This window comes from Nonomuraea mangrovi, from assembly GCF_042681425.1.
GTDB lineage: Bacteria > Actinomycetota > Actinomycetes > Streptosporangiales > Streptosporangiaceae > Nonomuraea > Nonomuraea mangrovi.
The window spans coordinates 112,998-160,661 of the sequence record NZ_JBHUFV010000105.1; the positions used below are offsets into that span (position 1 = coordinate 112,998).

General features: G+C 70.4%; 44 protein-coding genes (1 of these 44 cut by a window edge). 24 read left to right on the plus strand and 20 right to left on the minus strand.

Annotated features, from left to right (window positions below):
* The 6 genes from ACFSKW_RS52975 to ACFSKW_RS55060 form a co-directional block, all read right to left on the minus strand.
* Positions 1-328, minus strand: partial view of a sigma factor-like helix-turn-helix DNA-binding protein gene (locus ACFSKW_RS52975; RefSeq protein WP_379583203.1) — the beginning only. The gene continues 1,487 nt to the left of window position 1, outside the view; 328 of the gene's 1,815 nt are visible here — the first part of the coding sequence; the start codon lies at positions 326-328; its stop codon lies beyond the left edge, outside the window.
* Positions 329-379: 51 nt separating this feature from the next.
* A complete protein-coding gene (locus ACFSKW_RS52980; protein ID WP_379583205.1) occupies positions 380-2,185 on the minus strand; it encodes a UvrD-helicase domain-containing protein in 1,806 nt (601 codons plus the stop codon).
* Positions 2,186-2,189: 4 nt separating this feature from the next.
* Positions 2,190-5,159, minus strand: a complete 2,970-nt coding sequence (locus tag ACFSKW_RS52985) for a hypothetical protein (RefSeq protein WP_379583207.1) — start codon at positions 5,157-5,159, stop codon at positions 2,190-2,192.
* Positions 5,160-5,270: 111 nt separating this feature from the next.
* Entirely contained in the window at positions 5,271-6,026 is a 756-nt protein-coding gene (locus ACFSKW_RS52990; protein WP_379583209.1) for a class I SAM-dependent methyltransferase, read from the minus strand.
* Positions 6,027-6,132: 106 nt separating this feature from the next.
* Positions 6,133-7,179, minus strand: a complete 1,047-nt coding sequence (locus ACFSKW_RS52995; protein ID WP_379583211.1) for an ABC transporter substrate-binding protein — start codon at positions 7,177-7,179, stop codon at positions 6,133-6,135.
* Between the two features lie 17 nt (positions 7,180-7,196).
* Positions 7,197-7,445 carry a putative acetyltransferase gene (locus ACFSKW_RS55060; RefSeq protein ID WP_431895840.1) on the minus strand — a complete coding sequence of 83 codons (249 nt, stop codon included), beginning with the start codon at positions 7,443-7,445 and terminating at the stop codon, positions 7,197-7,199.
* A gap of 57 nt (positions 7,446-7,502) precedes the next feature.
* Between ACFSKW_RS55060 and fdxA the strand changes: the two genes are divergently transcribed.
* From fdxA to ACFSKW_RS53010, 3 genes are read left to right on the plus strand one after another with little or no spacing between them, the layout of a single operon-like run.
* Positions 7,503-7,829: a ferredoxin gene (gene fdxA, locus ACFSKW_RS53000; protein WP_354905819.1), complete on the plus strand. Its 327-nt coding sequence runs from the start codon at positions 7,503-7,505 to the stop codon at positions 7,827-7,829.
* A 3-nt stretch (positions 7,830-7,832) separates the two neighbouring features.
* Positions 7,833-8,903, plus strand: a complete 1,071-nt coding sequence (gene dapC / locus ACFSKW_RS53005) for a succinyldiaminopimelate transaminase (RefSeq protein ID WP_379583214.1) — start codon at positions 7,833-7,835, stop codon at positions 8,901-8,903.
* 44 nt (positions 8,904-8,947) lie between these two features.
* On the plus strand, positions 8,948-9,544 hold the full coding sequence (locus ACFSKW_RS53010) for a DUF4178 domain-containing protein (RefSeq protein WP_379583216.1): 597 nt from the start codon (positions 8,948-8,950) through the stop codon (positions 9,542-9,544).
* 1 nt (position 9,545) lies between these two features.
* Here ACFSKW_RS53010 and ACFSKW_RS53015 read toward each other — a convergent pair whose 3' ends face one another.
* Complete coding sequence (locus ACFSKW_RS53015; protein ID WP_379583218.1) at positions 9,546-10,346, minus strand: hypothetical protein; 801 nt, start codon at positions 10,344-10,346, stop codon at positions 9,546-9,548.
* A gap of 37 nt (positions 10,347-10,383) precedes the next feature.
* On the opposite strand from ACFSKW_RS53015, the gene ACFSKW_RS53020 reads away from it, so the two are divergent.
* The 4 genes from ACFSKW_RS53020 to ACFSKW_RS53035 all read left to right on the plus strand — a co-directional run bounded on the left by ACFSKW_RS53020 (position 10,384) and on the right by ACFSKW_RS53035 (position 13,970).
* Positions 10,384-11,217: a 2,3,4,5-tetrahydropyridine-2,6-dicarboxylate N-succinyltransferase gene (locus ACFSKW_RS53020; RefSeq protein WP_379583220.1), complete on the plus strand. Its 834-nt coding sequence runs from the start codon at positions 10,384-10,386 to the stop codon at positions 11,215-11,217.
* Positions 11,218-11,355: 138 nt separating this feature from the next.
* Positions 11,356-12,417, plus strand: coding sequence for a succinyl-diaminopimelate desuccinylase (gene dapE, locus ACFSKW_RS53025; RefSeq protein ID WP_379583222.1), 1,062 nt, complete (start codon positions 11,356-11,358; stop codon positions 12,415-12,417).
* 159 nt (positions 12,418-12,576) lie between these two features.
* Complete coding sequence (locus ACFSKW_RS53030) at positions 12,577-13,371, plus strand: LOG family protein (RefSeq protein WP_379583224.1); 795 nt, start codon at positions 12,577-12,579, stop codon at positions 13,369-13,371.
* An 11-nt stretch (positions 13,372-13,382) separates the two neighbouring features.
* A complete protein-coding gene (locus ACFSKW_RS53035; protein WP_379583226.1) occupies positions 13,383-13,970 on the plus strand; it encodes an LOG family protein in 588 nt (195 codons plus the stop codon).
* 157 nt (positions 13,971-14,127) lie between these two features.
* Here the strand turns inward: ACFSKW_RS53035 and ACFSKW_RS53040 are convergent, their stop codons facing one another.
* The 3 genes from ACFSKW_RS53040 to ACFSKW_RS53050 all read right to left on the minus strand — a co-directional run bounded on the left by ACFSKW_RS53040 (position 14,128) and on the right by ACFSKW_RS53050 (position 16,084).
* Positions 14,128-14,556 carry a MarR family winged helix-turn-helix transcriptional regulator gene (locus ACFSKW_RS53040; protein ID WP_379583228.1) on the minus strand — a complete coding sequence of 143 codons (429 nt, stop codon included), beginning with the start codon at positions 14,554-14,556 and terminating at the stop codon, positions 14,128-14,130.
* Positions 14,556-14,972 (minus strand): SRPBCC family protein, encoded by a 417-nt coding sequence (locus ACFSKW_RS53045; RefSeq protein WP_379583230.1) that lies wholly within the window; start codon positions 14,970-14,972, stop codon positions 14,556-14,558. Before ACFSKW_RS53045 ends, ACFSKW_RS53040 begins: the two co-directional genes overlap by 1 nt.
* 830 nt (positions 14,973-15,802) lie before the next feature.
* Positions 15,803-16,084, minus strand: a complete 282-nt coding sequence (locus ACFSKW_RS53050) for a hypothetical protein (RefSeq protein WP_379583232.1) — start codon at positions 16,082-16,084, stop codon at positions 15,803-15,805.
* A 28-nt stretch (positions 16,085-16,112) separates the two neighbouring features.
* Between ACFSKW_RS53050 and ACFSKW_RS53055 the strand changes: the two genes are divergently transcribed.
* Both ACFSKW_RS53055 and ACFSKW_RS53060 read left to right on the plus strand, forming a co-directional pair.
* The gene (locus ACFSKW_RS53055; RefSeq protein ID WP_379583234.1) at positions 16,113-17,354 is read left to right on the plus strand and encodes a hypothetical protein; all 1,242 of its coding nucleotides are present in this window, start codon (positions 16,113-16,115) and stop codon (positions 17,352-17,354) included.
* Positions 17,351-17,908: a DNA-3-methyladenine glycosylase I gene (locus ACFSKW_RS53060; RefSeq protein WP_379583236.1), complete on the plus strand. Its 558-nt coding sequence runs from the start codon at positions 17,351-17,353 to the stop codon at positions 17,906-17,908. Before ACFSKW_RS53055 ends, ACFSKW_RS53060 begins: the two co-directional genes overlap by 4 nt.
* 389 nt (positions 17,909-18,297) lie before the next feature.
* Here the strand turns inward: ACFSKW_RS53060 and ACFSKW_RS53065 are convergent, their stop codons facing one another.
* Positions 18,298-19,140, minus strand: a complete 843-nt coding sequence (locus tag ACFSKW_RS53065; RefSeq protein WP_379583238.1) for an EamA family transporter — start codon at positions 19,138-19,140, stop codon at positions 18,298-18,300.
* 9 nt (positions 19,141-19,149) lie between these two features.
* Positions 19,150-20,013, minus strand: a complete 864-nt coding sequence (locus tag ACFSKW_RS53070; RefSeq protein ID WP_379583240.1) for an alpha/beta fold hydrolase — start codon at positions 20,011-20,013, stop codon at positions 19,150-19,152.
* Between the two features lie 91 nt (positions 20,014-20,104).
* Between ACFSKW_RS53070 and ACFSKW_RS53075 the strand changes: the two genes are divergently transcribed.
* On the plus strand, positions 20,105-20,578 hold the full coding sequence (locus tag ACFSKW_RS53075; protein ID WP_379583242.1) for a MarR family winged helix-turn-helix transcriptional regulator: 474 nt from the start codon (positions 20,105-20,107) through the stop codon (positions 20,576-20,578).
* A 403-nt stretch (positions 20,579-20,981) separates the two neighbouring features.
* A complete protein-coding gene (locus ACFSKW_RS53080) occupies positions 20,982-21,506 on the plus strand; it encodes an EF-hand domain-containing protein (RefSeq protein WP_379583244.1) in 525 nt (174 codons plus the stop codon).
* Positions 21,507-21,995: 489 nt separating this feature from the next.
* Here ACFSKW_RS53080 and ACFSKW_RS53085 read toward each other — a convergent pair whose 3' ends face one another.
* The 5 genes from ACFSKW_RS53085 to ACFSKW_RS53105 form a co-directional block, all read right to left on the minus strand.
* On the minus strand, positions 21,996-24,347 hold the full coding sequence (locus ACFSKW_RS53085; RefSeq protein WP_379583246.1) for a DUF2264 domain-containing protein: 2,352 nt from the start codon (positions 24,345-24,347) through the stop codon (positions 21,996-21,998).
* A 2-nt stretch (positions 24,348-24,349) separates the two neighbouring features.
* Positions 24,350-26,620: a polysaccharide lyase 8 family protein gene (locus tag ACFSKW_RS53090; protein WP_379583248.1), complete on the minus strand. Its 2,271-nt coding sequence runs from the start codon at positions 26,618-26,620 to the stop codon at positions 24,350-24,352.
* 342 nt (positions 26,621-26,962) lie between these two features.
* Positions 26,963-28,294, minus strand: coding sequence for a M60 family metallopeptidase (locus tag ACFSKW_RS53095; RefSeq protein ID WP_379583249.1), 1,332 nt, complete (start codon positions 28,292-28,294; stop codon positions 26,963-26,965).
* An 85-nt stretch (positions 28,295-28,379) separates the two neighbouring features.
* Complete coding sequence (locus ACFSKW_RS53100) at positions 28,380-29,426, minus strand: LacI family DNA-binding transcriptional regulator (RefSeq protein ID WP_379583438.1); 1,047 nt, start codon at positions 29,424-29,426, stop codon at positions 28,380-28,382.
* A 34-nt stretch (positions 29,427-29,460) separates the two neighbouring features.
* Complete coding sequence (locus ACFSKW_RS53105) at positions 29,461-30,471, minus strand: hydroxyacid dehydrogenase (protein WP_379583439.1); 1,011 nt, start codon at positions 30,469-30,471, stop codon at positions 29,461-29,463.
* A 193-nt stretch (positions 30,472-30,664) separates the two neighbouring features.
* Here ACFSKW_RS53105 and ACFSKW_RS53110 point away from each other — a divergent pair, with 193 nt between their 5' ends.
* Genes ACFSKW_RS53110 through ACFSKW_RS53135 form a run of 6 tightly spaced genes read left to right on the plus strand, consistent with a single transcriptional unit; the run spans position 30,665 to position 39,154 of the window.
* Complete coding sequence (locus ACFSKW_RS53110) at positions 30,665-31,660, plus strand: ABC transporter permease (protein ID WP_379583250.1); 996 nt, start codon at positions 30,665-30,667, stop codon at positions 31,658-31,660.
* Positions 31,647-32,534, plus strand: a complete 888-nt coding sequence (locus tag ACFSKW_RS53115; protein ID WP_379583251.1) for a carbohydrate ABC transporter permease — start codon at positions 31,647-31,649, stop codon at positions 32,532-32,534. The genes ACFSKW_RS53110 and ACFSKW_RS53115 overlap by 14 nt, the downstream gene beginning before the upstream one ends.
* 27 nt (positions 32,535-32,561) lie before the next feature.
* On the plus strand, positions 32,562-34,229 hold the full coding sequence (locus ACFSKW_RS53120; protein WP_379583252.1) for an extracellular solute-binding protein: 1,668 nt from the start codon (positions 32,562-32,564) through the stop codon (positions 34,227-34,229).
* A gap of 32 nt (positions 34,230-34,261) precedes the next feature.
* Positions 34,262-35,644 carry a M1 family metallopeptidase gene (locus ACFSKW_RS53125; RefSeq protein ID WP_379583254.1) on the plus strand — a complete coding sequence of 461 codons (1,383 nt, stop codon included), beginning with the start codon at positions 34,262-34,264 and terminating at the stop codon, positions 35,642-35,644.
* Entirely contained in the window at positions 35,641-37,872 is a 2,232-nt protein-coding gene (locus ACFSKW_RS53130; protein ID WP_379583256.1) for a right-handed parallel beta-helix repeat-containing protein, read from the plus strand. The genes ACFSKW_RS53125 and ACFSKW_RS53130 overlap by 4 nt, the downstream gene beginning before the upstream one ends.
* Before the next feature lie 55 nt (positions 37,873-37,927).
* A complete protein-coding gene (locus tag ACFSKW_RS53135; RefSeq protein WP_379583258.1) occupies positions 37,928-39,154 on the plus strand; it encodes an alpha-L-fucosidase in 1,227 nt (408 codons plus the stop codon).
* Positions 39,155-39,178: 24 nt separating this feature from the next.
* On the opposite strand, the gene ACFSKW_RS53140 is transcribed toward ACFSKW_RS53135, so the two are convergent.
* Both ACFSKW_RS53140 and ACFSKW_RS53145 read right to left on the minus strand, forming a co-directional pair.
* Positions 39,179-39,955, minus strand: coding sequence for an enoyl-CoA hydratase-related protein (locus tag ACFSKW_RS53140; RefSeq protein ID WP_379583260.1), 777 nt, complete (start codon positions 39,953-39,955; stop codon positions 39,179-39,181).
* Positions 39,952-40,728, minus strand: coding sequence for a PaaX family transcriptional regulator (locus tag ACFSKW_RS53145; protein ID WP_379583262.1), 777 nt, complete (start codon positions 40,726-40,728; stop codon positions 39,952-39,954). Before ACFSKW_RS53145 ends, ACFSKW_RS53140 begins: the two co-directional genes overlap by 4 nt.
* Before the next feature lie 178 nt (positions 40,729-40,906).
* Here ACFSKW_RS53145 and ACFSKW_RS53150 point away from each other — a divergent pair, with 178 nt between their 5' ends.
* Together ACFSKW_RS53150 and ACFSKW_RS53155 are read left to right on the plus strand one after the other, a co-directional pair.
* Positions 40,907-41,074: a DUF3117 domain-containing protein gene (locus ACFSKW_RS53150; protein WP_020545024.1), complete on the plus strand. Its 168-nt coding sequence runs from the start codon at positions 40,907-40,909 to the stop codon at positions 41,072-41,074.
* A gap of 74 nt (positions 41,075-41,148) precedes the next feature.
* Positions 41,149-42,549 carry a leucyl aminopeptidase gene (locus ACFSKW_RS53155; RefSeq protein WP_379583264.1) on the plus strand — a complete coding sequence of 467 codons (1,401 nt, stop codon included), beginning with the start codon at positions 41,149-41,151 and terminating at the stop codon, positions 42,547-42,549.
* Between the two features lie 88 nt (positions 42,550-42,637).
* Here ACFSKW_RS53155 and ACFSKW_RS53160 read toward each other — a convergent pair whose 3' ends face one another.
* Complete coding sequence (locus tag ACFSKW_RS53160) at positions 42,638-43,276, minus strand: O-methyltransferase (RefSeq protein ID WP_379583266.1); 639 nt, start codon at positions 43,274-43,276, stop codon at positions 42,638-42,640.
* 161 nt (positions 43,277-43,437) lie between these two features.
* Between ACFSKW_RS53160 and sigE the strand changes: the two genes are divergently transcribed.
* From sigE to ACFSKW_RS53185, 5 genes are all read left to right on the plus strand, one after another.
* Positions 43,438-44,079 carry an RNA polymerase sigma factor SigE gene (sigE, locus tag ACFSKW_RS53165; protein ID WP_379583268.1) on the plus strand — a complete coding sequence of 214 codons (642 nt, stop codon included), beginning with the start codon at positions 43,438-43,440 and terminating at the stop codon, positions 44,077-44,079.
* Position 44,080: 1 nt separating this feature from the next.
* Positions 44,081-44,602, plus strand: a complete 522-nt coding sequence (locus tag ACFSKW_RS53170) for an anti-sigma factor family protein (RefSeq protein ID WP_379583270.1) — start codon at positions 44,081-44,083, stop codon at positions 44,600-44,602.
* Entirely contained in the window at positions 44,599-45,564 is a 966-nt protein-coding gene (locus ACFSKW_RS53175; RefSeq protein ID WP_379583272.1) for a sigma-E factor regulatory protein RseB domain-containing protein, read from the plus strand. Before ACFSKW_RS53170 ends, ACFSKW_RS53175 begins: the two co-directional genes overlap by 4 nt.
* Positions 45,565-45,636: 72 nt before the next feature.
* Positions 45,637-47,091 (plus strand): S1C family serine protease, encoded by a 1,455-nt coding sequence (locus ACFSKW_RS53180; RefSeq protein WP_379583273.1) that lies wholly within the window; start codon positions 45,637-45,639, stop codon positions 47,089-47,091.
* Positions 47,092-47,195: 104 nt separating this feature from the next.
* On the plus strand, positions 47,196-47,552 hold the full coding sequence (locus ACFSKW_RS53185) for a sec-independent translocase (protein WP_379583275.1): 357 nt from the start codon (positions 47,196-47,198) through the stop codon (positions 47,550-47,552).
* The last annotated feature ends 112 nt before the right edge of the window (positions 47,553-47,664 follow it).

A 47,664-nucleotide genomic window follows, 5' to 3' on the forward strand; every position in this document is an offset into this window, starting at 1 on the left:
CGGGTTCGAGCAGCCGTTCGAAGACGCCGGCGAACAGCTTGTGGACCACGTCACGGCCGAGCCCCTCGGGCGTGAGCTCGCTCTCGGCGGGGTCGGAGAACCTCAGCAGCGGCAGGATATCGCCTACCTGCAGATGCCCCCAGAAGGACACGGCCACATCGGCGAGACGGCCCGCGACGGCCTGCGCGCCGATGACGGCGCACGCCCGGTCCAGCGGGATCGACTGCCACCATGCTTCGGGCAGCTGAGGATCATCCGCGAGCGGTGCGATCTGGACGGGAGAGGTCCAGCGCAGGGGTGGCGCGAGGTCACTCAGGCTGAGATTCATTGGGGTCCAACCGGCAAAGGGAAAGATATCCGCAGTTCAGAGACTATGTGATTAGGACGACAAAAAAGGGCTCCCTCTTCCCGCATGGGAAACGTAGAGCATGGACCTCGCCCGCGTACAGGCGACGTAGAGCAATCCGCGCTCACGCTGGAGCACGCGCGCCCTGCTGGCGGGGTCGTTCGGTAGCGGCTCCGGCACCACGCCCTCGGCGATCCCGATCAGCGCGACCCGCTCGAACTCCAGGCCCTTCAACCCGTGCAGCGTCGTCACCCTGACGTCGTGACCCGCGGCCGTCAGCGCCTCCTTGGCGGCCTTGACGAGGCGGGTGGTGCGCGCGGCCACCGCGATCTCCGCGGCGGGCACGCCGTCGTCCAGCCATGATCCGATCGTGGTGACGAGCCCGGCCAGCTCGTTCTCCGGCGTGTCGTAGGCCCTGATCGTCGGCCGTTCGCCGTGGTGGGTGCTCCTGAAGCCGTGCAGCTCCTGAACGTTCTTGACCAGCCCCAGCGCGGGACCGCCGCCGCGCAGCCGTACCCCGAAGGAGAGCACCTCGTGCGGCAGCCGGTACGAGATCGCCAGCTCGTGCTGCACCGCGTGGATGCCGACCGACTCCAGCGCGATGCGATGGTCGGTGATGCGCTGGTGCGGGTCGCCGACCACGAACAGGTCGTCGGGCGCGCGCGGCACCGCCGCGCGCAGCAGCCGCCACTGGGCGGGGCTGACGTCCTGCGCCTCGTCCACCACGACGTGCCTGTACGGCTTGCGCCCTGGCTCGCCGAAGCTCAGCACGTCGTCGAGCAGATCGCCCGCCGCCCTGGTGAGCAACCGCAGCGCCTCCTCCGTCAACTCGGCCAGCGACCGCGCTCCAGGCCCGACGAGCACGGGCTGCCGCCCCTCGACGTCGGCCACGATCCTGATCGCCAGCCTGTCGACGTTGTCCACGTCGATGCGCTTGCGGATCGACTCGTCCTCGATCAGCGTGTCGAGGCGCCCCGACAGATCGGCGGCGAGCCCCTGCGTGAACGTCACCAGCAGCACGGGGCCGTTGCCGTGCTCGGCCAGGTGCGCCGCCCTGTGCAGGGCGATGAGCGTCTTGCCGGTGCCCGCGCCGCCGGTGACGAGCACGGGATGGTCGTAGTGGCCGGCGCGGGCCAGCCGGTGCTGCGGCGGGTGCAGGAACACGCACCAGTCGGGCGCGGTCACGATCCTGTCGAGCTCCTCGACCCTGGAGGCGAACACCGCCAGGTCAGGGCTACGCACCAGCGCGCCGAGCAGGTCGGAGGTGTCGATCGGTGCGGGGGAGTCCCAGGAGGTGCGGCGGGAGTCGAGCGCCTTCCACGCCTCCGGCAGCGAACCGCCCCTCGCCATGACCGCCAGCGGCAGGTGCTGCGTGGGCGGCAGCAGCGGCTCGAGCGCGTCCACGTCGGCCTCGTTGGTGATCAGCCTGATCAGCGGCAGCAGCGCGAGATCGATGCCCAGGCTCAGCAGTTCGGCGTCGTCGACCTGGGCGAGCAGCCGGGACTCGCCGGCCGAGCGGCGCAGCGCGTGCTCGACCCTGCCCAGCGCCTCGGCGTCCCACTGCTCGATCACGCCGATCAGCGGATTGACGCTGAACGCGTGCCGCCCCGCGTACGCCTCCGCCTCGTCGTCGGGCAGCAGGGTGAGCAGCCACGAGACCTCGCCCTGCCGTACCACGACTCCCATGAGCCCGTCGGCCATCCGTACCGTCCCCACCCCCTCGGGGGCGGGGACGCCCAGCAGGAACCCGTGCAGCGCGGCCATGACCTGCTCGCGCTCCGGCAGAGCCAGAGCGCTGAGCTCCCTCGAGAAGCCGGGGGCGATCGCGAGCCGCGCCACGGGCTCAGTCCAGCAGGTCGAGCAGGTCGCGGTCCCCGCGTTCGCGGAGCCTGGTCTTCAAGTCGTCCAGACTGACGTTGCCCGACATGCCAATCCTTATGGCGATGATTCTGGCGGCGTGCTCGATGGCGCTGCTCAGGCCCGTGTAGTCCGCCAGGCGCAGCGCCTTGGAGATCTTGCTCGCGCCCGGCGTGGCGACCGGCAGATGCTTGGCCCGCAGCACGCCCTCCTTGGAGAGCGTGATGAACAGGTGCCCGCCCTCCCTCGCGCCGACGTCCGCGAGCAGCCTGCCCATCTGGCTGATGGACGGCCTGCCGTGCCAGCTCATCGACAGCTCGCCGGCCGCGCTCCTGACCGTCCAGCTCGCGCCGGGGGTCAGCCCGAGATAGGCGGCGAACCCGCTGGGCAGCGCGCACTCGCCGGTCGCCAGTTGCTCGGCGGTCACGTCGATCCGCAGCCACCAGCGCCCGTCGGGCTGGCGGAAGCAGCGTTTGGTCAGCGCGACGTCCTTGAAGCCCTGGTACGGCTTGCCGTTGCCGTCGGACGGCGCGGGCGCGGGCGCGGCGAACTCCTCGAACCGGGCGGGCGCCTGAACGGGAGCGCCCTGCGGCTCGTGCCCCGGCGGCTGGAACCGCGGCTCCTGCGCGAACGCCTGCGGCGCCGGAGGCGCGGAAGGGGCGGCCGACGCGGCCGACCCTGGTGGCGCGGCGGACGCGGGTGGCACGGACGGCTCCGCGGCCGGCCCGCGAAGGCTCGGCTCGGGCACGTCCCCCGCGCCCGGCATGTCGGGGACGCGCGCGGGCGCCGCCAACGTCGCCTGCACGAACTGCCAGGCGGGCACGTCCAGGGCGCGGATCTCCCTGCCATGCCAGTCGGCGGCCCCGATCAGCAAGTCCCTCGGCGGGTCCACACCCAGCCTGGCGCGCAGGTCGTCCAGATGCGCCCGGTACGGCGCGGTCTCCTCGACGGCCAGCCACCGCAGCAGGCGCTGCCGCAGCTCGGCCTCGACGGAGACGATCTCCTCCTTGGCGACCGCGAACAGCTTGGCCAGCTGCTCGACGGCCGAGGGAGTGTCGGTGAACACCCGGTTCTGCGCGACGGCCCACGTCTTGTCGTCCAGCCCCGCGAAGGAGGACTCGATCAGCGCATGCAGATCGACCTCCCCGCCCGGCACACCGCGCGCTTCGGGCGTCTCACCGCCCGGTACGGAATCCGCCGCCGCGAGGGCCTGTTCACCGGCCTGGCGTACCGGGTCGGCGGCATCCAGCCCCGAGCGAGCCGCATCCGCGTCCCCGATGACGTCGTCCTCGGCGCGAACGTCTTCGTGCCTCGCCGCCTCACGGTCCTCGTCGGCGCCCTCATCCAGGACATCCTGCGCCCCGGCACGGACCGCCTCGTCCCCGGCGGCCCTGTCCTCGGCGACCTCGTCCCTGGCGACCTCGTTCCCGGCAGCCTGGGCCTCTCCCTCGTCGACCGCCCCGGCCTCGGGCTCCTGCACGTCGGCCGGCCACGGCTGGTCGCCGCGCGGCGCCTCCTCGGGCAGGGACTCCCCGGCCTCGAACGCCCCGGAAGACGCCGCCTGGAGCCCACCCTCCACTTCAGGCGACAGCCCGGCGGCCACTTCAGGCGACAGCCCGGCGGCCACTTCAGGCGACAGCCCGGCGGCCACTTCAGGCGACAGCCCGGCGGCCTCGGACCCGAGAGCGACCTCCTCTTCGCCGGAGGCCCCCGCCGACTCGGACCGAAGCGCAGCCTCGCCCTCAGCCGCGGCAGACCCGGACAGGAGCACGTCGTCGTCTTCGGGCGACGCCTCCGCGGATTCGGCCGTGAAGGCGGCTTCAGCGGCGGGCGACGATCCGGCCGATCGGAGCACGTCCTCGCCCTCCGGCGATGCCCCGGCGGATTCGGCTCCGAAAGCTGCTTCGGCCGCGAGCGACGATCCAGGAAGCTCCGACCTGAGCGCGGCCTGGTCTTCAGGCGAGGCCTCGGAAGACTCGGCTCCGACCGCGCGCTCAGAGCCCGGCACTTCCTCGGAGGTCTCCGGCCAGACAGCGGCCTCCTGGCCGCCTTCGACGGGCTGAGCGGACGTCGAGGCTTGGAAGGCGTCCCATCGACCGGCGGGGGGCTCGGACCTGCTCTCGGCAGCGGGATCCGGGGAGGCGGCGTCCTGGCCGGTCGTCGCGGTTCCGGTCCCGAACGCGTCGAACGGGGTCCCGTAGGACTGCTTGGTCGAGCGGGGCTTGCGCGAAGGAAGCGGAGGAGCCTCGGGAACGGCGCGAGCCTCAGGAGAGAGCGCTCCGGGAACGGAAGGTGCCTCGGCTCGCGACCCGGCGACGGCCGGCTCGTCCGACGCGCCCGGAAGCGACGTGCCCGGAACCGATGCGCCCGGAACCGACGCGCCCGGAATCGATGCGCCCGAATCCGAAGCGGACGGGGCAGACGGCGAGGGATCCGAGACGGCCGGAGCCGGCACCGAATCCGATACGGCCGGATCCGATATGGCCGGCCGGGGGGCGATCCGCGAGCCGGCCGGCTTCTCCGCGGGCTCGGATCGCGACGCGACCGCCTCGCCCGGTGCCAGCCGTACGAAAACGGCGGCGAACAGCGAGTTGAGCACCGGCCGGGCCTTCACGAAGGGCTGGTCCATCAGCTCGCGGCTGCTCAGCGCCAGCAGCCCCGGCCACGACCCGGCCCTGTCGATGGCGATCGCCACGTGCGGCTCGTCGGCCTCGTCGGGGTCCAGGACGTGCAGCGCGGGCAGCACGTCCCCGATGGCCGCGGCGGGCCAGTGCTCGAGCGCGATCTCCGTCAGCAGCTCGCCAAGGGACTCGGGTCCGATGCCGGCCAGCACCCGGGGCATGGGCAGGCTCCGCCACCACGCCTCAGGCAGGTGTGGTTGCCCGTGGAGCAGCGTGATCGCGGCCGCGTCGCTCCACCGCAAGGGTGGAACGAGGTCGCTCAGGCAGAAGTTCATCCTGTTCCGTTCACCAGCCCCTCACGCCGCTGACGCGACGCAGCCATACTCTTGCCGCCACGGAACAGACCATAGCCGCGCAAAACAGCCCTGTGCATCATGGAGTACGTATCAGCGCCTGACGGCGGCGAAGCGCAGCCGCACGTAGTCGGCCATCCAGCCGCTCTCCCTGCGGAGCGCCGGAGCGGCCAGTTCGTTGACCCGCCTGAGCAGCGGCTCGACCATATCGGTCGGCAGACCTTCGAGGAGCGAGCCGGCGAACATGCGGACCCAGTCGGCGGCTCCCGCCGGGCACTCGTCGAGCGGGGTGGGCCGGTCGAAGTACTCGAGCAGCCTGACCACGAAGCCCTCCTTCTCCAGGAGCCTGGAGTGCTCGGCGGGCGTGGGGAAATACCAGGGCAGCTCGGGCTCGCGCAGGCCGTACTCACGCCATGCGGTGGAGACGGCGGCGGTCAGTTCCGCGCAGTTGCCCGCACCGCCCATCTCGGCCACGAACCGGCCGCCGGGCCGCAGCGCCTCGCGCACGTTGGCGACGACGGTGCGGGGGTCGCGGCTCATCCAGTGGAGTGCCGCGTTGGAGAAGACGGCGTCATAGGCCTGCGCGACGCTGAAGTCGTGGCCGTCGCCCACGATGAAGTCGATGCCCGGGTGCTGGGCCAGAGCCTTTTCGATCATCGCGGACGAGCCGTCGATGCCGAGCACGCTCGCCCCCCTGGCGGCGATCTCGGCGGTGAGCACGCCCGTGCCGCAGCCCAGATCGAGCACACGCTCGCCAGGCTGCGGATCGAGCAGGTCGACCAGCGGCGCTCCTTGCGGCGAGACATAGCCGAAGCTGCTGTCATAGGCGCGAGCGGTCAACCGTGTCATGCTCGGTGTGTCGTATCGCAAGACCGATCAGCTCCCCCGTAGTGGGACAACAACTGTAGGGGCAGAATGTCTCTACGACATATCAGTCACACCGGGCACACTTGTCTCACCTGGCCCACACCTTGTTGACGTAGGCCTTCGCCGCGTCGGTCTGCGGGATCGTGAGCAGCACGGGCGGTCCAGGAGGCGCGGGCAGCTGGGCGGCGGTCTGGGAGTCGAGCGTGCCCTTCATGAGCATCGCCTCGCCTCGCGCCGGACGGGCGTGCCCCTTGAGGAACAGGTTCTGGCCCTCGTCGGAGAACAGGAACTCCTGCCACAGCCTGGCGGCGGCGGGGTGCGGGGCGTCCTTGTTGATCGCCTGCACGTAGTAGGCGCCGAGCGGCGCGTCCTTGGGGATCGTGACCTTCCACCCCTCGCCCTGCTGGGCGGCGCGGTCGGCGTTGAGGTAGTCCCAGTCGATGAAGACGTTGGCGGTGTTCTGCTGGATGAACTGCCCTGCCTTCCTGAGCTTGGCGAACAGCTCGACACCGCGCTTCACCTGGGGCACGCCGTTCACCATCGAGGCGGCCATGACGCCGTTGAAGGCGGCGGCGCTCTGCCGGGGGTCGCCGGGGAGCGCCACGGTGTAGCCGGGCTTGAGCAGGTCGGCGTAGGAGGCCGGGGCCTGGACCTTGCGCGAGTCGTAGCCGAGCGACATGTAGCCGCCGTAGCCGGCGTACCAGGCGCCGCCCCTGTCCTTCACGTGGTCGGGCAGGTCCTGCCAGCCCGCCACCTTGTACGGCGCGAAGCGCGCGGCGTTGGCGACCGCCACCTCGAGGCTCAGATCGAAGACGTCCGGCTTGAGGAGTCCCGCGGCCTCGATGGCGCGCTGGCTGCTGGCGGTTGGTTCGAGTTGGTTGACCTTGATGTCGTATTTTTCGGCGAAGGTGTCGATGATCTCGCCGTAGTTGACCCAGTCACGGGGCAGGGCGATGACGTTCAGCCCGCCCTCCTTCTTGGCGGCCTCAGCGAGTCGCTCCACCGTCGTGAACCCGGCCTTCATGGAGGCGGCCTTCACGTTGACCGGCGGGAGCGGCTTCTCTTCCGTGGTCGCAGCACCACATCCGGCGCTGATGAGAACGGCGGCTATGGCGGCACAGGTACGAACAGTCACGCAAGAGATACTCGCCGTTACATCCGTCCAGGTCGAGGAGGCACGACCTTGGCGGCCACCAAATGCTCCTCCCGGATCTCCACGAGAGTGCCGTCGCGCTTGCGGACGCGGAGGATGCCGCCGTCCCACGATTCGAGAACGCCTACCGCGTCGCTGAACCCGCCCGGAACCCTTCTTCGAGTGGTGACCCTGGCCCCAATGTCCGAGCTTGTCACGGCGATGACGAGGCGAGCGGCCACAAGTTTGCCACCCTCCGTTCCCGACACTTGGCTGACCCGGCAATACTAGGGCGTAGCAAACCGCGGTCTAAGAAGGAGCTCGACGTGACGTACGTCATCGCGCAGCCTTGCGTGGACGTCCTGGACAAGGCGTGCATCGAGGAGTGCCCCGTCGATTGCATCTACGAGGGCGAGCGCATGCTTTACATCCACCCTGACGAGTGCGTGGACTGCGGCGCGTGTGAGCCTGTCTGTCCCGTAGAGGCGATCTTCTACGAAGATGACCTTCCCGAGCAGTGGAAGGACTTCTACAAGGCCAACGTCGACTTCTTCGAGGACCTGGGCTCGCCCGGGGGCGCCTCGAAGGTCGGCAAGATCGACAAGGATCACCCCGTCGTCGCCGCTCTGCCACCGCAGGCCGAGGAGCACTGACCGGTGCACAATCTGCCGGACTTTCCCTGGGACCGGCTGGCGCCGTACAAGGAGCGCGCGCAGGCGCACCCCGACGGCATCGTCGACCTGTCGGTCGGCACTCCGGTCGATCCCGTGCCGCGGGTCGTGCAGGAGGCGCTCGCCGGGGCCGCTGACAGCCCCGGCTATCCGCTGACGTACGGCACGCAGGAGCTGCGCGCCGCGGCGGCGGGCTGGTTGCGCCGCAGGCACGGCGTGACCGTCGAGGAGCGGGCCGTGCTGCCGCTCATCGGGTCGAAGGAGTTCGTGGCCTGGCTGCCGACGCTGCTCGGCGCCAAGCGGGTCGTCATCCCCGAACTGGCCTATCCCACCTACGACGTGGGGGCCAGGATCGCGGGCGCCGAGCCGATCGCCGCCGACGGGCTGCTGGCGCTCGGCCCGGCCGACGTCGACCTCGTCTGGGTCAACTCGCCGTCCAACCCGACGGGCAAGGTGCTGCCCGCCGAGCACCTGCGCAAGGTGGTGGACTGGGCGCGCGAGCGCGGCGCGATCGTCGCCTCCGACGAGTGCTACATCGAGCTCGGCTGGGAAGCGGAGCCGATCTCGATCCTTCATCCCGACGTGTGCGGCGGCTCCCACGAGGGGCTGCTGGCCGTGCACTCGCTGTCCAAGCGCTCCAACCTGGCCGGATACCGGGCCGGGTTCGTCGCGGGCGACCCCACCCTGGTCGCCAGGCTGCTGGAGATCCGCAAACACGCGGGCATGATCATGCCGGAGCCGGTCCAGACGGCGATGGTGGTCGCGCTGGGCGACGACGCCCACGCCGACGAGCAGCGTGAGCGCTACGCCGCCAGGCGGCTGCTGCTGCGTCCCGCGCTGGAGAAGGCGGGCTGGCGCATCGATCACTCCACCGCCGGCCTGTACCTGTGGGCCTCGGACGGCGGCGACTGCTGGGATCAGGTACGCCGCCTTTCCGAAACCGGGATTTTGGTCGCTCCCGGTGATTTCTACGGAGCCGCAGGTAGCAGCCACATCCGGATCGCCATGACGGCCACCGACGAACGCATCAGTGCGGCGGTGCGTCGTCTCCAGTAGGATCCGGCGGCATGACCTCCATGGTCGTAATCGGACTGAGCGTCGTGACGATAGTCCTCCTGCTGGGCGCCCTGCTCGCCACCATGCGCAAGGGTCGCCCGGCCGCGGGCTCGGTGTCGCCCCTTCCCTCGGGAGGGCAGGGCACGATCGGCTCCGACTACGACGACCCCCGCACGATCAAGGTGGGGGACAAGATCGAGACCCACGGCACGGCCGCCAAGGTGCGCGGTGCCGTCCACGTGGCATGCCAGGGGCAGCAGTGGACCGAGTACCTGCTCGATGACGGCTCGCGACGGCCGGTGTGGCTGTCCGTCCAGGTGCGGCACGGCCTCGTCTCCACCGATCCGCCCCACCTGGAGGTCCTGCTCTGGACCAACGTGCCCACCCAGGGCATGATCCCCGCCAGAACCATGCTGATCATGGAAGGCGTGGAGTTCCACCCCATCGACAGGGGCACCGCCGCTTTCAGGTCGGAGGGCGAGACGGGGCGCCCCGAGCGCGGGCTGCTCGACTTCGCCGACTACCGGGCCGCCGACGGGCGGCTGCTGTCGTTCGAACGCGTGCAGGGCGAGGGATGGACCGCCAGCTACGCCCAGCCGCTGCCGCCGGGCTCGATCACCATCGTGAGCCGCGCCGCCTGACTCACGTCAGCTCGACGTCGCGGTCGCCCGCCTTGCCGCCGTTCTTCCAGCCCTCCGACGACCAGACGATCCCGTCGTAGCCGACGCTGCGCAGGCCGTACTGCTGGGCGTGCGCGACCGACCAGGCGGCGATCAGCCATCCGCGCCTGGTGCTCGGCACGCTGACGGCGCCGAGGGCCCTGGTCAGCTCCCGCCGCGCGTCCGCGGGCCGCGACGGCGACGGTGTCGCCTTCACGGGATAGGTGCAGTGAACGGCCCGCGGCACCCTGCCCGTGAACGCCGCCGACAGGATCCGCGCGTTGCCCTCGTGCGGCGCGTAGGCGTAACCCCCGGCCGATCGCTGTACGGCCTGCGCCGCCTCGGCGACCGGCAGCTTCCGGTATCCCTTCACCTTCACCAGCGCGGCGAAGAAGCGGTTGGTCGCATAGACCGGGTCCATGATCTGCTTCTTCTTGCCCCAGCCCTGCGAGGGCCGCTGCTGGAACACCCCCACCGAGTCGCGGTCGCCGTACGAGAGGTTGTAGAGCTTCGACTCCTGGATCGCCGTGGCGTACGCGATCACGACCGCCTGCTCGGGCAGCCGCCTCCGCTCGGCCACCGCCGCGATCGTGGCCGCGATGCGCGCCTGTTCGATGTCGAGCTCCAGCTCGCCCTTCGGCGTCTTCACCACGCAGCTCTCGACGGGCTCGGCGAGCGGGTCGGCCTTTCTGAGCAGGACATAGACGCCCACGGCGATCGCCACCGCGAGCGCGACAACGATGATCCCGATGGTCAGGACCGCTCGGGAGAAGCTACGCCGCACCCTGAAAAACCTACCCGGACAGATAGGCTCCGTGGCCATGACCAACAGGCATTCGAGCCCGTTGCCGGCGGCCATCGACGAACTGTGGGCCAACCGCGCGGAGCTTTCTCCTTCCGACACCGCCGCCAGGGGCGTCGTCGTCGGCGCGATCGACCAGCTCGACACCGGCAGGGCGCGCGTGGCCACCGTCACCGCCGACGGCGAGGTGGTGGTCGACGAGCGGGCCAAGCGCGCCATCCTGCTCAGCTTCAAGGTGCTCGGCATGGCGAGGTCGCAGGTGGGCGACTTCCAGCACCACGACCGGCTGCCGTTGAAGACCACGTTCGACGGGGTCAGGGTCGTGCCGGGCGCGATCGCCCGCTGGGGTTCCTACCTGGCGCCCGGCGTGGTGCTCATGCCCTCCTTCACGAACATCGGCGCGTTCGTCGGCGGCGGCACCATGGTCGACACCTGGGTCACCGTCGGGTCATGCGCGCAGATCGGGGAGAACGTCCACCTGTCCGGCGGGGTGGGCATCGGCGGCGTCCTCGAGCCGCCGAACGCGCTGCCCGTCGTCGTGGAGGACGACGCGCTGATCGGCAGCAGGGCGATGCTGGTCGAGGGGGCGCGCGTGGGACGCGGGGCGGTCGTCGGGGCGGGGACGATCCTGTCCGCCTCGATGCCGGTGATCGACGTGCAGACGGGGGAGGAGCTCGGGCGCGGGCGGATCCCCGACTGGTGCGTGGCGGTGGGCGGGACGAGGCCGAAGGAGTTCGCAGGGGGGACGTTCGGGTTGCCGTGCGTGCTGGTGCTGAAGCGGCTGGAGGCGGGGCAGCGGCATGACAAGGCGGCGCTGAACGAGGTGCTGAGGGAGCACGGCGTCCACGCCTGACCGCCTGCCTCAGATGCGGCGCGCTGCAGCGGATCGGCGGGGCCTGCTCCGCGTGCGGTGTGCCGTACCGGAGGGTGGGACACCAGGTCGACGGCGCCCGCGCGGCCCCGTGGGACCCCGGCATTAGGGTGGGTTGTCATGCTGGACTTGACGCAGGACGTAGGCGCGCTGACCGCCGCCATCGTGGACATCGAATCGGTCAGCGGCAACGAGAAGGTGCTCGCCGACGCGGTCGAAGAGACGCTCAGAAGGCTTCCGCACCTGACCGTCGACAGGTCCGGCGAGACCGTCGTCGCCCGCACGAACATCGGCCGTCCCGAGCGCGTGCTCATCGCCGGCCACCTCGACACGGTCCCCCTCGCGGGCAACCTTCCCAGCCGGGTCGAAGGCGATCTCCTCTACGGCTGCGGCACCTCCGACATGAAGGCGGGCGTCGCCGTCGCCCTCAAGCTCGCCGCCCTCCTTCCCGAGCCGAACCGCGACGTCACCTACGTCTTCTACGACTGCGAGGAGGTCGAGGCCGAGCGCAACGGCCTGACCAGGGTGAGCCGCGACCACGCCGACTGGCTGGCCGCCGACTTCGCCGTCCTCATGGAGCCGACCGACGGCGTGATCGAGGGCGGCTGCCAGGGCACGCTCCGCGCGGAGATCACCACCCGGGGCAAGCGCGCCCACAGCGCCAGGTCGTGGCTCGGCGTCAACGCCATCCACGCCGTGGAGCCGATCCTGGCCACGCTCAACGCCTACGAGGCCCGACGACCCGTCGTCGACGGCCTCGAATACCACGAGGGGCTCAACGCGGTGACGATCCACGGCGGCGTGGCCGGCAACGTGATCCCCGACCAGGCCGTGGTCACCGTCAACTACCGCTTCGCTCCCGACCTGTCACTGGCGGAGGCGGAGTCGCACGTGCGCGAGCTGTTCGACGGGTTCGAGGTGGCCTTCACCGACGGCGCCCCCGCCGCACGCCCTGGGCTGACGCATCCGGTGGCCGCCGCGTTCGTCGCCGCCGTCGGCGGTACGCCACGGGCCAAGCTGGGCTGGACCGATGTCGCGCGCTTCTCCGCCCTCGGCGTCCCCGCCGTCAACTACGGCCCCGGCGACCCGAACCTCGCCCACCAGCAGGGCGAATACGCCTCTCTCAGCCAGATCAGGGACAGCGAGATCGCGATGCTGAACTGGCTCTCACCCGGCACGTAGGACCCCACAACGTGAAAGTGGCTTTCCTCGCCGGCCATTTGGCGGGGAAAGCCACTTTCAGTCCCGAGCAGCACCCTCGGCAGTTAGACGCAGGACCTTCGAAATCTGGTTCCCTCCTTTTTTCAAGATTTTTTAGTCGGGCGCGCTAGCGTGATCCGTATGAAACGGACACGTCCCGAACGCCGTCAGGGGCCCGCGCTCGTCCGCGGCCAGCTGGTTACCGATTCCACCCACGACCAGCGCCTTCTCGACCGCCAGGGCCCGGCGGACTGGGTCCACATGGATCCATGGCGGGTGCTGCGCATCCAGGCCGAGTTCGTCGAAGGCTTCGGCCAGCTGGCCGAGCTCCCCACCGCGGTCACCGTGTTCGGTTCGGCGCGCACCCCCGACGACTCCCCCGAGTACAAGACGGGCGTCGAGTTGGGACTCAAGCTCGCCAAGGCCGGATACGCGGTCATCACCGGCGGCGGGCCCGGCGCCATGGAAGCGGCCAACAAGGGCGCGTCCGACGCCGGAGGCATCTCCGTCGGACTCGGCATCGAGCTCCCCTTCGAACAGCGCATGAACGACTACGTCGATCTCGGCATCGAGTTCCGCTACTTCTTCGTGCGCAAGACGATGTTCGTGAAGTACTCGTGCGGATTCATCGCCCTGCCCGGCGGGTTCGGCACGCTGGACGAGCTGTTCGAGGCGCTCACGCTCGTGCAGACCCACAAGGTCACCTCGTTCCCCGTGGTGCTCATGGGCTCACGGTTCTGGGGCGGGCTCATCGAATGGATCAAGGGGTCGCTGCTGGCCACAGGGAAGATCTCGGCTCACGACCTCGACCTGATCCAGATCACCGACGACGTCGACGAGGCGGTGAACATCATCGTCGAGTCCGAGCACAACCGGTCCAAGCGGAGGGAGGAGGAGCTGGAGGCGGTCGCGAGCCAGACGGCGGAGCCTCAATAGACTCCCCTTTCGTGAACATCTGCGTTTTCTGTGCCTCCAGTCAGAAGATCGACCCCAAGTACGTGGAGCTCGCCACGGAGGTAGGCACCGAACTCGCCCTCCGGGGCCACACCCTGGTGAGCGGCGGCGCCACGGTCTCCTGCATGGGCGCGGTGACCAGCGCCGCCCGCGCCGCCGGGGGGCGCACCGTCGGCGTCATCCCGCAGGTGCTGGTCGACATCGAGGTCGCCGACGACGGGTCGGACGAGCTGATCATCACCGCGGACATGCGCGAACGCAAGGGCGTCATGGACGCCCGCTCCGACGCGTTCCTGGTGCTCCCCGGGGGCATCGGGACGCTGGAGGAGCTGTTCGAGATCTGGACGGCCCGCGTCCTCGGCGTCCACGCCAAGCCGCTGGTGATCCTCGACCCGTGGGGGCTGTACGAGCCGCTGCGGTCGCTCGTGGAGCACATGTACGACGAGGGGTTCACGCGGGCGAACGTCTTCGACGCCATCTCGTGGACGAAGTCGGTGGAGGAGGCGTTCACCCTCCTGGAGTCCCCGGGCCGGCCACTGTCGCCGAGCGTGGAGGAACTCGGCGAGTCGACAGGCGCCTGACCGGGGACCCCGAGGCTCAGCCGTTCTCCTTCGCCTCCGTCACCCGCATGGCTCCGGCCCCTCGCACGCCCGGCCGGGCGTTCCTGTAGGAACCGCGCGGGCGCCGTCAGCCATCAGGTGCCGGAGTGACGGCGTCCGCGAAACACCATGGGGCGCCTCAGGATTCGGGATGGGCCAGGCGGGCCAGCAGGGTGACCGCGTCATCGAGGGCCACCGGCTCGAAGAAGCGCGCGTCGACCTGTTCGACGGCGGCGATCGCGCGGGGTGCCAGCTCGGCGCCGGCAGCGGTGACCCGCAGCCGTTTGGCGCGGGTGTCGGCGGGATCGACCTCGCGCTCGACCAGTCCTTTGGTCTCCAGCGCGCGCAGGACCTGCGAGGTCATCTTGACGTCGGTGCCGGCCTGGCGGGCGAGAGCCAGCTGGTTGGGGTGCTCCCCGTGGGTGTTGAGCCACCAGGTGCAGGCCAGCAGTACGAACTGGACGTGCGTGAGATCGAGAGGGGTCAGGGCGGCGGTGATGTCGCGCTGCCAACGCAGCGTGGCATGCCAGAGCAGGAAGCCTGGGCTCTCGCCAGGGCTGAGAGCCATCAGCCGCGCGCCCGCTCGACGAGGGCGGCCATGGTGGCAGGCCAGTCGGCGGTGACCGCCGGGCCGATCTGTGGCCCGAGTTCATCGGCCGCGGCACCCGTGATCTCCATCCGGTACACCACCCGAGTGCGGAGTCGCTCGCCCCGGTCAAGCCGGTGGACAGTGCGCAGGAGCAGGCCGTCGATACGAGCCTCGTCCACGAACAGCTCGTCGACAGTCGCCTCGGCGACGCGCAGGTGCACCGGGTCCTGCCCGGCCGGAGTCATCACGATCTCAGCGCCCGCCGCGAACGGACCGCTGATCTGGATGCTCTCGATGTCGGCGTTCCAGGCTCTCCACCTCTCGACATCGGCCCACAGGCGCCAGATCGCCTCGGGCGTGGCATCGGTCTCGACGCTGTGCTCGTACGTCCACATCAGGGGTCCTCCCCGCTCTCGACAGATAGTCAACGCGAAGATTATCTATGCGAAGACTATCTGTCCACGCGAATCCTCGAACCGCCGCCCACGCACCAACCCCCCGAAGGACTTCCGCAGCCGACCACTCAGGCGCGTTCGACCTCCGCGCCGCCAGATCTTCGGACCTTGGCGGCTTCGGACCTCCGTGCGTCCGGCCCTCGTGCCCCCCGGGCTCACATCTCCCGCCCCCCGGTCCCGGTTCTCCCGTCCCTGGTCCCGGATCTCCTGCCCTGGTCCCGGATCTCCTGCCCCGGTCCTGGATCTCCTGCCCTGGTCCGGGATCTCCTGCTCCCGGACCCGGCATCCCGCGCCTCTGGAGCGGTATCGCGGGCAGTCGTGGGTCCGGGTTCCTCGCGCGACCGGTTCCCGCGGCTGCGGTTCCTCGTGCGCTGGGCCTGCGCCATCGCCTCTCGGCGTGCCCTCGCTCCCGTGTCGATGGCCTCCGGCACGCTCGCCCCGTGCCTGTCGTTCGCTCGCACGGCGTGGTCGGCCGTTCAGACGTGGTCTCGAACGGAGGAGTGCACGCCTGGCCCACCGGAATCGAGCCCGCTCGCTCGTCGGTACGGTCGGACGAAAGGGTTCGAGCAGGCCTCAACCGACGGCGAAGCCCGCGGTCGAACGACGGTCGGCCTGCCCGCGCGCCGGGGTGTTGGACGTATGCCGACACGCCCGGGATCACAGGCGACCGGACAGGCATTCGCGCTCGCCGGTCGGGCCTGTCTTCAGGTTGCGCCGACACTCGCGGGCTGGAGGCCGTCCGCCGAGGGCAGGCGTGCCATCGGAGGGGATCAGGCCAGGCCGCGGCGGGTGACGGCGGGGGCGCGAGTCCCTGCGAGGGAGTCGGTCATGTCCAGCGCCAGCCGTACCTGATCGGCATGCTCGGTCACGAACACGCCCGCGCCTGCCCACCGAAAGACGGCCGCCGCGGCGAGCGCCGCGTCGAGCTGCCCAGGCAGCCTGACCAGCGCGATACCCCCGCTCCGCACGAGCTCCCGCACCTCGTCGGGGGTGCGCACAAGCGTCCAACCGGGTCGTTCAGGCGCGCCTGGCGTCAGCACTACAGGCCTCATGTCTCGATCGTACGAGTACGATTCCAATGTGCTGGTCGTACTCGCCATCGCCGCGCTGGCGATACTCGCCTGCGTCGTCGTGGTCTCCCTTGGCAGGGGCGGTGAGCTGACCGAGTTCCCGCCTGACGTTCCGCCGCTCGGCCTTCCCCAGGCCGGGCAGCTCACGGCGGTCGATTTCATGGCGCTCCAACTGCCGGTGAACCTGGTCGGCTATCACACGCAGAGCGTCGACGAGACCTTGCGCCGGGCCGCCAACGCGATCAGCGCCCGCGACACCCGCATCGCTGTTCTGGAGCAGCGCGTGGCGGAGCTGCTGGCCAGCCGGTTGCACGCGCGCCAGGAGGCGTACGCCGGTCCCGGCACCGCGCCCCGCATCGAACACCGCCCCGACGCCCCGTCCGTCGCGCTTCCCGAGGACGAAGGCGCAGCCTCGTCCGCCGCGCACGCGGAAGGTGCCCTGGTCGCCCGATTCGGTGATCACGGGGAAGTCGTGAACGCGTCCCCGCTCGACGAGCGCGAGAACAGCGCCCCGGCTGTACCTGACGATGAGCTCGTCCTGGATCACCCACACGGCGAGTCGTCCGCTGACCCTGACGCCAGAGCCTTCGACCCGCAGGCCTTGGCGGCCGGACCGCACGTGGCCGCATCCGACCCGCACGCCGCCACGGCGTCCGACCCGGACGGCCCGGCACCCGACCCGCACGTGGCGGTACCTGCCCCCGCCGCCAAGGCGTCCGACCCGCGTGTGACAGCGTCCGGCGCGGACAGCACGTCCGCCCCGCGTGTGACGGCGTCCGACCCGAACGGCGCGACGGCCGATCCGAACGGCGCAACTCCGGGGGCAGCCCGCGTGGGTCACCACCCCGCCGACGACACTGCCGACGCCGAACGACTCCAGGCCGAGAAGACCACCCCCAGGGAGGTCGACGAGCACCAGGACGGCAGCGCCGGCCCCGAACTGATCGACCAGTCTCCGAACGGTGCCGCCGCTCCCGGTGGGACGGGCCCGACCGGGCGTGGAACCGCCCCTCTCGCCGAGAGCGAGATCGGGCATGGCGACGCCGCTCCGGAAGAGGCCGACCAGGAACAGGGTGGAAGCGCCGAACCCGAGAAGGTCGGCCGCTCGTGGGGTGACATCGGTTCTCCTTCGGATTTCGGTCGACACTCGGGTGAAACTGGCGATTCCAGACGTGATCGGGCGCCCGGCGGTCGCAACGGTGCCAGCGGGCTGCCTGCCTCGATCGGCCAGGACAGGGAAAGGCGTTCGTGAGCGAGGTCATTCGTTGCGAGTGGACCGGCATGACCACCCCGCTCTACATCGCCTACCACGACGACGAGTGGGGTCGCCCCGTCGAAGGGGACGACAGGGTGTTCGAGCGGGTGAGCTTGGAGGCGTTCCAGTCGGGCCTGTCGTGGCTGACGATTCTGCGCAAGCGGGAGAACTTCCGTAAGGCGTTCGACGGCTTCTCCATCGCGAAGGTCGCGGCCTACACCGAGGAGGACGTCGACCGGCTCCTCGCCGATGAGGGCATCATCCGTAACCGGGCAAAGATCGAAGCCACCATCGCCAATGCCAGGGCCGCTCTCGAGGTGCCCGAAGGATTGTCCGCGGTCGTCTGGCGGCATGCCGACCCTGCCTCTCCCGTACCCAAGTCGATGGCTGACGTTCCGGCGATCACGCCCGGGTCGAAGGCGCTGGCCAAGGAGTTGAAGGGGTACGGCTTCCGCTTCGTGGGGCCGACCACCGCCTATGCGCTCATGCAGGCCATCGGGCTGGTGAACGACCACATCGCCGACTGCGTCGTACGCACCCCCACGCGCTGATCGGCGTTCGATCCGGCCACGCCTGTGTCGAGATGAGCGGGCGCTCACGCGCGATCACGCGGGTTCGGGGCTGCTGGAGGTGGTCCGGCCGTTCGGCGGCCGGCCTCGGGCTGCTGCCCGGCTACCTGACTCAGGCACGCGGGTTCGGGGCTTGCTGGAGGTGGTCCGACCGTTCGGCGGCCGGCCTCGGGCTGCTGCCCGGCTACCTGATTCAGATTCTCGCTGCGTTCTCATCGAAGAAGGCTGACGGTGAGGCCGGATCCGAACCGAAAGGACGTCGGGGCGGGGGCCGGATGGTGGCCCCGGACCAGGAACGGCAGCCCGGCCAGGTCAACCGGTTGGGGCGGTCGGGAAGGTCTGCGGCAGGGGATGAGACGAGCGTGTGCCGGTCAGCCCGCGGAGATGGCCAGGACTCCGATGAGGGAAACGGCGATGCCGATCTGCTGGGCGCGTTCGAGCCGCTCGTTCAGCACGATCCGGGCCAGCGCGATGGTGACGATGGTGTGCAGCGAGCCGAGGACGGCGGCGACGCTCACCATGCCGAGTGTCGAGGCGGTGGTGTACAGGGAGTCGGCCGCGATGATGAGGGCGCCGATCCCGGCGATCGCGGGTAGGGAGGCCCTGGGGGCGCTCACGCGGTGGCGTTTGAGGATGATGACGGACGCGAGGGCGGTCACTGCGGTGAGACGGGCGGTCAGTAGAGCCCATCCGACGTCGCCTTCACCGGCGTTGTGCATGGTGAGGAAGAAGGTGCCGAAGCCGAGCGCCGCCAGCAGGCCGTAGATGACGCTCGGCGCCGTCCGGGAGCCGGGGTCCTTGTCGCCACCCGACTGGTACGAGGTGAAGACCAGACCGATCATCGCCAGTGCCAGGCCGGTGAACTGGAGCGGACCAGGAATCTGGCTGGATGCCCGCCCGGCCAGCAGCGGGACGACCGGTGCGGTCGCCGCGACGGGCGCGACGATGCTCATCTTGCCGACCGCCAGCCCGCGGTAGAGGGCGGCGATGCCCACGAGTTCGCCCAGTCCCGCGACCGCGGCGAGGCCGAGGGCCGAGGCGTCCGGCGGGCTCGCCCCTCGCACGACCGCCATGACCACGAGCAGGACAAGGGCGGCGGATTGCGAGATCAGCAACACCGACAACACCGGCACAGAACGGCTCTTGAGCCCGCCGACGAAATCGGCGGCTCCCCAGCCGAGACTTGCGCCGAGGGCGAGCGTGATGGCGAGCATGCGGGCTCCTCAGCGGCGGGCGGTGAGGTCGAGGATCGCGGGGATGACGATGTCCCACTGGTCCCGCGGGAATACCTCGTGGCCGGTCTGTTCCATGGCGATGAGGCGGGCGCCGGGGATCTCCGCCGCCAGGGCGCGGCCGTGGCCGAAGGGCACGAACGGGTCTTCGGTGCCGTGCAGTACGAGCGTCGGTGCCTTGATCTGGCCGAGCCGATGCCGCCACGGCTCACCGGCGTCCAGCAGGAACGGGTTGGTCAGCTGCGCGGCGATGTCGACGGTGCGGTCGACGACGCGTCCTGCCAACTGCCTGACGGCGTCCTCGTCGAAGGGACGCGTGCGGGCCGCGAAGGGCCGTTCGGCCTCGACCAGGTAGGCGATGACCGCATCCCGGTCCGACCAGTCGGGCTCGGGCGGTTCGGCCGCGAACAGCGCCTGCAGCTCGGCTGACATCTCCGGCAGGTCGTCCTGCTGGTGTCCGGGGCCGCCGGGCGTCGAGGACGCCAGCGTGAGCGAGGCGACCACGTCGGCGTGGTCGAGCGCCAGGAGCTGGGCGACCGCCGCGCCCTGCGACATGCCGACCACGTGGGCGCGATCCAAGCCGAGCACCTCGATCAGGGACGCGGCGTCGGCGACCAGGTCGCGCAGGTCGTGTGCGGGAGCCCCTGCGGGCGAGCCGGTCGACCGGCCCGCGTCCCTGCTGTCGTACCGGATGACGTACCGGCCCGCGGCCACCAGTCTCTGGACGAGCTCTTCGTCCCAGTTCAGCAGGGAGTGGCCACCGCCGTGGATCAGCAGGATCGCGGAGTCCTCGGGGACGCCGAAGGCCTCGGTGGCCAGCTCGATCCCGTTGACCTTGATGATCCGCTCCATCATGTTGCGCCCTCCAGAGAATCTCCGTTACATGTAACGGAGAAAGTAGCAGAGAAGTTCGTTACATGTCACGAGAGTTTCGTAGACTGCCGTCATGACCCCTGAACCAACGCCAAGCCGGGCCGCGCTCGACGCCTGGGCCGCCTACCGCAGGCTGCACCTGTCCGTGGACGCCGAGATCGCCCGCGACCTGGAACGGGATTCAGGCCTGTCGATGCCCGACTACGAAGTGCTGGCCGCGGTGGCGGAGATGTCGAGCCAGGAGACATGTGTACGGGTGATCGGTCTCGCCGCGCACATGAACTGGGACCACAGCCGCTTGTCGCGTCAGCTCGGCCGCATGCAACAGCGTGGGCTGATCGCCCGCCACGCATGCGAGCTGGACGGCCGCGGCGACGACGTCCTGCTCACCGAGGCCGGGCAGCAGACCTACGACGCGGCCACCCCCGCCCACCTCGCCTCGATCGACCGCCACTTCACCGGCGTGCTGTCGGCACAGCAACTCAACACCTTGACCGGCATCGAACACGCCGTCGCCGCCGAACGTCGAGCCGCCACCCCGCGGTGAACGGCGTGCTGCGCCGGTGGGCTGTGTCGGCGCGGGCGGTCGTGTGCGGCGAGCCTTCCTGGTTGAACACGCCGTCGTCCCCGAACGCCGAGCCGCCACCCAGCGGCGGCGAAACGGCGCCGGTGGGCTGTGTCGGCGCGGGCGGTCGTGTGCAGCGAGCCTTCCTGGTTGAACACGCCGTCGTCCCCGAACGTCGAGCCGCCACCCAGCGGCGGCGAAACGGCGTCGGCGGGCTATGCCAGCGAGCGCGGTCGTGTGCGGCGAGCCTCCCTGATTCCGAAGATCCACGAGAGTCTCGCACGTCGTGGAGTTACTCACAGCAATGGTTCTGTCACTGTGCCGAAAGGAGAGGGAGTCCGTGGGGCAGGGGTTGTCTGCCGTGACGCCGGGGACGATCCGCCGCATGGCGAGCACATTCCAGCGGGGCAAGGTGGAACTGGTTTTCAGTGCGATGGACACCGACGGCGACGGCCTATTGCGCGAGAGCGACTTCGAGTCCCTCGCGCGGCGTTGGGCGTCCGTCCGTGCAGCGGGTGATGAGGAGCGCCTGACTGCGATCATGCATGGCTGGTGGGGAACGCTCGCCGCGCACTCCCGCGACCCCGAGTCTGTCACGGTCGACGACGTCCTCACTGTCGTGGATCTGCTCGGCCAGATACCAGACGCCGTCACCGCCACCGCCGAGGCCATGTTCGAAGCCGTCGACGAGGACGGCGACGGCCGGATCTCCTCGACCGAGTACCAGCGGATGATCGAGGCGTGGAACGGCAGCCCCACCGACACCACCGCCGTGTTCGCCCGCCTCGACGCTGACGGCGACGGCATCATCTCCCGCACGGAGTTCACCCTCCACTGGAGCGAGTTCTGGGCGGGCGACGACCCCGCGGCACCAGGCACCCACGTCTTCGGCACGCCCTCCATCCCTTGACCAGACCGGCTCGGGTGGCGGCGTGACGACATCTGTGTTGGGGAGTGTGGCGGCTTCGGTTTCTGGCTAGGCCCGGCTTGGGTGTCGGTGTGACGAGGTGGCTGTGTTGGGGAGTGTGGCGGCTTCATCTCCTGGCCGGGCCGGCTCGGGCGTCGGTGTGACGAGAAGGCCACGTTGGAGAGGGCAGCCTCCATGCCGTAATCCCTGCACATACTCCTCAAGGCCGGGTTTGGCCGGCAGGGACGCTCTGACCCGGCTCATGAATCCGGCGCAGAACATCATCAAAGGAACTCGCCGCGATCCCGAGTTCGGCCGGCTGGAGGCGCTCACGCCGGACGTGGGCTTCTTGAAGGTACGGGGCACGAGTGGCACCCGAGCTCAACTCCAGAGCCCATGTCAGGTGCGAAGACGCAGGCGGAGTCGATGAGTGTCCACCGCTGATTGTAGGGATATCCGGAACGTCGCCCTTTCTCTTCATACGGGCTCCCATTACTTTGCGCCACGCCGTGGCGGCGGAAGCTCCGGGCCGTGTAGGGGGCGTCCTGGCGGGGCAAGGTCGGCCTGGGTCAGCGGGTGGGCCTGGTGGTCGCCGTCGGGGAAGGTGATCGTGACCGCGTCGGAGGTCACGTCGACGGTGATCGCGTCACGGAGAGCGGACGGGTGAACGGCGTCTCCCGACAGGACGATGAGCGAGACGTGGATGCCAGGCGTGTCCGCGTGCAAGCACGGCACCGCCGAGTGCGGTCCGAAGGCGTTCGACTCCACGTCGCGGGACACGCTGGCGTGTTGCCAGCCGTACAGGCCGATGATCGCTGAGGTGAGCCCGTCCGAACGGCGGGTCCATGCCCATTCGGGGCCGGTGGCCGCGGCGGGCGGCGAGGCGTCGGAGACGGCGTAGCCTCCCTCCCGAACCGTCAAGCCGCTCGTGCGCGCAGCTGTCTCCATGACGTCAGAGGACTCCGGCGAGTGCCCGTGGCCTTCGGATCTCGCGGCGTCGGCTGGTATGGGGTCCAGTGGCGGTGGTTCGGCGGAGGGGCCGTCGGCTGGCGTGGGGCCCGGTGGGGGCGGTTCGTCGGCCGGGGTGAGGCGGGGTGAGGGTGGTTCGGCGGAGTGGGCGTCGGTTGGGGTGGGTGCCGGTGTCGGCGGTTCGGTGGAGGGGGCGTCGGCTGGGGTGAGGCGGAGTGAGGGTGGTTCGGCGGAGTGGGCGTCGGTTGGGATGGGTGCCGGTGTCGGCGGTTCGGCGGAGGGGGCGTCGGCCGGGGTGAGGCGGGGTGACGGTGGTTCGGCGGAGGGGGCATCGGTTGGGGTGGGTGCCGGTGTGGGCGGTTCGGTGGAGGGGGTGGGGGCTGCGGAGGTGGGCTGGGTGGGGGCGATGGTGTGGATGCGGACTTCCCAGGCGCCGCGGACGATCGAGGTTGTGGTGATGCGGGCGCCGTCGGGAGTTTCCGTATAGGACGAGGCGGTACGGTCGCCGCAGGTCAGTGGATGGATCGTGCCGCGGGGGGAGGGGAGGCCGTCGGCGGAGAGCAGGGCCAGGTGGTTGTCGACGTTTCTGGCCCAGGCGTGTTCGGCGGATTCGGGGGCGGTGCGCGTGGAGTAGGCGAGCTTGGCGTAGTGAGGGTCGTCGGGCGGGGCGCCGTGATCGCTGCCGTGGTTGATCAGGCGGACGATGCCGTCGTGGCGGGTGCCGTGGAGAAGCAGGCCGGTGGTGGGGATGGCCACGGTGAGATCGTGCTCGTCGATGGGGAGCATCTGTTCGCGAGCTGTCCACACCGGATGTTCGGGCGGCAGCAGCAGGCCGAGGAGACCCTTGGACGCCCAGTACGGAGACGCGGGCCCTGAGTAGGCCTGGGTGGTGGGCAGGAAGGTGTCGTACCAGCCCATGGGAAGCAGGCCGCGGCGGTCGGGGACGCCGCGTTCGACGAAGTGGCGGGCGACGGACGAGGCGAGTTTCCTGGTCTGGCCCGGGCTGAGCGGGGTGGCGTCGGCGAGCGCGCCGAGCCAGACGGGCGCGAGCGAGGCGAAGCGGTAGCAGAGCGAGCGGCCCTGGTGGACGGGCGCGCCGTCGGAGCCGAAGAAATGCTGGTAGGTGGTGAGGAACTCGGCCAGGCGGTCGCGGTAGAGCTTGGCCCGATCGGTGTCGCCCGACATGCGGGTCCACAGCAGGGGATACAGGTGGAGCGCCCAGCCGCCGTAGTAGTCGAAGTTCCGGGTGCCGCCGTCGGTGTACCAGCCGTCGCCGACGTACCAGTCCTCGATCCGTTCCAGGCCCCTGTCGATCTCGTCCTGTTCGTACGGCCCGCCGACCGACTTCACGAACTCCTCGCTCACGGTCTGGAACAGCATCCAGTTGTTGTCCCACGTCCGCTTCCCGATGAAGCCGCTCAGCCAGGCGACCACCCGTTCCTGCACGTCGGACGGGAGCTGGTCCCACAGCCACGGCTTCGACTCGTGGAGGCCCACCGCGATGGAGGCGGCCTCGACCATCTGCTGGGAGCAGTCGGTCAGCGCGGGCCAGGCTTCGTCGCTCGCGGGATCGGTGCCGTTGGCCAGGCCGGTGGCGTACCTTTCGATCAGCTCGGGGCGTACCTGTCCGCGCGCGCCCGCGATGCGGAACGCGGCGGCGAGGAACGGGCGGGCGAACCCCTCCAGACCGTCGAGCGCCACCCCTGACCAGCTGGCTCTCCCAGGTAGCCGGTATTGGGCGAAGCCCGGCGACGCGTACGGCACGACCGAGTCGAGCAGGTGGTCGGCCAGCTTCTCCCAATGGGCGCGCGTCCAGCCGGTACGTGGTGAGAGCAGTCGGTCGGTGGGCGGCAGGGACAGGTAGGGAGGGGTCATGCCTAGCCTTCTCGGTGGCGGCCGACCGTGAGCTCGGCCGTGTGGGTGTGGCCGCGCGATCCGGCCAGTCCGACGGTGATCGTGGGGTTCCTACCCGGTCGGACGGTGACCGTGTCGTCGGCGCCGGCCACGCCGTGGGCGGGGTGGTCGAGGGTGAGTGTGACGGTGTCGACGGTCCTGCTGGGGTCGGAGACGGCCAGCGAGACGTGGTCGCCGGCCCGCCGTACGAGGACGGCGCAGGAAGCGGAGGCGGTGACCCCGCCCGCTTCGCCCGCGGACCAGAAGGTGGCGGCGAACAGCCGGTCCTTGCCCTGCTGGGCCGCGACCGCCTGGACCTCGGCGGAGTTGGCGAGGATCTCGACGCCCGCATGGGCGGCGGTCTGCTCGGCGGTCGCGTGGGGGAGCAGAAGGTAGGCGTAGCTCGCACCGGTCGGGTCGGCACCGTGGTCGAACCAGAGCGTGACGTACTCCCTCGACACCGGCCCGCCGGCGCCTCCCGTGTCGGCACCGTCGTTGATCGCCCTCCAGGTGTCGGTGCGCACCTCACGCAGCGTGCGCAGCGGCGCGCCACCAGGGAACACATAGCCGCCCACCCCTTCGAGATGCGCCCACGAGGAGACGGACGAACCCTCGGCGCCCTGCGCGGGGACGCCGTCGACGACCAAGACGCCTGTGGTGCCGCGGTTGTCGACGATGGTCTCGATCGTCCTGCCGTCGGTGCTGGTGATGCCCGCACCCAGGCAGACCACCGCGTCGTCGAGGCATATCCAGCTCTTCCTGGCCGTGAGGGTGGTGCCCATGGCCATGAGCTCGAGGCTCGCCACGCCGTACCCGCCGAGGACGGCGCCGCCCGCCCACGCGTTCGACGGGCGGAACGTGCCGGTGCCGCTCACAGAGACCGCGGGATCACGCGGCCGCGTGTCGACCGTCGTGCCCGGCAGCCGGTAGGAGTCGACGGTCGGCCAGTAGTCGGCGCTGTAGTGGTCGAGGTCGGTGTACAGGTAGGTGACGCCGTCGCCTTGGTACCAGGCGCGGTAGTTCTCCCCGTTGCCGCACTCGTAGGCCGCGATCCGCTTGGAGTCGAGGCTGAGGGCGAAGGACCAGTCTGTACGGCGGTGCACGACACGGTTCATGTCGGCGAACACGTGATGCCCGACCGGCCTGGACGCGGCGGCCAGCGCCGGGTCGTCGAGCACGGCCCGGGCCCGTGCCGTCGCCGCGATGCCCGAGCGCTCCACGAACCTGCCCCTGCTCACCCAGCCCTTGGCCAGCGACCTGAACCTGGTCGCATACGGCTCGGGCGCGCCGCTCGCGAGCTGGAGCACCGCGTCGACGGTGTCACGTCCGGCGTCGTGGTCGCGGTAGCCGCCGCGCGACACGGCCCTGCCCCTGACGCTGTCCATCATGAGACCGTCGTGGATCCACGGCGCGAACGTCCGCTCGACGGCGTCGAGGATCACCGCTCTCTTGGGGTCGGTGACCTCCCAGCTCGATCCGCCGAGCAGGCCGAGGACGGCGCTGACCGACTGGAGCAGGACGACGCCGTAGGAGCCGGTGTAGGCGACGGTGTCGTGCTGGACGAAGGAGCCGTCGGCGTAGAAGCCGTCGCGGGAGGTGACGTAGCCGAACAGGGTGTTACGCCCGCCGTCCCGCACGTCGGACAGCCCGTCGCGGGCCAGGGCGACCTTCGCCGCGTCGTCGCCGACGATTCCACGAAGGGCGACGATCAGCGCCTTGTCGGCCCTGTTGGCGCCGGTCTCGGAGAAGTTGGTGAGGTTGGTCCTGCGGTCGGGATCGGGGCAGAAGCGGTCGACGGCTCGGATCCAGGCCGCGCGCTGCTCAGGGGCGATGACGTCGTACATCAGGAGGCAGGTGTCGATCAGGGCTCTGGAGGCGCCGATCTCCCAGTGCCACCAGTTGCCCACTTCCTTCTTGGTCTCGTTGTAGGCGCGGGCGTAGAGGAAGTCGAGGGCGTTGAGGAGCTCCGTCGCGAGCCGGGCGTCGTCGTGGAGTTTCGAACCCGGCGTCGCCCAGGCGGTGGCGAGGGTGCGGAGGCGCTGGTGGCTGCTGGAGATGTCGCCTGACGCGCCCTTGAGCGGGAGGTCGGGCCACAGGAAGGTGCGGCCGGGCGAGAGGTCGATGGTGTCGCGGAGGGCGGTGGCCGAGGCGTCGAGCCTGGCGATGGGCGCTGCGAAGGCGGGGTCGGCGGGGTCGAAGGGGGCGCCGGTGAGCATGGCGGTGGCCTTGGCGCGGAGGGCGGCGAACTCGGTCACGCCGGAAGTCTGGCTGGTCGGGGTGGGGAAGATGGTTGCCGAGCCCGGTTCTGTGGAAAACGCGGGGTTGACGCCGGGGGCTGTGGACAACGGGCCCGAGGGGAGGAGGAAGGCGGCCAGGCCACCGGCCAGCCCGAGAAAACCTCGCCGGCTGGAGGTGACACGGATGGGGTCGTTCCCAAGCGGTGCGCCCGGGCCGGAGGAGATCGGGGCGACCAGGGAGGCCGCCGGTGATGGCCGCACGGGCCCGGGTTCGGCGGCGGCTGCGGTGATCAGGGGCGAGGAGCCGGCGGAGGCGGCGGGCGACGGGGAGGACGGGGAGGGGCGCATGAGGTCGGGCTCCTACTCGGCCAGGGTGCTCGGGTCGACGTCGGGGGCGGGCAGGCCGAGTGCGGCCACCTGTGCCAGGTACTCCGCCGTCACCGGCGCTCCCCATCGCGTCCAGAACCCGCTCAGATCCCGTCCAGCCGTGCGGGAGGTGTAAAGCGCCAGATACCCCCACCTCTTGTCCGTCTCCGTCCACTCCGACGCAGGTCGCTCGGAACGGACCAGCCGGTGCAGGCGGGGCCAGAAGTCGTCCCCGTAGGCGAGCTCCAGCTGCCGGAACGGCACCAACTTCTCGTAGGCGCCGAACCCCTTCACGTAGCCGGAGCTCGGCAGCTTCGGCAGCGCGCTTTGGTACGGCGTGAGCCCCGTCTTCGCGTCCGGCTTGGTGAGGTTCGACGGCTGTCCGAGGGTCCGCTGCGCCGCCAGCGCGTAGATGTTGACCGTGACCTCCGTGAGGTCGGTCGGCTTGTAGGCCATCTGCTGGTGCTGGTGTCCGAGCTCGTGGTACACGCCCCACCCTCTGGTCCGCAGCCCTTCCACGGTGAGCAGCCGGTCGAGGTAGGTGCGCGGGTAGGCGGTCCAGCCGTGGGTGGCGTACGCGCCCGCCCCCGTGGGCATGCGCGGCGCCTCCACCAGGTGGAACGGCAGCGGGCTCCGCTCCCGCTCGGCGAGCCCCGAGATCGCCGCGTGCGAGGAGACGATCGTCTCGAGCAGGGTCAGCAGCCCGTGGTGGTCCTGGTCGCGCCAGGCGAGCATGCCGTCCCTTGTCACCGTGACGATCCCGTACGGCGAGACCAGCTCGACCTGGGGCGCGGCGGTCAGCGTGTCGAGCTGTGACTGGAAGGCCTGTTCGGTCGTCTCGCCCATCACGAACGTCGGCGCCGGCGTCCCGCCCTGGACGAACTTCACCTTGGCCTTCCTGCGGTCCTCGGTCGAGGAGCCGATCAGCGACAGGTAGACCATGCCGCCGCCGGGGTCGGTGACGGTGTTGACGCCCGAGGTCAGGGGGTAGGCGCGCGGGTTCTTGTAGGTGACGTCGGCGTGGGTGTCGGGGGCGCCGACGTGCAGGGTGGGCAGCAGGCCGTCCTTCGCGTCGACCTCGACGGTCAGCTCGGCGGCGGCGGGCAGATAGAGCCCGGTGGGGCGGAAGTTCGTGGTCCCGAGTGCCTGCTGGAGCCTCAGCCGCTCGCTCTCGGCGCTGGGCCTGGCCCGCAGCACCACGGTCCGGCCGGCGGGTCCGAACGCGCCGGTGGCGGAGGAGCCGAAGGCAGGGGAGGAACCGAGGAGGACGGCGCCGACGGTGGCCGCGCCGAGGAAGCCGCGACGCGAAAGGGGGGTGGTCGTCATGACGGCAGCATGTAAGCGCTTTCTAGGGCGAGTCAAGGGCTTGTGAATCTTTCTACGTCTTTCTATGCAGCTCAGCGGCAGAGGCTTAGTAAGCGCTTGCTACCGATCCGCGCACGACGACGGTCGTCCCCACCCTCGTGGTGGTCTGCACGGGCGCGAGGTAGTCGCCCTCCTCTGCCACGCCCAGCGCCAGCCGTACGGCCTGCCGTCCCATCTCCTCCAGCGGGATCCGCACGGTCGTCAGCTGCGGCCGCAGCTCCTGAGCCACCGGCACGTCGTCGTAGCCGACGACGGAGAGCTGCTCGGGCACGGACACGCCCGCCAGCTCCAGCGCCTGCATGACGCCCGCCGCGACGGTGTCGTTGGCCGCGAAGACCGCGGTGAAGTCCAGCCGCTCGGCCAGCAGCTCCCTGATCGTGTCGTAGCCGAACCTGCGGCTGAACGACCCGGTGCGCACCAGCTCCTTGGCCTGCGGCAGCCCGCGCATCTCCAGCGCCCTGCGATGCCCGGCCAGACGGGCGATCGTCGTGGACAGCGAGGACGGCCCGCCCAGGAACAGGATCCTGCGGTGCCCCTGCGTGATCAGGTAGTCGGTGATGGCGAAGGCGCCGCCCTCGTTGTCGTACTCCACGACCCTGGTCGGCACGTCGTCGCCCAGCGAGGGCCGCCCGCACAGCACCAGCGTCGAGCCGGCGGAGTGCAGGGCGCGGGCCCTGCGGGCGACCTCCGCGGCGTAGGCGCGGTCCTCGTGCGCCCCGCCGACCAGGATCACCGCGTCGGCGCGCTGTTCGTGCAGCAGGTCGATGAGCGCGAGCTCCTGCTCGTGGCTGCCCTGCGTGCAGCACACCATGCACAGCCGCCCGTGCCTGGTCGCCTCGCGTTCGACGCCCCTGGCGATGTAGGCGTAGAACGGGTCGACCACGTCGTTGATGATGATCCCGACCGTCCTGTTGGTCGCCCCGGCCAGCGCCCTGGCGTGGGCGTTGACGACGTAGCCCAGCTCGGCGATGGCCGCCTCGACCCGCTCCCTCGTCGACGTCGCGACAGGGTAGTTGCGGTTGATCACCCTGGAGACGGTCGCGCTGGAGACGCCGGCTCTTCTGGCCACGTCGGCGATGGTCGCCGAGCTCATGTCGGTCACCGGCTCCTCCTTGCCCGTGTGAAGATCATGCCATTCGGTCGAGCGCGTCGAGCCGGATCTCGTGCAGCAGCGGAAGCCCCGCGCAGTACCTGGCGACCTCCTCGACCGTGGAGTCCGCCAGCCTGCCGAGCTCGTTGCCCTGCGCGCCCGCGAGATGCGGGGTGAGGAAGACGTTCGGCAGCCCGAACAGCGGATGCCCGGCGGGCAGCGGCTCGGGGTCGCTGACATCAAGTATCGCGTCCAGCCGGCCGCTCGCGACCTCCTCCAGCAGGGCCTCGGTGTCGATGAGCGTGCCCCTGGCGGTGTTGACCACGACCGCGCCGTCCATGAGCGTGGCCAGCAGAGAGCGGTCCAGCATGCGGTAGGTCTCGGGCGTGCTCGGCGCGTGCAGGGTCACCACGTGCGAGCGGCGGGCCAGCGTGTCGAGGTCGACAGGGGTCGCACCCATGCCGGCCACCTCAACGGGGTCGGCGTAGGGGTCGTAGACCAGGACCTCGGCCTCGAGCCCGCGAAGCAGCTCGACGACCCGCCGCCCGATCCGCGACAGGCCCACCACGCCGATGATGATCCGCCGAGCGCCCAGCCACGGGACCCCGGTGAAGTCACGTTTCGTGCCGTGCTCCCGGTACCTGTGGGCCAGGGTGAAGGCGCGCTTCACCCCGAAGACGATGGCGGCGTAGGTGAACTCGGCCACCGGTACGGCGTTGGCGTCGGCGGCGCTCGACACGCGCACGCCCCGTTCCAGCACCGCGGGGTCGAGGAACGTCTTCACCGTCCCCGCCGCGTGGGCGATGAACCGCAGTCCGGGCGCCCGTTCCAGGAGCTCGGGCCCGAGCGGCGGGCAACCCCACCCCGTGACCAGCACCTCGGCCGCGGCGAGCGCCCGCGACGCGGCGGCCGCCGAGAGGTTGTGCAGGACGTCGTCGTGGAGGTCGGCCAGCTCGGCGAGCCGGTCGAGGGCGCCCCTGGCGAAGACCTCCTCGCGCACTCCCGGCGCCATCGCCAGGACGGTGCGCGGTCTGAGCCGCACCTCCATGACCGTCACATCACGCTCCCCGAAACGTCGAACCCAGGACTCGTCAGCATAGTAAGCGCGTTCTATCGAGAACGTGCGCCGCACGCTAGGCCCTCCCCAGATCAGGCGTCAAGCTCGGCTACAAAAGGCGTCTCTCCCTCTTGACGAATCAAGAAAGCGCTTACTACGGTCACGCCAACTGGAAGGACCACGCATGACGACTCCCCTCGAAGCCGTCGGTTCCGGTACGGCCCGCCGTACCGGAACCGAAACCCCCGCGGTCGTGCCCAAGCGCCTGCCGCTCAGGAAACGCCTCTGGCGGGACCGGGTCATGCTCATGCTCACCCTGCCCGGCCTGCTGTACTTCCTGGTCTTCCACTACGTCCCGCTCTTCGGCTACGTGGCGGCCTTCCAGGACTACCAGCCGTACATCGGCTTCCTCGACAGCCAGTGGATCGGCCTGCAGAACTTCGCGACCATGCTGGGCGACCCCCGGTTCTGGGACGCGGTGGGCAACACGCTGCGCATCACGCTCACCCAGCTGGTGCTCTTCTTCCCCGCCCCGATCGCGCTGGCTCTGCTGCTCAACAGCGTGGTCAGCGAGAAGGCCCGCAGGTTCGTGCAGAGCGTGGTCTACCTGCCGCACTTCATCGGCTGGGTGATCATCGTCTCGATCTTCCAGCAGGTCATCGGCGGGGCGGGCGTGCTGCCCGACTTCCTGGAGAGCATCGGCCTGCCGCGCTACGACATGATGACCGACCCCGACGCCTTCCCTCTGCTGGTGACGCTGCAGGTCATCTGGAAGGACTGCGGGTGGGGCACGATCATCTTCCTGGCCGCGCTGCTGTCCATCCCCTCCGAGCTGTACGAGGCGGCGGCGATGGACGGCGCGGGCCGATGGCGCAGGCTCTGGCACGTCACGCTGCCGGGCATCACGCCGATCATCATCCTGCTGCTCATCCTCAACCTCGGCAGCATCCTGTCGGTCGGATTCGAGCAGATCCTGCTCCAGCGTGACGCGGTGGGTCCCGAGTCGGGCGAGGTGCTCGACACGTTCGTCTATTTCAACGGCGTCCAGGACGGCCAGTGGGGTCCCGCCGCGGCCGTCGGCCTGGTGAAGGCGGTCGTCGGCGCCGCCCTGGTGCTCGGTGCCAACAAGGTGGCGCACCTGCTGGGCCACGAGGGGGTGTACCGCAATGCGGGCAAGTGACCGCCCGGCATGGATGGAGCGGCCCTCCAGGCTCGGCACCGGCCTCAAGGCGGCCGTCATCGTCGCGATCACGCTGCTGGTGGTCTATCCGTTCGTCGGCGTCCTCGGTACCAGCCTCTCCTCGGAGTCGGAGATCGCCAGAAGCGGCGGCTTCGTCCTGCTGCCCACCTCGCCGCAGCTCGACGCCTACCGTGCGGTCTTCGACGGAGGCACCGTCACCCGCGCCCTGCTCGTCAGCGTGCTGGTCACGGGGCTCGGCACGCTGGCGAGCGTCACGGCCACGATCGGCATGGCGTACGGCCTGAGCCGCCGCGAGGTCACGGGCTCGAAGTGGATCCTGATGATCGCGCTGCTCACCATGCTCTTCAACCCCGGCATCATCGCCAACTTCCTGCTGGTCAACCAGCTCGGCCTGCTCAACAGCTCCGGCGCGCTCGTCCTGCCCAGCCTGGTCAGCGCGTTCAACCTGGTCGTGCTGCGCTCCTTCTTCATGAACCTGCCGGGCGAGCTGCTGGAGAGCGCCCGCATGGACGGCGCGGGCGACCTGCGGATCCTCGTCCGCATCGTGCTCCCGCTGTCGAAGGCGGTGATCGCGGTGGTGTCGCTGTTCTACGCGGTCGCCTACTGGAACAACTTCTTCAACGCCCTGCTCTACATCGACGACGCGGACCGCCACCCGCTGCCGAACATCCTGCGCACCTTCATCCTGCAGGGCCGGACGCTGGAGAGCGCCGTGGGCACCGAGGCCCCCGCGCCCGTGCAGGCGATCCAGATGGCCGTGCTCGTCGTCGCCGTCGTCCCGATCCTCCTCGTCTATCCCTTCCTGCAGCGCTACTTCACCAAGGGCGTGCTCACCGGCGCGATCAAGGGCTGAGCCCGCCCTCCACCCCGAAGGAAGACCATGAACCTGTCCAGGCGCGGACTCCTCCGCCTCGGCGCGACCGCCACCGCGGGCGCCGCTCTCTCCCCGCTGCTGGCCGCCTGCGGCGGCGGTTCCGGCGCGGCCCCCGCGACCAAGGCGCAGGGGCTGACCATCAAGCTGCCGACGTACGTGCCGCTGCCCGGCGCGGCCAGGCCCGACCTGCCCGGCACCCCCGCCGGGGTGCCCGAGGGCTACTTCACCTATCCGAAGGAGCTGTTCAAGGCGGTCGCCAAGCCGCCGATGTCGGGCGGCACGGTGACGATGGCGTCGAAGACCTTCCTGCCGCCGCCCCCGCCCCGCGAGCAGAACGCCGCGTGGCAGGAGATCGAGAAGCGGCTCGGCGGCAGGGCCGAGCTGATGATCGTGCCGGAGGCCGACTGGCCGACGAAGTTCAACACCATGGTCGCCGGCGGCAACCTGCCCGACCTGTTCCCCTACGTCTCCACGCAGGGCGTCAACAACCTGCCCGCCTTCGTGTCCAGCCAGTGCAGCGACCTGACGCCGTTCCTGAGCGGCGACGCGGTCAAGGAGTACCCGAACCTGGCCGCCATCCCCGAGGTGTTCTGGAAGCAGGGCATCGTCGCGGGCAGGCTCTTCGGCCTGCCGATCCCGCGCAACATGGTCGGCGGGCTCGGCTTCTACCGGGCCGACCTGTTCGCCGCCGCCGGCGTCACCGACCTGGCGCAGATCACCGACACCGAACGGCTGGCCGAGCTGCTGAAGGCGGTGACCAACCCCAAGGAGAAGCGCTGGGGCGTGGTCGCGGCCACCGGCGGCCTGTTCGGCCTGTCGATCTTCGCCCAGCTCTTCGGCGCACCCAACGGCTGGCGCCTGGAGCCGGGCGGCAAGCTGGTCGCCGCGTTCGAGACCGAGGAGTACAGGGCCGCCGTCGAGTACACCCGCGCGCTGCGCGAGGCGGGCGTCATCTACCCGGGCTCCGAGGGCTTCGACTCGCTGAAGCGCAAGAACGAGTTCAACGCCGGCCGCGCGGCGATGACCTACGACGGCATGCCCGCCTTCCTCGGCCCCTCGGGCTACCTGCAGACCCAGAAGAAGATCGACCCCAAGGCGGACCCCCGCCCCATGCTGCCCGTCGGCGGCAAGACGGCGGCGTTCCTCAACAACATCGTCTTCGCCACCAACTTCGTGAAGAAGGCCGACGAGGCGAAGGTCAAGGAGATCCTGCGCGTCGCCGACTTCTTCGCCGCCCCCTTCGGCAGCGAGGAGTACACGCTCATCCAGTACGGCGTCGAGGGCACCGACCACACCCGCGACGACAAGGGCAACCCGATCCTCACCGAGCAGGGCGCCAAGGACACGACCGTTCCGTGGAAGTACCTCGGAGCCCCCACCCAGCCGGTCTTCGACGCCTCATCGAGCGAGGCCGTCAAGCTCACCCACGACGCGCTGTCCAAGATGATCGCGGTCGGCGTCGAGGACCCCACCACGGGCCTGTTCTCGCCGACCAGCGAGAACAGGTTCGAGGCGCTCTCCACCATGCGCACCGACAGGCTCACCTCGATCATCGCGGGCCGGGCGCCCATGTCCGACCTCGACCAGCTCGTCAAGGACTGGAAGGCACAGGGCGGCGACAAGATCCGCGCCGAGTTCGAGAGCGTCATCCAGAAGACCGGCGGCACCGGCTGAACCACCCCCCGACGATAGGTGTGACACCCCCCATGAAACGAACGATCTCAGCTCTGGCCCTCGCCGCCATGGCGGCAGGAGCCCTCGCCCCGCCCGCCCACGCCGCCCCCGCCCCGGGAGCGCCGGGCCTGGGCGACCCGCTCTTTCCCGACCTCGGCAACGGCGGCTACGACGTCCGCCACTACGACGTCTCCTTCGACTTCACCCCCGTCACCTACGACTTCACCGCCACGGTGACGATCCTGGCCACGGCCGTTCAGGACCTGTCGTCCTTCAACCTGGACACCGACGGCCACACGATCGACTCCGTCACCGTCGACGGCCGCCCCGCCACCTGGGCGCTCGCCCCCGGCCGCACGGGTCAGGAGCTCACCGTCACCCCGGCCGAGCCGCTGCGCGACCACCGCCCGTTCACCGCGACGGTGACGCTTCACGGCAACGGCAAGGCCCCGCGCTCAGGCCTGACCGGCTGGCGGTTCGGTCCCGACGGCGGGTTCGCCGCCGCCGCGCAGGCCAGCAGGGCCGACACGTTCTTCCCCGTCAACGACCACCCGTCCGACAAGGCCACGTGGACCTTCCGCGTGAAGGTTCCCGACGGCTACGTCGCCACCGCCAACGGCGAGCAGGCCGGCAGGGAGGGCGACGTCTGGCGGTTCGAGGAGCGCGAGCCGATGCCGCCCGAGTTGCTCGGCCTCGCCGTGGTCAAGGGCACCTACCTGTACGGCACAGGCCCGCACGGCCTGCCGCTGCGCCACGTCGTCCCGCAGGGTCAGGAGGCCACCTACGGCCCGATAGCCGCCGAGACCGCGGGCCAGATCGCGTGGGCCGAGGCGAGGTTCGGCCGGTTCCCCTTCTCCACCTACGGCGTGCACATCTACCCCGGCTACACCGACGCGCTGGAGAACCAGACCCTCTCCTTGTTCGGCACCGGCTGGTTCAGCAGGCCGACGTACTCCAACACGATGGTCCACGAGCTGGTCCACCAGTGGTTCGGCGACTCCGTCACTCCCGCCACCTGGCAGGACGCCTGGCTGAACGAGGGCCCCGCCGTCTACTACGCGGCCGTGTGGGCCGAGGAGCGGGGCGGCGAGAAGCTCGCCGACAAGATGCGGACCGTGTACGGCAAGCTCGACGAGGTCCGTGCCAAGGACGGCCCTCCCGGCAGGCCCAAGGCCCTCGGCGGCTACAACATCTACGACGGCGGCGCGCTGGTCCTGTACGCGCTGCAGAAGGAGCTCGGCGCCCGCGACTTCGACCGCGTCATGCGCCGCTGGGTCCAGCGCAACAAGGACGGCAACGCCTCCACCGAGGACTTCATCGCGCACGCCGTGAAGACGACCCACCGTCCTGGCCTGGACGCGTTCCTGCGCGCCTGGCTCTTCGGCGAGAAGAACCCTCCGTTGGAGCTCTCATGAGACGCCTGCTCGCCCTGACCGCCGTGCTCTCGCTCTGCCTGACGGGCGTCGCCGAGGCGGCTGGGACGCGAACGGGGCCGGCGCCCGCTCCCAAGGTCTACCACGCCGCGCCCGGCGCCACCGGCCGCGCCTGCAACGAAGTCAACCCCTGCTCTCTGGAGACGGCCAGGGACAAGGTCCGCGAGGCCATCGCGGGCGGCATGAACCGTGACATCGAGGTGCGGCTGACCGGGGGCGTCTACCGCATGGACGAGCCGCTCGTCCTCGACGGCCGCGATTCGGGCCCTGGCGGGCACACCGTCACCTGGACCGCCGTACCGGGCGCCAGGCCTGTGCTGTCGGGCGGCGTGCCGATCACCGGCTGGCGGCAGGAAGGCGGTCTCTGGGTGGCGCGGGCGCCTGAGGGCGTGATCCCCCGGCAGCTGTTCGTCGGCGGGGTCAGGGCGGTGCGCGCCCGCGGCGAGGCGTGTCCCGCGAGCGTCTGCGACGCCACCAGGACCGGCATGATCGGGGCCGTGAAGAGCGGCGTGGCCGCGTGGAAGGAGCCCGCGAACGCCGAAGCCGTGATCAGGATCCGCTGGCGCAACTACCACTGCAGGGTCGACAGGGTCGACGGTGACCTGCTCACGTTCGCCCAGCCGTGCTGGACCAACTCCGCCGGCGGCACGAACCGCACCGGCCCGGCATGGGACAGCACGACCGTCGACTCCAGCCGTTACACCAAGGTCTCCTACTTCGAGAACGCCGTCGAGCTGCTGGACCGGCCAGGAGAGTTCGTCTACGACCGCGGCAGCCGTACCGTCACCTACCTGCCCAAGCCGGGCGAGGACCTCAGCGACGTGATCACCCCCGCCCACGAGACGCTGCTGCGGATCGAGGGCGCGAGCAGGGTGACGATCTCGGGTCTCGGCTTCGAGCACGCCGCCTACCTGCAGCCGGACACCGACGAGGGCTACGCGGGCACGCAGGCGGGCCTGACGCTGACCGGGGTCACCGGACCTGTCGACCACGCGGGCCGCCACTACACCAAGCCCGCCGCCGCGGTCGTCGTGCGGGGCGGACACCAGGTGACGGTGGAGAACAGCGCCTTCACCCGCCTCGGCGGCGCGGGAATCGTCCTGGAGCGGGGGACCAAGGACTCGGCCGTCACCGGCTCGAGCTTCACCGACCTGTCCTCAGGCGCGGTCTACGTCGGCGACACCGAGCCCAACCCGCCCGCGGAGCTGCGCGGCGAGCGCAACACGGTCGCCCGCAACACGATCACGCACGCGGGCGTGGAGTTCACCGACGCGGTGGGAATCTGGGCCGGGTACGAGAGCGAACTGGCCGTCGACCACAACACGCTGGAGAAGCTGCCCTACTCCGGCATCTCCGTCGGCTGGGGATGGAACCAGCCGGAGGCGCAACGGCCCGACATGCGCGACAACAGGATCACCGGCAACCGGATCGTCGACGCCATGATGGTCGAGTTCGACATGCATGACGGCGGCGCGATCTACACCCAGGGACCGCAGCCCGGCACGGTCGTCTCCGGCAACTACGTCAACCGCTCCGCCTACGGCAACACCGAACGCGACGGCAACGGCGTCTACCTCGACGAGCAGAGCTCCCACATCCGCGTCGAGGGCAACGTGCTGACCCGCATGGGCTACAAGTGGGTCTCCAACTGGGCGGGGTACGGCATCGAGAACCTCGCCACGGGAAACTGGACGGACACCACGGCCCCCGCCCTGTCGGGGCGAGGCTCGCAGATGGCGGACAACCACACCGCCCTCGTACGGCTGCCTGACACCGCGATCCAGGTGGCCGAGGCCGCGGGCGCGACCCCCGGCGGCACGGTCGAGCAGCTCGCGCCCGACCTGGCCCGCGGCGGGTCGGCCACCCAGTCCTCCACCGACGGTACGGCCGGCGCCGCCAACGCGGTCGACGGCTCCACCACGACCGACACCAGGACCCTCAGCCGGCAGGGCTCCTGGTGGCAGGTCGACCTCGGCGCCGTCCAGCGGATCGGCTCGGTCGAGCTCTGGAACGACGCCTCGATGACCACCGGCGACGTCGAGGTGATCGTGGCCACCACCGCCGACCTGTCGGACGCGAGACGGGTGAGCCTGCAGGGCAAGGCGCTCCGCCCGTCGCTGGTGGAGATCGCGGCCGATGCCCGTTACGTGCGCGTCCAGCGCACGGGCACTGGCAGGATCGGGCTCGCCGGAGTATCGGTCCACCCGTAAACAACGCACCCGAAGGGGTACGGCCGGGCCGTACCCCTTCTCGCCTGGAGAGCAGATGAGCTGGTTCACCGACGCGCGGTTCGGCCTCTTCGTCCACTGGGGCATCTACGCCGCCGCAGCCCGCCACGAGTGGGTGAAGTCCTACGAGAAGCTGGACGACGCGCACTACCGGCGCTACTTCGACCATTTCGACCCCGACCTGTACGACCCGAAGGTCTGGGCGGAGGACGCGTGGAACGCGGGCATGCGCTACCTGGTCATCACGACCAAGCACCATGACGGGTTCTGCCTGTGGGACTCGGCGCTCACCGACTACAAGGCGACGGCGACGCCGTACGGCAGGGATCTGCTGCGGCCGATGCTCGAGGCATTCAGGGCCAGGGGGATGCGGATCGGGCTCTACCACTCGCTGATCGACTGGCACCACCCCGAGTTCCCCATCGACCTCTACCACCCGCAGCGCGACCAGGGCGAGGACGGCGCCAGGGACGTCCGCAAATACGCCGACTTCCTGCACGGGCAGGTCCGCGAGCTGCTCACCGGCTACGGGCGGATCGACACGATGTGGTTTGACTTCAGCTACCCGGGGCGCGGCATGGGCGCCAAGGGCAGGGACGAGTGGCGGTCCGCGGAGCTGGAGGCGATGGTCCGCGAGCTCCAGCCCGGCATCATGATCAACAACAGGCTCGATCTGGGGAGCGGTGACTTCACCACCCCCGAGCAGGTCATGCCGCCGGGCGGGGTGCCCGGCCACGTGCCGTGGGAGGCGTGCCAGACGCTCAACGGCAGCTGGGGCTACGACCGTGACAACCTCGACTGGAAGTCGCCGGAGCTGCTGCTGAGCATGCTGGTCGACACGGTTTCCAAGGGCGGCAACATGCTGCTGAACGTGGGTCCGAACGCGCGCGGCGAGTTCGAGCCGCGCGCCGTCGAGCGGCTGCGCGAGATCGGCAGGTGGACCAGGCTGCACGGCAGGGCGATCTACGGCGCGGGCGCGTCGGAGTTCACCCCGCCGCAGGACTGCCGCTACACCCAGCGCGGCGACCGGCTCTACCTGCACCTGCTGAACTGGCCGATGAGGCACGTCCATCTCCAGGGCCTCGCAGGGAAGGTGAAGTACGCCCAGTTCCTGCACGACGCGTCGGAGGTGCGGGTGCTCAGGGTCGATCCGAACGAGCCTGGCCACACCTACCTGAGCGGCGTTCCTGAGGACACGCTCACCCTGCAACTGCCCGTGACCAGGCCCGACGTGGCGATCCCTGTGATCGAGCTCTTTCTCTGAGCCCTGCGGGCCCGCGCGCGGGAACTAGCGGCCGGTGAAGGTCGGGCGCTGCTTGGCCAGGAACGCCCTGGTGGCGTCCCTGTGGTCCGCCGTGGCCGCCAGCGCGTCCTGCAGGTCGGCCTCCAGCTCCAGGGACTCTGCCAGCGAGTGCGTGGCCGCGAACGCCAGCGCGCGCTTGGTCGCGGCGAACGCCTTCGTCGGGCCCGCGGCCAGCCGCGCCGCCAGCTCGTGGCCTGCCTTCAGCAGCTCGCCCTCCGGCACGACCCGCGAGACCAGGCCGAGCTCCAGCGCGCGGGCCGCGTCCACCGGCTCGCCGAGCAGCAGCAGCTCGGCCGCGCGGCCACCGCCGACCAGGCGCTGGAGCGTCCACGAGGCGCCCGAGTCCGGCGCGAGCCCGATCGCGGTGAAGGCCATCGCGAACTTCGCCCGCTCCGAGGCGACGCGCAGGTCGCAGGCGTAGGCGAGGGAGGCGCCCGCGCCCGCCGCCACGCCGTTCACGGCCGCGACCACCGGCTTGTCCATGCCGGTGACCAGCTCGATCAGCGGGTTGTAGTGCGCGCGCACCGTGTCGGCCAGCCCCCTGCCCGCCTCCAGGTTCTCGGCGTGCTCGCGCAGGTCCTGCCCCGCGCAGAAGGCCCTGCCCTCCCCGGTGATCAGTACGGCCCGCACGGCGTCCGACGCAGCCGCCTCGCGCAGCGCGTCGAGCAGGGCGGTCTTCAGCGCCACCGTCAGCGAGTTCATCGCGTCGGGACGGTCGAGCGTGACGGTGGCGACGGCGTCGGCGACGTCGTAACGGATCACAGCAGCTCCTTGTCGACGAAAGCGGCGGCGGCGGGCATCAGCCTGGCCGCCTCCTGTTCGAAGTACGCCCGCGCCTTCTCGCCCTGCCACCCGGGCGGCAGCAGCTCTGCGGGCAGCCCGGGGTCGCGGAACAGGAAGTTGCGCCAGCCGTGCACCAGTCTGCTCCTGGTGGCGAAGACCCGGGAGGCAGGCGCGCCATCGCTCAGCCCCGCGATCAGATTCTGCGCCTCGGCCAGCCACTCCTCGTACGCGTGTCCGATCGCCGCCAGGTCCCACGCCCTGGCGACCAGCTCGCGCGGATCACCGTCGAGCACCGCGTCGAACCTGTCGGCGCGGATGTCCTCGTTGGCCAGCAGCGGATCGAGCTCGGGGGAGTGGCGAGGGCCGACCCAGGTCGTCTCCGACAGCGGCGCGTAGCCGAGAAAGGCCAGGTCGGCACGTAGCCGCTCCCTCTTGGCCCGGTCCCTGACCTGCTCCAGCACGACCAGGTGCCAGTGCCCCTGCCAGCTGATCGTTCCCGCTCGGTAAATTCTCAGCGCCGCCTCGTCCAAGCGTCTGACGGCCTTGGCGGTCACGGCGTATCCAGGGCCCTGCGGCAGCCGCACCCTGTCGAGCCAGCCCTGCCTGACCATGCGCGAAACCGCCGTCCTGACGGCGGGAGCCGCGATTTCCAGGGGCGCGAGCAGCCTGACCAGGGCGGCGACCGAGGCCTTCCCGCCGCGGGAACGCAGGTGGTCCCCGTACAGATCGAACAGCGCCGCGCGTGCGTTCACGAGCACCAGTTTGGACGGCTTCGCGACGCTGGACAACGGATGCTGGGAGGAGATCGTTACCCATTTGGCACTCCGATGCGGGAGAATAGGACATCACAGAAGACGTGAATGCGTCGGCCACCCACCGGGGCGGTCGTTGATCGCAACCGCGGAGTCCATGGCAGGAAGGGATACACGCATGGCGGCGATGAAGCCGCGGACCGGCGATGGTCCGCTGGAGGTCACCAAGGAAGGGCGCGGCATTGTCATGCGGGTCCCGCTCGAGGGTGGCGGCCGGCTCGTCGTGGAGATTTCGGCCGACGAGGCGAAGGCGCTCGGCGAAGCGCTGAAGAACGTGGTCGGCTGACCGCCGGCTCAACCACCTGATCGAACGGCCCTGGCGCACCTCCGCCGGGGCCGATCATGTTTGGAGATTATCCCGTGCCCATCCAGACGACGGTGTCCGTGCTCCCCCAAGCGCCCGCGGACTCCGCACTGCTGGCCGTGCCGTACGACTCGGGCCTGAACCCCCAGGTCGAGCTGCCCGTGCCGGTGGCCGCGCTGCTGGCCCACTACGAGGCCAAAGGCGAGGCGGGTGAGATCGTCGAGATTCCCGTCACCCGCGGAGACGCGGTGGGCAGGGTCCTGCTGTACGGCGTCGGCGACGGTTCGCCGCGCGCGCTCCGCAAAGCCGCCGCCACCCTGACCCGCAGGGCCAAGGGCAAGCCGTCCCTGACCGTCGTGCTCCCTTCCTGCGACGCCGCGGTGTTCGCCGAGGCCGCGCTGCTGGCGGCCTACACCTTCAAGATCGGCGCCCAGGGCACGACCCCCGTGGGAGCGCTCACGCTGGTCGGCGCCGACGAGGAGGCCGTACGGCGGGGCGAGACCGTCGCCCAGGCCGTCGCGCTGGCCCGCGACCTGACCAACACCCCCTCCTCCACCAAGACCCCGGCGTGGCTGGCCGACCAGGCGACGGGCACGGACCTCGAGGTCAAGATCTGGGAAGAGGAGGAGCTGCGCGCGGACGGGTTCGGCGGCATCCTGGCCGTCGGGCAGGGCTCGGTCCACCCGCCCCGGCTGATCCAGCTCTCCTACGCGCCCGAGGGCGCCGACAGGCACATCGTGCTGGTCGGCAAGGGCATCACGTTCGACTCCGGCGGCCTGTCGCTCAAGCCGACCGACAACATGAAGACCCAGAAGACCGACATGGCGGGCGGCGCGGTCGTGATCGCGGTCATGGGCGCGCTGGCCGCCCTGGGCTCCCGCGTGCGGGTCACCGGCCTGGTCGCCGCGGCCGAGAACATGCCGTCGGGCACCGCCCAGCGGCCCAGCGACGTCATCACGCACTACGGCGGCACGACGGTCGAGGTGACCAACACCGACGCCGAGGGGCGCCTGGTGCTCGCCGACGCGCTCGCCTACGCCGACGCGGTCCTCGACCCCGACGCGATGGTCGACGTCGCCACCCTGACAGGGGCGATCAGCGTCGCGCTCGGGCGCAACATCGGCGCCGTCTACTCCTCCGACGACGAGCTGGCCGACGCGCTCATCGCGGCGGGCGCCGAGACCGACGACCGGCTGTGGCGGATGCCGCTGATCGACGACTACCGTCCCGCGCTCGACTCTCCCATCGCCGACATGCAGAACGCCGACCTCGGCGGGCGTTACGGCGCGGGCTCGATCACCGCGGCGCTGTTCCTGCGGGAGTTCACCGGCAAGCGTCCCTGGGCGCATCTGGACATCGCCGGCGTGGGGCGGAGCACGGTCGACGAGGGCACGGTGACCAAGGGCGCCACGGGTTTCGGCGTCCGCGTCCTCATCGAGTGGCTCACCCGCTCCTGAGCCGCCGCCCCGGATTCCCCTGGCCTGGCCCGGTGGGTGGGACCGTCCATCCACCGGGGTCCCGCAGGGGAACGCCTGGCGCCGCCGTTCAGTCGGAGATCTTGACGGCGGCCAGCAGACCGTCGCCGAGCGGCATCATCAGCGGCCGCAACCTGTCGTCCTCCTGGACGAGCTTGCCCAGCTCCCGGACCGCGACCGTGTCGGGGTCACGCTGGGAGGGGTCGGCCACCCTGTTGTGCCACAAGGCGTTGTCGAAGGCCACGATCCCGCCCACGCGCAGCAGCCGCACCGCCTCGGCCAGGTAGTCGGCGTACTCCTGCTTGGCCGCGTCGGCGAACACGAGGTCGTAGCCGCCGTCCGACAGCCGGGGCAGCACGTCGAGGGCGCGCCCGATGATCAACCTGATCCGTCCGCCGGAGAAGCCCGCGTCCGCGAAGCTCTGCCGGGCCAGACGCTGGTGCTCGGGCTCGACGTCGACGCTCGTGAGCGTGCCGTCGGCGCGCATGCCGCGCAGCAGCCACAGCCCCGACACCCCGCACCCCGTGCCGATCTCCACCACGGCGCGCGCGTTGAGCGCGGTGGCTAGGAAGCACAGCGCGGCACCGCCTCCGGGAAGGATGGGCGGCGCGCCCATCTCGTGGCCGCGCTGTCGCGCCGCGTGCAGGATCTCATCTTCCTGATGGAACTGCTCCGCATAGGCCAGAGTGGCCTCTACCGGGCTGGTCATCGGCCTCTCCTCCCCACTTCCGTGCAATTGGTCACCGATCGCAGCCTAGGGGAGACACGCCACGACGGGAACTCTGGTCGCGCCCAACGCGTTGCAGGTTTAAACGGGCTTTGCCGGTCCTGAAGGCAGGCAGTGCGCACGAAGGGACGAAACCAGGCACTATGGCGGTAGCGGCGGTGGTCCCAGAGAGAGGAGTGCTGGTGGACGGAAGCGACCACCAGGCTGATCCTCACGTGTCAGATGTGTCTGAATGGACTCCTCCCACCTGGGAGGAAGTGGTGCGGACGCACTCCGCACGCGTGTATCGGCTTGCGTACAGGTTGACCGGCAACGTGCACGATGCGGAAGACCTCACCCAGGAGGTCTTCGTCCGGGTCTTCAGGTCGCTGTCGAGCTACACACCCGGCACTTTCGAGGGCTGGCTGCACAGGATCACCACGAACCTGTTCCTCGACATGGCGCGCAGGAGGCAGCGGATCCGCTTCGAGGGTCTCGGTGACGACGCGGCCGAGCGGCTGCAGGGTCGCGAGCCCTCGCCCGCCCAGGCATGGGACGACGCGCACATGGAGCCTGACATCCAGGCCGCGCTCGACTCCCTCGCCCCCGAGTTCAGGGCGGCGGTCGTGCTGTGTGACATCGAAGGCCTGTCGTACGAGGAGATCGCGGCCACGCTCGGCGTGAAGCTTGGCACGGTCAGAAGCAGGATTCACCGTGGCCGGGCACAGCTACGGGAGGCGCTGGAGCACCGGGCGCCCCGTAGTGCTGAACTCCCCCCGACCGTGACCCGTGGGGAGGAAGTCTGATATGTCGCACCTTGGAGAGCGCGCATCCGCGCTCGTGGACGGCGAGCTGCGCCACGCCGAGCGTGAGCGCGCCCTTGCCCACCTGGCCTTCTGCGCCGACTGCAGGAGGGAGGTCGAGTCGATGCGGGCGCTGAAGTCGCGCCTGCGGTCGCTCGAAGGCCCCCCGATGCCGGCCGACCTGACCATGTCGCTGCTGCGGATGGGTGAGCCAGGTGACCCGATGCCGCCCAGGGAGCGCCCCTTTCCGACCTTCGGCGGCGTTCCGCTTCCAGGCCCGCGCAGCATCGCACCGCCGGACAACAGGCCTCGGGGTACCTCAGGTGCCACGTCGCGGCCCGGACGGTCCCGCAGGCGTCCGGCCTATGTGGCCGTAGGCGTCGTCTCGGCGGCGGTCGCCCTCGGCACGCTGTTCGTGGTCGCGGGGCAGGACCAGGGCCCCTCCGTCTCCCCTCCGGTCGAGGTGTTCAAGCAGGTCCACAAGACCACGGCGCCCTACGGCAACCCGCCCTCCGCCACGCCGTGAGGCGGCTGCCCGCCGTCCTCACGCTGGCGCTTCCGATGGCGCTCGGCCTGTCGGGCGCGGCCTACGCCGTGCCCGACGACTCCGAGAACGAGGACACGGGGCTGCCCCTGCTCAGACAGTCGGCGATGGCCGCGAGGGACCGGCCGTACGCGGGCACGCTGTTCACCACCGCAGGCGCGGTGCTCGCCGTACGCAACACGCCCGGCACGGGCATGACGGTCGACGCGCGCGCCACCGACCCGGGGACACCGGCCGGCGGCCTGCTGGCCCCCTCCGACGGGATGCTGCGCACCCTCGGCGCCAACTACCGGGTGGTCGAGGGGCGCGACGGCAACGTCTGCGGCAGGGCCGCGCGCCTGGTCGAGGCGGTACGGCACGACGGGCGCCCGGCCGCCCGCTACTGGATCGACACGGCGAGCGGGATCCTGCTGCGCCGCGAGGTGCTCGACGGCCACGGCAGGGTGGCGCAGGCCGAGGCGTTCGTCGAGGTGACGATTCCCACACCGGTTCCGCTGGCGCACCCCATCGCGGCGGTGAGGGCGGCGCAGGGCCCGCCGACGGCCGCGAGCCTGAGAGCGCAGGGGTGGAGCTTCCCCAGCGTGCTGCCGGGCGGGTTCGAGCTGGCCGGTGCCTCCGAGGGCGCCGGTTATCTGAAGCTGGGATACTCGGATGGAGTGTCCGTTGTGTCGGTGTTTGTTCAGCGGGGCACTCTGGACGAGGAGCGTCTGGCAGGTTGGCGTAGTCAGCCTCGCGACGGGAATACGATCTGGATCCGGGACGCTGCAGGACTGGAGATGATCTGGGCGAGTGGAGGCCATGTCTACACCGTGGTCGCGGACGCGCCCTCGGACGTGGCCGAGGCCGCGATCGGTGGGCTGCCGCACGAGGCGGAGCCTGGCTTCTGGCAGCGGTTCGCTCGCGGCGCCGATCGTGTGCTTTCCTGGGTCAACCCGTTCGCTTGACGCTCGCTTTACAACTCTCGAACGCCGCACGCGAGAAAATCGCGGTGTCCGACCAAGGAGTGGTGAGACTAGATGACCGACGAGACGCGCCCTACAGACGGACGCACGCCGTCGGACCTCGCTGAGCCCCAGGGACGGCCTGAGTTCCTGCCCGCCCACGACGGGTGGGAGAGCGCCCGGACCGAGCAGCTCGGCTGGGATCGCGGTGAGCAGGTCCCGCCTGCCCAGCCGTACGGCACCGGCTGGGGCGACCCCTCGGGGCGGTCGGCCGCCAACGACACGGCCGTGTTCGGCGCGCCCGAGCAGGGCCCCCCGCTGCCACCTCCGCCGCCCACGCAGGCGGTCGGCATGGGTCACGGATGGGGGCCGCCGCCCATCCCCGCCGACGGCGGGTACGCCCCCTCGCGCCGCGGGCCGAGCACGGGCGTGCTGGTCGCGCTGGCCGTGGTGATCGCGCTGCTCGCCTCGGTGATGGGCAGCGTCGGCACCTACCTGCTCACCAGACAGGGCAGTTCGGGCACCGACCCCTCCTACTCGCTCGGCCCCGCGCCGTCCGCCGACACCAGCAGGGCGCCGGGCACGATCGCGGGCGTGGCCTCGAGGGTGCTGCCGAGCGTGGTCTCCCTGGAGGTCGAGGGCAACGCCGACGCGGGCACCGGTTCCGGCTTCCTGATCAAGGGCGGCTACGTGGTCACCAACAACCACGTCGTCGCGCTCGCCGCCCAGGGCGGCGCCATCAAGATCGTCTTCAACAACCGCAAGTCCACCAGCGGGCGGATCGTCGGCCGCGACCCTGGCTCCGACCTGGCCGTGGTCAAGCCCGACCAGACGTTCGGCACGCCTGAGATCACGCTCGGCAACTCCGACCAGGTCGTCGTCGGCGACCCCGTGATCGCGATCGGCTCGCCGCTCGGCCTCACCGGCACCGTCACCACCGGCATCGTCAGCTCGCTCAACAGGCCCGTCGTGGCGGGCGAGGACAACGACCCCGATCCCGCCTACATCAGCGCCATCCAGACCGACGCGGCCATCAACCCAGGAAACTCGGGCGGGCCGCTGGTCAACACCAAGGGCGAGGTCGTCGGCGTCAACTCCGCGATCGCCACCCTCAGCAGGGCGGTCTCCAGCCAGAGCGGCAGCATCGGCCTGGGCTTCGCGATCCCGATCAACCAGGCCAGGCGCGTCGCCCAGGAGATCGTCACCACCGGCTCGGCCAAGCGCGTCAAGATCGGCATCATGGTCGACTCCGGCTACCGCGGCGAGGGCGTGCGCATCGCCTCCCAGCCCGCGCAGGGCCGCCAGCCGGTCGAGGCCGACGGCCCCGCGGGCAAGGCGGGGCTGAAGGCCGGCGACATCATCCTGGAGATCGACGGTCTGCGTATCCAGGACAGCACCGAGCTCATCTCGCTGATCCGCAGCAAGAACCCCAACTCGAAGATCTCCATCAAGTACAAGCGTGGCGGCGAGGAGCGCATGGCCACTCTCGTCGTCACCGCCGAGCAGGAGCCGAATCCGAAGCCGTCATGATCTGGATCTCGCCCGGGCTGGGTGCTTCATCGCCCGGGCGAGCCCTTAGTCTGGAACTGGCCGGGGTTGTCCCCGGAACCGGTTGCACAGTGTAGGAGCTTGCGGTGTTCGGACTCGGTTGGATGGAGGTCGGGGCGCTCGTCGTGATCGCGCTGCTGGTCTTCGGTCCTGACAAGCTGCCGCAGGCGGCGTCTCAGGCGGGCAAGACGCTGCGCAATCTGCGACGCATGGCGACCAGCGCGCGCGACGACCTCAGAGCGGGCCTCGGCCCCGAGTTCTCCGATTTCGACCCTGCCGACCTCAACCCGAAGAACTTCGTCCGCAAGCACCTGCTGGAGGACGCGGAGGAGGCCTGGAACTCCACCCCCGCGGCGCTCGAGCCCGCGCCTGTGGGCGCCTCTGAGCCCTATTCCGAGCTAGGGTACGGCGAGCTGCCCCCCTACGACTCCGAGGCCACCTGAGGGCCTTCCCGCCGCTGTGACCGCCGTCGCCGGAGTGCCGCGACGGCGGGCGGCAAGCGTGAACAGTGCCGCGGGCGGGCGGCAAGCGTGAACGACGTCGCGGGCGTGCCAT

Coding starts and splice junctions, on each gene's coding strand:
- ACFSKW_RS53070 (WP_379583240.1), bottom strand. CDS start 20,013: ATGATGGAGCGGATCATCAAGGTCAACGGGATCGAGCTGGCCACCGAG.
- ACFSKW_RS53115 (WP_379583251.1), top strand. CDS start 31,647: ATGCGGGCAAGTGACCGCCCGGCATGGATGGAGCGGCCCTCCAGGCTC.
- ACFSKW_RS53130 (WP_379583256.1), top strand. CDS start 35,641: ATGAGACGCCTGCTCGCCCTGACCGCCGTGCTCTCGCTCTGCCTGACG.
- ACFSKW_RS53045 (WP_379583230.1), bottom strand. CDS start 14,972: ATGTGGACGTACGAGCACAGCGTCGAGACCGATGCCACGCCCGAGGCG.
- ACFSKW_RS53030 (WP_379583224.1), top strand. CDS start 12,577: ATGAAACGGACACGTCCCGAACGCCGTCAGGGGCCCGCGCTCGTCCGC.
- ACFSKW_RS53105 (WP_379583439.1), bottom strand. CDS start 30,471: ATGGAGGTGCGGCTCAGACCGCGCACCGTCCTGGCGATGGCGCCGGGA.
- ACFSKW_RS53125 (WP_379583254.1), top strand. CDS start 34,262: ATGAAACGAACGATCTCAGCTCTGGCCCTCGCCGCCATGGCGGCAGGA.
- ACFSKW_RS53065 (WP_379583238.1), bottom strand. CDS start 19,140: ATGCTCGCCATCACGCTCGCCCTCGGCGCAAGTCTCGGCTGGGGAGCC.
- ACFSKW_RS53110 (WP_379583250.1), top strand. CDS start 30,665: ATGACGACTCCCCTCGAAGCCGTCGGTTCCGGTACGGCCCGCCGTACC.
- ACFSKW_RS53080 (WP_379583244.1), top strand. CDS start 20,982: ATGGCGAGCACATTCCAGCGGGGCAAGGTGGAACTGGTTTTCAGTGCG.
- ACFSKW_RS53020 (WP_379583220.1), top strand. CDS start 10,384: ATGACCAACAGGCATTCGAGCCCGTTGCCGGCGGCCATCGACGAACTG.
- sigE (WP_379583268.1), top strand. CDS start 43,438: ATGGCGGTAGCGGCGGTGGTCCCAGAGAGAGGAGTGCTGGTGGACGGA.
- ACFSKW_RS53040 (WP_379583228.1), bottom strand. CDS start 14,556: ATGGCTCTCAGCCCTGGCGAGAGCCCAGGCTTCCTGCTCTGGCATGCC.
- ACFSKW_RS53160 (WP_379583266.1), bottom strand. CDS start 43,276: ATGACCAGCCCGGTAGAGGCCACTCTGGCCTATGCGGAGCAGTTCCAT.
- ACFSKW_RS53120 (WP_379583252.1), top strand. CDS start 32,562: ATGAACCTGTCCAGGCGCGGACTCCTCCGCCTCGGCGCGACCGCCACC.
- ACFSKW_RS53170 (WP_379583270.1), top strand. CDS start 44,081: ATGTCGCACCTTGGAGAGCGCGCATCCGCGCTCGTGGACGGCGAGCTG.
- ACFSKW_RS53150 (WP_020545024.1), top strand. CDS start 40,907: ATGGCGGCGATGAAGCCGCGGACCGGCGATGGTCCGCTGGAGGTCACC.
- dapE (WP_379583222.1), top strand. CDS start 11,356: ATGCTGGACTTGACGCAGGACGTAGGCGCGCTGACCGCCGCCATCGTG.
- ACFSKW_RS53135 (WP_379583258.1), top strand. CDS start 37,928: ATGAGCTGGTTCACCGACGCGCGGTTCGGCCTCTTCGTCCACTGGGGC.
- ACFSKW_RS53075 (WP_379583242.1), top strand. CDS start 20,105: ATGACCCCTGAACCAACGCCAAGCCGGGCCGCGCTCGACGCCTGGGCC.
- ACFSKW_RS53100 (WP_379583438.1), bottom strand. CDS start 29,426: ATGAGCTCGGCGACCATCGCCGACGTGGCCAGAAGAGCCGGCGTCTCC.
- ACFSKW_RS53050 (WP_379583232.1), bottom strand. CDS start 16,084: ATGAGGCCTGTAGTGCTGACGCCAGGCGCGCCTGAACGACCCGGTTGG.
- ACFSKW_RS53095 (WP_379583249.1), bottom strand. CDS start 28,294: ATGACGACCACCCCCCTTTCGCGTCGCGGCTTCCTCGGCGCGGCCACC.
- ACFSKW_RS52990 (WP_379583209.1), bottom strand. CDS start 6,026: ATGACACGGTTGACCGCTCGCGCCTATGACAGCAGCTTCGGCTATGTC.
- ACFSKW_RS52985 (WP_379583207.1), bottom strand. CDS start 5,159: ATGAACTTCTGCCTGAGCGACCTCGTTCCACCCTTGCGGTGGAGCGAC.
- ACFSKW_RS53085 (WP_379583246.1), bottom strand. CDS start 24,347: ATGACCCCTCCCTACCTGTCCCTGCCGCCCACCGACCGACTGCTCTCA.
- ACFSKW_RS53180 (WP_379583273.1), top strand. CDS start 45,637: ATGACCGACGAGACGCGCCCTACAGACGGACGCACGCCGTCGGACCTC.